Consider the following 40,561-nt stretch of genomic DNA (forward strand, 5'->3'; position numbering starts at 1 on the left):
AACAGAGTCGTTCTGGAAAACCAGAAGCGACGTAGACCCGCGTTACGACTCGGGGGTTGCCTCTGCCGGCAGCGTGAGGGTGAATGTGGTGCCCGCACCTGGCTTGCTCTCGCAGGAGATGGCACCGCCGTGCCGCTCCACGATGGTCTTGGTGATGGACAGACCCAGCCCCACCCCGGGAATGGCAGCCTGGCGTGCCGCCTGGCTGCGGAAGAACCGGGTGAAGACGCGCGACGTTTCCTCTTCGCTGATGCCCATGCCGGTGTCCTGGACCTTCAGCTGCACCCAGGAGTCACGACGCCGCGCACTCACGGTGACCTTGCCGCCGTCGGGAGAGTATTTGATGGCATTGGACACCAGATTGTCCAGTGCCTGGCCGATCCGCAGCGGATCGGCGTGCGCCCACAGGGGAGCCGGGACGTCAGTGGCGAGGGAGACATTGCTGGCATCGGCCTGGGCCTGCACCGAACCGATGCTGTTCTCGATCAGCCCGGCGAGGTCGGTCCGGCGGGGATGCACAGCGAGGACCGCAGACGCCGACACCAGAAGCTCGGAGACCAGCGCGAGCAGCCGTTCGGCATTGCGCTGCACCACTTCCAGCCGGTGCACGGAATCGGGGGAGAGGCCGTCGGCTTCGTCCAGCACCAGGTCCACGTTGCCCACGACCGACATCAGCGGGCTGCGGAACTCGTGTGAGACGTTGGAGATCAGCTCTTCCTTGGCGGAGAGCGCCTCCACCAGCCCCGTGACGTCACTGTAGACGATGACCGCCCCGCTGAACCCGCCGTCGTCGTTCTTGATGATCCGCGCAGCAGTGGCGACAGCCCGTTGCGCGGATCCCTCGCCCAGCCACACAAGATAATCGGCGAAAGTCTCGCCGGCAACGGCGCGGTGGATGGGGCGCTTGTCCAGCGGAAGCGGGGTCACCCGGTCCTGGCCGAACATGAGCTGCTCGGCTTCCAAAGGCTGAACCATGCCGGCAGGGGCCGCCGCCTGCCTGAAGGTTTTCTGCTGGTCGTTGACCAGCACCTTCTGGCCGTCGGCATCCACGGCCACGATGCCTACATCCGTGGTGTCCAGAATGGTCTTAAACAGCCGTTCGCGGTTCCTGCTTTCCACGAGCAGTTCGCGGAGTTCGGCGTCCTTCTGCTCCAGCCTTTTGCGCTGCAACCGTACATTGGCGCCGGCGAACCTGATGGCCACCGAGACGGCCACCATCATTAGCGGCAGCAGAATTGCCGTGGCAATGTCCGAAGGTGAAATCTTGGGAAACTTTTGGACAAGCGTGGGAATGCCGATGAGTAGCGGGCCGATAAAGCTCAGGAATACGGTGGTGCGCGGGAAGTTGTCGGAGCTGGAAAGCCAGATCACCGGAAATATCGCCAGAACTCCAAGTCCTGCCACCGCCGGAACCGCGCCGTTGCGGGCGAGGCCGATGACCACCATGTCGAGTAATGGAATTAGCAGGTAGGCGTTGGGAGGCAGCCGTTCCCAGGGGACCAGAAAGCAGCCGAGAAAGGTGGCAACCATCATGACAATGGCGGCGATAAACACGCCGCTCTGGATGAGGGTAGGCCACACTGCGGGGGCGGCAATCGCCAGCACGGCGAGAATGACCGTTACTGGGAGCTGGCAGAGCGCTACCTGGACGCGGGGCTTCAGGCGGCGGAAGAATCGGTCCGTGTCGCGGACCAGCACCTGCTCACCCAATGCGGCTGCGCCCGGTACTCGCCTGCACTTCCGAATTCCGGGGCCACTCGTGGTTAAACGAACACATGAAGCCCATTATGCACAGCTATTCTTCGGTATTTGGAGGGCACGGCACTACTCTCCGGTGTGAGCCGAAAACATATGGGCAATTTTCGCTCTTTGGGCCCTACTTCGTTGTAGCGTAGGTTATCTGGTAACGCTTACCGCATTGCGCTGGGCTGTGCGGTGGTTTTTACCTGGATTGAGGTACTGGTGGGCGATCTTGGTGTTGCCGTTGTTATCGAGGATGACGTTGATGTCAGGAATCTCCTCGACGCGGTTTTGCAGCAGGCTGGATTTGAGGTGCACTCGGCCGGGAACGGCCGTGACGGGGTTGATGTGGCCAGGCAGCGCCAGGCAAACGTAATAACGCTCGACGTCGGTCTGCCGGACATTGACGGTTTCGAGGTCCTTCGCCGCATCCGGCAGTTCAGTGATGCCTACGTCGTGATGCTCACCGGCCGGGGTGACGAACTGGACACCATTACCGCGCTCCAGGGCGGCGCCGACGACTACATCGTCAAGCCCTTCCGGCCGCGCGAGCTGCGGGCCCGGATATCGGCCATGCTGCGGCGGCCCCGAGTGGCCGGCGGCTCCGCTGGTGAGGGCGCTGCATCTTCGGGCAACTCCGTTACCCCAGCTTCTGCTGCCTCGCGCCGGAGCACTGTATTGCAGCACAACGGGCTGGCGCTCGATACCGAAACCCGGACCGTTGCCCTCCGAGGAACGCCCCTGGGGCTGACCCGGAGCGAATTCGATCTGTTGCACGAGCTGCTGAGGGGAACTGGCGCAGTGCGCACCCGCGCCGATTTGGTGCGCGTGGTGCGGGGCGAATATTACGGCGAGGACACCTACATCAGCGAGGCCGACGAACGGGCCGTAGAAGTCCACATCGGCAACCTGCGGCGCAAGCTCCGGGAGGACCCCCAGGACCCGCGCTGGCTGGTGACCGTACGCGGCGTGGGTTACCGGTTGGCTCCGAAGCGGGCGGAGTAGACGGCCCTTTCCGGGCCGGGCCTCAGACCTCAGGCGGCAGGTAGCCCAGCTTCAGGCCGCTGACGGTCTCGTCGCCGGTGAGCGCCACGCAGGGGAGCATGTCCCGGGCAGCGGCCAGATCGCCTCGCTTGACGAGCCTCTCCAGATCCACCGCCAGCTTGGCCAGCCGCGAGGCACCCACCATCAGGGCAGAGTTCTTCAGGCTGAGGACGGCGTCCATGGCGGCCTCGGCGTCGTCGTCCTCGACTGAGGCTTCCAGGTATGTCCGGCGCTTGTTCCAAATATTGATGTAGTCCCTGGCGAAGTTGTGGGCTATGCCGGTGCTGCCCATGTCTTCTTCAAGCTCGTGAAGGACGTCAAGATCCAGAACGGGCAAGGTGGCACTCTCCGATTCGTTGTGGTGCACGCCCCCATCAGACGCCGATAGCGCCGGGGAGCAGGCGCCGTTGGCGCTGCTGTCGGCTGCTTCGGAACCTGAAATGGACATGACTTAAGGCTACTTTCTGAGGTTGGGAAAACCCTGATTGAGCTTGGATCCTGTGGAAACCCTGCGGGTACCTTGTGTTGGGGTTAATCCTGCGGAAGCCTGCAGTTTACTGGTTGGCAAACGTCTCGATGGTGTTGATGACGGCCGGGCCGAGGATCGCGATGAACAGCACCGGGAAGATGAAGAACAACAGGGGGAACAGGATCATCACGGGGAGCTTCATTGCCTTCTCCTCGGCACGCTGGCGACGCTTTACGCGCATTACCTTGGCCTGGACCCGCAGGACCCGGCTGATGGCAATGCCGTAAGTGTCCGCCTGCACCACTGCCTGCACGAAGCTCCGCAGTTCGGGGATGTTGGTCCGCTCGGCCAGAGCGATGTAGGACTCCCGGCGGCTCCTTCCCACTTGCATGTCCTGCAGGGTGCGGACCAGTTCTTCCGCCAGCGGACCCTTGCCGTTCTCGCCGGCACGGGCCATGGCTCCTTCGAAGCCAAGGCCCGCCTCAACGGAAATCAGCATCTGGTCCAGGGTGTTAGCGAGCTCCAGCTGCATGGCCTTCTGCCGCTCCTGCCCCTTGCTGTACAGCATCAGGTCCGGGATGAAGTATCCCAAGAACAAGACGAAGATGCCCACTAGCTTCATAATCGGCGTCGTTCCAATGGAACTGATGTACAGCCCAAGGAGGCCACCGACAAGACCCAGCGCCGGCTTGGTGGCCAGCAGGCGCCCGAGCGGCATGGACGCCGGGCGGCCTGCCAAGGACAGCAGCCTATCCAGCTTGTGTACGTACCCGGCGGGCGTGAGACGGTGGCCGATTTTTTCGATGAGGCCGCTGTTCGGCTTCTTTTCCACCTCTGCCCGGTGAAGGCCACGGGTAAGGAGGTCCCGTGTGTTGGCCAGCCCCTTCCGGTCGATGGAGAGGATGGACCAGGCCAGGTACGCGAGGGGCAGGCAGATCAGGAGCAACGCTAAGAAAATCAAGGGATCCACAGTGGCCTCAGAATTTCAGGTCGATGATTTTGCGCATCCACAGACCGCCAACGGTCATCAGGATGACGGATGCCACGATCATGATCCAGCCGAGAGGATTGGTGAACATCTTGTTCATGTACCCCGGGTTGACCACGGAGAGCATGACCACGATGCCGATAGGAAGGGCCATAAGGATGTATGCCGAGAACTTTCCCTCCGCCGCAAGAGCCTTGATGTGCCCCTTGATCTCGCTGCGCTCGCGGATGGTCTCGTTCACCTGGTCCAGAACTTCCGCCAGGTTTCCACCTACCTCGCGGTTGATCTGGATGGCCTGCGAGATCCAGACGAAGTCCTCGTTCTTCATACGGTCCGCGGTGTCGTTAAGGGACACGAGCAGATCGCGGCCCAGGCTTGTCTCGGAAACAATGCGGCGCATCTCTTCGGACGTCGGAGCCTGCGACTCGTTCGCAGCGGCGTCGATTGCCCGCAGGATGCTATGGCCTGCCCGGAGGCTGCCGGAAAGCAGCTGAAGCGTGTCGCCCAGTTGCTCGTCGAACTTGGCCCGCCGCTTGCCGGACAGGAAACCCAGCACCAGATGGCCGACGAAGGGAGCTGCAATGACCAGCAGGATCGCCAACAGCGGCCCGGCGACCACAAGCCCAATAAGGGCACCAACGAAGGCACCCACCATGACCAGCAGAATGAACTCCGCCTGGCTGAGCCGCAGCCCCGCGTTCTCCAGTTGTTCGCGGTTGAAGTAGCGGACGTTCCTCCTGGCGAGGACGCGGTCGATGGACAGTACTGCGTTTCCGGCGAAGCGAGTGAGCTGGGAGTCTGCTTCGCTGCGGAAAGGACGACGCCGGTCAAGCGGCACTGTTGGGGTGCGCGGAATCAGCACCGCAACGCCGCCCAGCACCGCTGAAGCGACGACCAGAATGACTCCAAGTGTCACGATCATCAGAGTCAGTGCCTTTCCGGAGAGACAGGGGCCGCTCCGAAGACGCCGGCCGAGACATGGATTCCGAGGTCTTCGAAGCGGTCTATGAAGCGGGGGCGGATGCCCGTGGGTACAGGTTTGCCGAGGAACTTGCCGTGCTGGTCAACTCCGGCGGAGTAGTCGAAGACGAAGGCGTCCTGGAGCGTGACGATGTCGCCCTCCATGCCCTGCACCTCGGTGACATGCGTGATGCGACGGGTGCCGTCGCGGAGACGGGAGATCTGGACGATGAGGTTCACGGCGGAGGCGATCTGCTCGCGGATGGCGCGAAGCGGCAGATCCATGCCTGCCATGAGAACCAGGGTCTCCAGACGGGCGATGGCGTCACGGGGGGAGTTAGAGTGCACGGTGGACAGTGAACCGTCGTGGCCGGTATTCATGGCCTGCAGCATGTCCAGGGATTCCCCGCCACGAACCTCGCCCACCACAATCCGGTCGGGGCGCATACGCAGGGAGTTCCGGAGCAGCTCGCGGATGGTCACCTCACCCTTGCCTTCCGTATTCGGGGGGCGGCTTTCCAGCCGGACCACATGGTCCTGCTGGATCTGGAGCTCCACCGCATCCTCGATCGTGACGATCCGCTCGTTCGCCGGCAGGAAGGACGACAGGACGTTAAGCAGGGTCGTCTTGCCGGTACCCGTACCACCGGAAACGATGATGTTGAGCTTGGCCTTTACGCAGGCATTGAGAAGTTCAGCCATTTCCGGTGTCAACGTCCCGAAATCGATCAAGTTCTGAACGGTGAGGGGCGTCTTGCTGAATTTACGGATGGTCAGCGAGGAGCCGCCGACGGCGAGCGGCGGGATCACCGCGTTGACACGGGACCCGTCCTCCAAACGTGCGTCAACCAGCGGCGATGACTCGTCGATGCGGCGGCCCACCTTGGACACGATGCGCTCGATGACCTTCCGGAGGTGCTCTTCCGAGCTGAACCGCGAATCCGTCAGCGTAAGTTTTCCCTTGCGCTCGACGTAGATCTGGTCCATCCGGTTCACCATGATTTCGGTGACGGCGGGATCGTCCAAGAGACGCTGGAGCGGTCCGTAGCCCAGCACGTCATCCGCCACGTCGGCGACCAGGCGCGTCCGCTCGTCCGGAGTCAGCGGCACCTGTTCGGCATCGATGATCCGGATGAGTTCTTCGCGCGCGGTTCGGCGAAGCTCCTGCTCCGTGAGCGTTGAATCGTTGAAGCGTGCCCCCATGCGCTCAAACAGTGCCGTTGCGGCACGCTGCTTGAGCGCAGCGAAAACGTCAACGGGCTGCTGGGTCTTTGCCTTGAAGGGCTCCGACTGTACCGCCACGGACGGCTGGGCCGATTTTGCCTGTGCAGCCTGGCGCCGCCCCGATGCCGGGACTACTGGGACGCTGGGAGCCGCATGCGCTGACTGGGCCCGCGGCGCTCCATCCTCGACAGCAGGTGCTGTGGGGGCAACAGGTTTTGCGGCCGCGGAAGATGCGGCTTGCGCCTGCGCAGCAGCCGCCTGGGCGGCGGCCTCGGCCGCACGCCTCGCCGCACGCGTTTGGTACGTGGAGACGCCAGAAATCGGACGTGGTGCAGTGCCGCCAGATGTTGCGGTGGCAGGCTGGACCTGGCGCGGGGCAGCTGGCAGCGGCGAGGTCTGCATCACGGCGGCCGGAGCACGCGTCGGCGCTGGTGGAAGATGCAGAGGGGCACCCGGAACTTCGGACTTATGCTGCGCTGCCTGGAGGCGTTCAGAGAGCTTCATCTAGACCACCACCCGTCGGTGCGCGCTTCGCTGTTCCTTGGCGCTGGCGGCCGGACCAAGCCGGTGCACCAACTGGCTCAAACCTTTGGCGGCGGGATCTTTCTTGGCATCCAGCAGGACGGGCACGCCGCGGTTGGTCGACAAAGCCACGGCGCGTGAACGGGGGACGCTGACGTCCACGGGGGCTCCAATCGTAGATTCGATGTCTTGGACTGTCAGGCCGCACTTGGAATCGGCCATGTTCAGGACCACGTGCCGGCCTTCCGGCAGGATCTCCAACTGACGCAGGATGTCCATGCCGGAGCGGAGGCCACGGACACTGGGGATATCCATCGCGCTGACCCAGACCACGTCCGTGCATGCTTCCATGGCGGCCAGACCGATTTCGGGCAGGCCGGGCGCGGTATCCACCACGACGTACTGAAACTCTTCGGCCAGCTGTTCGAGCAGACGCGTGACCTGTTCCGGCGTGATGAAATCGGCGTCGACAGGGTTGAGGGGTGCACACAGGGCATAGATGCTGGCCGGGTGGACGGTGAGGAACGCCTTCAGCACCAGCGTGTCCTGGGCCGCCGCAGGCGATACGGCGTCCGTGACTGTGTGCTCCGGATTCAGGTAGAGTCCGGAGGCGACGTCACCGAACTGCAGGTCCAGGTCAACGAGCACCACGCTCATCGGGGCCAGCTTGCCGAGACCGACGGCCAGGTTGGTGGCGATTGTCGTCTTGCCTACGCCGCCCTTGGGAGAAAACACCCCAATGACGGCGCCTTTCTGATTCTCCGCCGGGCCCGGCTGGTCCATTCGGTGCCGGCTGGCGAAGGACTGGCAGGCACGCTCCAGCAGTACCCTAAGTTGCGCGGGATCAGCGGAAGGGCTGAGGACGTCGCGGACCCCAGCCCGCATGGCCTGCAGGATCAGCACCGGGTCCGGCTCGCTGACCAAAAGCACCATCAGGTCCGGAACCTGGACGTCCAGCACGGTGGCCAAGCGAAGGGCCTCTTCAATAGGAAGATCCGGACCGAGGATAAGGACCTCGGGCTGTTCCTGGTTCAGCTGGGCGAACAGGTCGTAGGGACCCGCGGGCAGGATGTTCGTGAGGAAGGTCTGGACACCGCCCTGCAGCCCGCCGGCCACCGCCTGACGGAGCCGGCTGTCAAAGTCCGCGTTCGGCGTGATCAGGACGAAGCGGCTCACTTGTATACCTCACTCCGCTGGATGATTCGGGGACCGCTGTCCTTCGCGTTGGTGGGCTCTTTGCTGAGCCACATTTTGGCGTACTCGGCAGCGAAGACGATTTTGGCGGCGTCTACGTCGTTAACGGCGACTGTGACCATGAGATTGCCGGTGGGAAGCGTGGTGTCCTGCGGATCCTGGGCATTCGGATCGGCGCTCGCAGTGGGCGTGGGCTGGGCCGTTGCAGCCGGCTGAGGAGCGCGTTGGACGGCCGTGACCAGTGCTTTGCGCACTGTGAGTTTGGTCGTCTCTGCATCCGGCTTATCGTCCTGGCCGCCCTTGTCGAGGTTGATGAAGACACCGACATGGTCACCAGGCGCGAGCCGTCCACCGACAACCCGGTCCGGCTCAAGCTGGAATGAAACTTCCTGGAGGCCCGCGGGAATCTGCGTGGAGCCTGCGGCTTTTACGTCTTCGGGTGCGACAAGACGCTCCGAAACGAGCTGCTCGCCGGGGACTAGTTCCACGGCGGCAACCTTGCCCTTGGAGGAGTCCAGCGACTTGAGCGTCGACCCGGTAACAGCCGATGCCGGTAGCTGCTTCGTTTCGAGGGAAGCTGTCATCGATTCCACGGGGGTGCCGGCAGGAATCGCCGTCTTTACAACGAGGACAGCTACTGGTTCAAGGTCCTTGACGGCTCGCTGGTCGGCGCCCTGCGCGTAATTAATAACGAGCATGGCTCCGACGAGGGCGAGGATTACTGCTGCCGCGCCGGCCAACAACCGAGACTTCACGAACTACTCCTGAACGAATTAATGGTGATGAATACGTCTGATTGTGCTGAATTAGCTCGTCAGTTCGACGATGGTGGCGCCGTCCGGATTGACCGGGCCTAAGGTATAGCCGTCGGCCAGGGAGACGTATTGTACGAATGTGCCGATGATGCCCCGGCACGGTTCGCGGCATTCCAAAGCGGACGGGACGTCGGGCGCTCTGTTTCGGAAGGTATACGGCAGTCCTGAGGAACCGAGCTTCCAGCCTTGAACTTTGAATGCAGCCAGCGTCGTTAGTCCATAGACAGCGTTAGTACCCGTTCCCGTCACAGCATTGAACACCGGCAGCAGTACGATGACATCTTTTCCCGATGTCATGTCTGCCGCCCAAGCGTTCAACGTGCCTTCGCAGTAGGGCGGTGGATTGTTACCAGTATCGCCGCCCGCCTTACTGGTTGAGATGTCGATGGCGGAGCCGCAGACACCTGAGTCCTGATTAAGACCGCCAAAACCGCCTTGGACAAACGCACCAGACGGGCCGTAGTTGCAGTCTGCATTAGCGTTCTTAGCGTGCAACTGAAGCAGTTGCATGACATTGGTTTGGCCACGCACCTGACATACGGAAACGGTGATGGGAAACGGAGTCGTGCCCTTGACTGGGCTCCCCCAGCGGACGCTTGACGTCGCATTCACCTCGGCGCTCCGAAAGCCAAGGACACCTGCGAAGAACAGCGATACAGAGTTTGCCGAAGCACCGGTTTCCTTGGCACCAACCGTAACTCTAACGGTGCGGTTAGTCCCATCCAGGGCAATGGACTTGACGTTGCTGGATCCGTCGATTGCGTTCTTATTCGCGAGGTCAGCAGCCATAGGTGTGGTGGCCGAGCAGTTAATAGTGTCGTTCCTGGCGCATTTCTGCGCCAGCATGAGAGCGGCTGAATCGGATCCGTTCTGTAATTGCGCCCGCTCTGCATAAAGCTTGGCAACGTCGATAGCCAAGGCCGCGAAACCAAGCATTACCACCATGACGATGGCGACGATGACGGCGACGCCGCCGTGTTCACTGTCCGCCGGCAATGCTATCCGCCGCATAGCATTGTTCCCTTTCCCTTCATGGCAAAGGGCCCAGCGATGCCAGTCATTGTGCTGAGGTTGTAGCTGATCGTGACTGTCACTTGGACCCCGGCCGAACAGGATGTTGGCGCAGGCGTCGTCGCCGGCACAGTTTGGAAGGCAAAAGCAACATTCGAATCTTGTAGCTTCGGACTAACAAGGCTTGCCGCGTTCTTGGCTGCGCTGAGCGCAGCAGTTGGGTTGTTATTGACCGCCATACTGCGGACTCCCTCACGGGCGGCGTTGGTAAGGGAGTTCTGAACGTTGTACGCCCTACCGAACTCCATAATGCCCAGCAGTATCATGATCAAGACTGGGGCCAGGATCGCGAACTCGACGGCCACGGCCCCGCGCTCCGATGCCTTGGCCATCAGTACCCTTCCGGAAATAGTTCTCGGTCGTGGTTCTTGCATAAACGGTGCTCTTGCCGGGTAGCGGAGACGACTTTTCCCGCTACCCGGCCAAGCAACATAGTGTCTTACAGGCAGGTTGCGGCAACCGCAGCGGTGTTGCCACTAGCGGGCACGGCCGCGGTGTAGGTCTTGCCGCCAACCTGGCAGGCGACTTTGTCGAATGTTGTCGTCAGGTTGCCGCCGAGCAGGGTGACAGCAACGATGATGACGACTGCGATGAGGGCGACCATGATGCCGTATTCGACAGCGGTTGCGCCCTTTTCGTCGCGACGGACCCTGGCAGCAGCGTTAGAGAAGAAAGCAAGCATTTTTTACTCCTGAGCGAGTGTTGGAAGCTGGTCCTTCACCAGCTCTGTAAAAAAGTTAGCAACGGAATTCCGCCTCGAGGCGGTTCTTTGCAGACTCCTGAGGCAACCTTTAGCGCCCTGCGTATTTCCTGCGCTTTCCCTGCGCAAACCTTGAACCTTGAAGCTTTCCCAGGGGTTAAAGAAATAGGGCCCTCCCGGTTTAAAGAACCGAAAGGGCCCTGCCAGCCGCCAAGCGCCTACCCCGCGAACAGTGAAATGAGGCTCATCACCGTCGGGCCCAGGACCACGATGAACAATGTGGGCAGGATGAAGAAGATCAGCGGGAACAGCATCTTCACGGGCATCTTCATGGCGTGCTCCTCGGCCCGCTGCTTCCGCTTGATCCGCATGTCCCCGGCCTGCGCTTTGAGCACGCCGGCGATGGCCACGCCGTACGTGTCGGCCTGGATCACTGCCCGGATGAAGCTGCGCACATCGGGCACGTCCACCCGCCCTGCCAGGGCGAGGTAAGCGTCCTTCCGGGACCGGCCCACCTGGATATCCTGGAGGGTGCGGATCAGCTCCTCTGCCATCGGGCCCTTGCCGTTGGTGCCGGCGCGGCCCATCGCCGCCTCGAACCCGAGGCCTGCCTGGACGGAGATGAGCATGTGGTCCAGGGCGACCGGCAGCTCCAAGCGGATCGCTTCCCGCCGCTTCTGTGCACGGTTGCGCACCAGAAGGTCAGGGGTGAAATAGCAGAGGGCTGTAAGTCCCACCACGATGAGGAAGCGCTGTGTCGACGGACCGCCGACAAAGAACAGGTACCCGACTACCGCGCCAGCGAAGGCTAGCAGCGGCTTGACCATGATGAGCCGGGCCAACGGCCAGTCCTTGGGCCGGCCGGCACCTGCGAGCTGCCTGTCCAGCCACGCGACGTAGCCCTTCGGCATGATGCGCTGGCTGGCGAGGATCAGCTTCTCGTTGACGCTGAGCGCCGGGCCCTTGGCCTTGGAGACCCGCCCGAGGTTTGCCTGGATGTTGCGGAGCCCCGCCCGGTCGCCGGTGAAGACAAACCACGTCATGACAGTCACAGGCACGACCACTGCCAGGATCGCCGCGTAAGCCACAGGCTGCATGATGACCACCTTCTTCCTAGAACTTGGGTTTGATGATCCGGCTGAGCCAGAATCCGCCAGCGGTGAGCAGCACGATTGCCGCGGCGATCATGAGGTAGCCGGGCAGGGTGCTGGTGAAGACCCGGGAGTACATCTCGTTGAAAAACGTCAGGCCGATGAACATCACAACAGGCAGAGCCATGAGGACGATCGCCGACATCCGGCCTTCCGCACTCAGAGCGCGTATCTGGCCGCGCACCTGGTTGCGGTCGCGGATAGTGTCGCCCAGATGGTCCAGCACCTCGGCCAGATCACCGCCCACCTCGCGGTGGATCTCGACGGCCTGGGAGATGGAGAGGAAATCCTCGCTCCTGGTCCGTCTGGCGACGTCCGCCAGGGCTTCGCCAAGGTCCCGGCCGATCCTGGTCTCGTTGACAATCCGCCCGAGCTCTTCGGACATGGGCGGCTGGCTTTCCTGCCCGGCCGCGTCCACCGCCCGCAGCAGGCTGTGGCCGGCCCGCAGGCCGCCGGAGAACATCTGCAACGTGTCTGGCACCTGTTGGTCAAACTGCCGACGGCGGCGCGCTGCGAGTGCATTGAGCAGCAGGTGCAGTCCCAGCGGGGTCAGGAGAGTCAGTAGGACAGCGGCGAACAGGCCGCCAAGGAAAAACCCGACGACGGCGGCCGTCAGGGTGATCACCCCGGCCATGATCAGGTAGTCGCCCGGTTCCTTCTTGAGTCCGCATTCATCCAGCCGGTCCTGGGTAAGCAGGCCCGTTCCGCGCTTCTTGAGGCCCTTGTTCAGCGCGCCTACGGCATGGTCGGTTAGCTTCGTCAGAGACGAGGGCGCCACAGGGACATCGGGCCGCCGGCGGGACATCGGAAGGCCCGAGTTTGGCCTGAGGGCGACGCCGAAAACCAGGAAGATGGCGAGGTACAGCAGCACCAGCGCCACTACGAAAATGCCGGAGTCGCCTGACACTGTCACCGCCCCCTTGGTGGCGCAACGCCGATGAGGGATGCCCCGAACACGGCGGGCGAGATCTCGATGCCGAGCTCAGCGAAGCGCTCGGTAAAGCGCGGCCGGACGCCAGTCGGAACAGGCTTCCCGAGGAAGCGGCCGTTGGCGTCCATGCCCGCCGAATAGTCGAATACGAAGGCGTCCTGGAGAGTGACGATGTCGCCTTCCATGCCCTGCACTTCAGTGATATGGGTGACCCGGCGCGAGCCGTCGCGCATCCTGGTGATGTGCACCACCAAGTTGACAGCGGAGGCCAGCTGTTCGCGGACGGCCCGCAGCGGGATGTCCATTCCTGCCATTAGCACCAAGGTCTCAAGCCTGGCTATGGCGTCCCGCGGCGAGTTGGCGTGCACTGTGGAGATGGAACCGTCGTGGCCGGTGTTCATGGCTTGCAGCATGTCCAGGCATTCGCCGCCGCGGACCTCACCCACCACAATCCTGTCCGGCCGCATGCGCAGCGAGTTCCGGACGAGGTCACGGATGGAAACCTCGCCTTTGCCCTCGATGTTCTGCGGGCGGCTTTCGAGGCGAATGACGTGCTCCTGCTGAAGCTGGAGTTCAACGGCGTCTTCGATGGTTACGATCCTGTCTTCAGCTGGGATGAACCCCGACAGCACATTCAGGAGGGTGGTCTTACCGGTGCCGGTGCCGCCGGAAACGATGATGTTCATCCGGGCGACGACGCATGCATGCAGGAGCTCGGCCATCTCGGGGGAGAGACTGCCGAGGGAAACGAGGTCATGGACCGTCAGGGCTTCCCGACCGAACTTCCGGATGGTCAGGGCTGGCCCGTTGACGGCCAGCGGCGGGATGATTGCATTGACGCGCGAGCCGTCCGCAAGTCGTGCATCCACCAATGGTGACGACTCGTCGATGCGGCGGCCCACCTTGGACACGATGCGGTCGATCACCCGGCGAAGCGCATCGTCCGACGTGAACTTCGTGTCTGTGGGCAAGATGCGGCCCTGCCGTTCCACATAGACCTGGTCATAGCGGTTCACCATAACCTCAGTGATGGACGGGTCGTCCAGGAAACGTTGGATGGGCCCGTGGCCAAGGACGTCGTCGATGATGTCTCGAATGAGCCGCTGACGCTCGGGGCCCGACAGCGGGACCTGCTCCTCGTCGACAACGATCTTCAGTTCATCCCGGACAAACTGGTGCAGTTCCTCGTCGTCGAGCGTGGAGTCAGTAAGCCGTGAACCCAACCGTTCAAAGAGCGTCTGGGTGGCCCGTTCTTTCAGGGCATTCAAGGCCTCGCTGGCAACGGACGCAACGGCTGGCATCTCCAGCGCTGCTGTGGCGGTCGCTGCCGAGCCCGCAGCCTGCTCCTCGTGCTTCTTGCCGAGGGTTGCGGCAGTCGGCTTCGGCTTGAAGACGTCAGCGGGCTGCGGCTTCTCGGGGCCGGGCTTGGGCTCGCCCCGGAGGTTCTGGAACCGGTCTGTGAGGTTCACTGGACTACCGCCCTTCTGTGCAGCTTCTTGTGGGGTCTTTCTTCCCAGTTGGGTTTGAAGCGCTCCACCAGTTGGCGGAGCCCTTTGCCGGCCGTATCCCGGCTCCCGTCCTGCAGGATGGGCACTCCCTTATTCGTGGAGTAGGGCAGCGTCTTGGAGCGGGGGAGTGCAACGTCCACAGGAGCCCCGATCGTGGCCTCGATGTCCTGCAGGGTGAGGCCGCCCCGGCGGTCCGTCATGTTCAGCACCACATGACGTTTCTCCGGAAGCAGTCCGAGCTCGGCCAGGATTTGGAACCCGGTCCGAAGGCCCCGGATGCTGGGAATGTCCATGCCGCAGATCCAGACGGCGTCCGTGGCCTGATCCAGCGTCGCGAGGACGTGCTCACCCAACCCAGGTGCCGTGTCCACCACGATGTAGTGGAACTCCTCTCGCAGCTGGCTCAGGAGCCGGCTGACCTGCTCGCCGGAAATTCTGTCCATCTCCACCGGATTTCGCGGCGCGCAGAGGGCGTAAATTCCGGCTGGATGGACGGTGAGGTACGCCTTGAGGACCATGGAGTCCTGGCTTGCGGCACCCACCACTGCATCCGTGATGGTGTGTTCCGGATCCAGCATCAACCCGCTGGCCACATCGCCGAACTGCAGGTCCAGATCCACAATCACCACGCTCATTGGAGCGGCTTTGCCAAGGCCCACGGCGAGATTGGTCGCCACGGTGGTCTTGCCCACGCCACCTTTGGGGGACATGACGGCGATGACCCGCCCTCCATCGCCGTGGTCGGCGTGCTCTGATGCCCCCGGGGCCAAACCACGACGGCGGCCCGCGGCGGCGAGGCTTGCCCGTTCCAGCAGGACGCGGATCGCGTCTGGGTCGGCGGCCGGGTCAAGAAGGTCCCGCACTCCCGAACGCATTGCCTGGAGGACTACTTCCTTGGTTTCAGGTACCACCAGGACAACGCTGATTTCGGGGTACTGCAGATCCATGACCGATGCGAGTTTCAGGGATCCGTCAACCGGCAGGCCGGGTCCGAGGATCAGTACCTCCGGGGGCTCACCGACGAGCTGCCTGAGAAAGTCCTGCGGACTTTCGGGCAGGTAGTCCGCCTGGAACACCCGCAGCGAACCATGCATGCCCGACACTGCCAGCTGGATGCGGCGTTCGAAGTCGGCGTTCGGGGTGATGAGGATAAAGCGGCTCATCGGAACAGCCGTCCGGTGTTCACGACCCCTGACGTGCCTTCTACCGCGTTGGCCGGCTCCTTGGACAGGTACACGCTTCCGAACTCGGTCGCGAAGACGATACGCTCGGCGTCGGCAGAGTTGCGGGCCAAGGTGATGAGGTAGGTGTCGTCCGACGGAGCAGACTTCTTCGAGGTGAGCGAACCCCTGGCCGAATCCTCCTGGGCGGCTGTCTCCTGGGACTTGGCTGTGCTGCCGTTGCTGAACTGGGCCGCCGTCACAAGGACCTTGTGGAAGGTCAGTTGCGTTTTGCCTGACTTTGCGGCGGAGTCCTCTACGGAGAGGAAGATGCCCACTGTGTCCCCGGCGGCAAGCGTTCCGCCAACCACGCGCTCTATGGGGAGCTTGAGGGTGATCTCCTGCATTCCCGTTGGGACCTGGACGCGTGCCGGGCCGAGGATGGAAGCCGCGTCCACCAAACGGGTGCTGAGGAGCTGCTCGCCCGGCATCAGGTCCACGGCGGCGACCTTCTGACCAACCTGGTTCAGGTCGGTCACCGCACCGGCGGCCACTGCCAGTTTTGGTACGTCTTTCCGGACGACGGCGCCGGCAGCCTTGTCGATTCCGGTGCCGGCCGTGATGGGTTTTTCAACCACATATACGGATTCGGTTTCAGTGTCCGCCAGTGCGCGTTTATCCGCATTTTGCACATAGTTGACCAGCAGGACAGTTCCGATAATTGCCACCAATAATGCGGCAATTCCTCCCAAAAGGCGGGTTTTCATTTTATCCCCCTAGCTAAGTGATTAGTTGGTGAGGCGAATGTAGACGGTTCCAAGATCGTCTCCGGTGCCTGCATTTCCTTCGAATGCATCAATGGACTCGAATTTCCTGAATTTGCCGATGATGCCTCGGCACGGATCCACGCAGGCAGTAGCCGGGGTGGGAGAATTGTTGTAGGTTCGGGGGGCGCTGGAGCCGCCGCCAAATTTCCAACCGACCATTTGAAACGTGGCGTAGCCCCTGATGTGGAACCAACCCTTGCCCTTGTCCTTTCCGGCGTTGTCGTACACCGGAAAGATGCCGAGCACTTCGTCGCCAGCCTGGATCGAATTGATCCAGCCCTGCAGGACCGAATCGCAGTTCTCGCCGGGTTTGCTGGGGTAGTCCGCGCCGGGATCGTAGGACGCGTTGTCCTCGGCGTCGGTCGTGGCCCGGCACTGGCCACCGTTCTGGTTGAGCCAGCCGAACCCGCCGGGGATGGCGTGTCCGGACGTCGACGTGCAGGTCCCCATACCAGGCTTGTACCGGATCTGCTGGAGGACGCCGGTCGCGATGGCGTCGGTGAGGTCGTACTGGCATTCGGACAGGGCGAGTGGAAAGCCTCCGCCCGATCCAGGAACTTCAATGGATGCCGTGGCATGCGCGCCCACGCTGACCGCGGGCGCGTTCAGGACGCTGGCGAACAGCTTAGCCAGCACGCTGCTGCTGCCGTTTTTGGTGGTGGTCCGGACTGTGACCTGGTCCGGCACCGAAAGGTCGACTTCGGACACGTTCGACTCGCCGTCGTTGGAATTGCTGTTGGCCAGGGCTGCGGCAAAAGCCTCAGCTTGTGCCTGCGTGCAGCCCGTCTTGTGGCAGGCTTGGGCAACGCCCAGGGCACCCGCGTCCGCGGCGTTCTGGAGCTGGGCACGTTCGGAGTAGATCTGGCCTACGTCCACGGCGAGTGCGCCGGCACCAATGATCACCAGCATCATCACCGCAACCAAGACGCCCACGGCGCCCCGCTCTGTGTCCCGTCTACGGGCTTTTAGCCTTCGCATCGCATGGCTCCTGTCCCGGCAACGGTGACAGTGCTGCCGAAAATGCCCGTCAGCGTGGGGGCCGGGTAGGTGATGGTGACGGTCATGTTCTGGCCGGCGGTGCAGGAGGCCGGGGAGAAGGCGTACTGGAAATTAGCTCCATTGAGCCCTGGGGCGCCCGCCGTGGCGGCAAGTGCTGCTGCGCCTTGGTCGTCCTCGATGGCCATTTCCCTGGCCGCCTCCCGGGCGGCCTGGGTGACCGAAATCTGCAGGTTGTAGGCGTGCGAAAACTCAACGATGCCCGCCACCAGCGCTAGGAGGATGGGTGCGACCAGAGCGAACTCGACGGCAGCTGCGCCGCGTTCCTTCCGGGCGCGCGCTCCACTGATGGAGCGTGAACTTCTGCGTTTCACTGGACCCTCCGCGATTAGGGACAGCTGAATGGGGGGGGCGGTGTGCCGCGTTTAGCTTGTCAAACGCGGCACACCTATTGGTTCCGGAAGGGTTACGGCTGGCCGTTGGCCCAGCCGCCAACCGTGGTGCTCAGATCGGTGAACCAGAGGCCCAATGCATTGCCGAAGGCGGTGACGCCGCCAATGATCAGGAACGCGATGAAGGCCACGAGCAGTGAATACTCAGTTGCGGTGGCGCCTTTTTCGGATGCCAGCCGGTCCTTGATTCCGGAAACGAAGGCAAGAACCGAGACCATGAGAGTAGTCATTGTATTTTCCTTAAGTTCGATGGAATAAATGCATCGAATTCCAGCCGCCCCCGTACCGCGAAAGGGCTGGTGCTTCGATAGCTAAAGAATCCACCTGAACCGGATGCGCAACAATGCGTAGCCCTACTCGACTTTATTTGGAAGAGTATGAGTATTCCCCGCAAGCGAGTACTCAGGTTAGGGAAATTACAAGCACTGGGCTACTTGGGTGGGCAAGGAAACAACAAGCTAGCCATAAGGAAATTCAACGTTTCACCAAGAAATTTGGTGTTCAGGATGCCAATAAAACAGTGCCCAGGGCGGCGGCCAGCATCGAGGGGCCAAAAGCGACCTCAGAGCGCAAATTGGCGCGTTTTAGCCTAATCAAAACGACGGACAAAATGCCGCCCAACACGAAGCCCAGCGCTCCGCCGTAGAACAGCTGTCCCCACCCCAAGTAACCCAGGTAAAGACCGACCGGGGCGGCGAGCTTCACGTCCCCCATGCCGATGCCACTCGGCGAAATCAGGGCCAGAATCAGGAAAACAACGAACAGGAGGGCAGCTCCCGCCGCCGCACGAAGCAGCTCGGCCCACTCCGCCGAGGCGAGACTGCCCAGGAGGAGGAGCACCAGGCCGGCCAGCAGCAGGGTCAGCACGAGGGGATTCGGCAGCAAATGATGGGCCAGGTCAATGCGGGCAAGCTGCACGCCGAGGACGGCTAGCAGTAGAAAAGCCGGCAGTGACCATTCCATTCCGAGCCGCAGCGCAAGGGTGCCGCACAGCAATCCGGTGAGGGCCGCCGTCGTAATTCTTGTCCTCACACCCGGCAGTCCGCCGAGGCGGGGAAGGGTGCGGGCGATGAGGAGTTCAGCAAGCGGGCTCAGTAGAATGCCAACGAGTCCTATGGCCACGGCAAAGAGCGGCGCTGCAAAGAGCGGCCCGGCGCTGGCGGCGATACCTGCTGACGTCACGTGGACTCCTGGGTGGAAGGGCCCGGCGCTGGCGCGGGACTCCAAGCCCCCGCCACCGGATAACCCATTTTGACCCTGGTGTCCGTTTGACGCTATTCTTGGTAGTCGTTGTGCGTGTCCTTTCTCGATGATGCGTGCCCGCTTGGGGATCCAGTTGCAGGATCGCTACCCGACGGGCATTTTCGGGACTAGGGGATAACTGGTCCATAGAGCCCTCACCTCTGTTCCGGTCGCGCATAGATAGTAGGCGCACCCCGTGTGACGCCTAAAACAAGAACGCCAGAACAAGAACGAGGCAAACACCGTGCGTACGTACACCCCGAAGCCCGGCGATATCAACCGCCAGTGGCACGTCATTGACGCCACCGACGTTGTCCTGGGTCGTCTTGCCAGCCAGACCGCAACACTGCTGCGCGGAAAGCACAAGCCGACCTTTGCGTCCCACATGGACATGGGCGACTTCGTCATCATCATCAACGCTGAAAAGGTTGCCCTCACCGGCGCCAAGCTGGAGCAGAAGCGCGCATACCGCCACTCCGGCTACCCGGGCGGCCTGACCTCCGTCAACTACGCGGAACTCCTGGAGTCCAACCCGGTCCGCGCCGTTGAGAAGGCCATCAAGGGCATGCTCCCCAAGAACTCCCTCGCTGCCCAGCAGCTGAGCAAGCTGAAGGTCTACCGTGGCGCCGAGCACCCCCACGCAGCCCAGCAGCCCAAGACTTTCGAAATCACCCAGGTCGCCCAGTAGTCCTGGCCACCAACACTTTTATCTACAAGGAGAACCGTGGCTCAGAACGATGAACTGACCACCGAAGCCGTTGAGGCTGAGGAAAACCTGACCAGCTACACCTCGGAAAGCTCTGCTGCAGAGGCTGCCCCGAAGAAGGAGCGCCCGGCACTGACCGTTGCCGGCGCAGCTGTTGGCCGCCGCAAGGAAGCCGTTGCACGCGTTCGCGTTGTGCCGGGCTCCGGCAAGTGGACCATCAACGGCCGCGAGCTGGATAACTACTTCCCGAACAAGCTGCACCAGCAGGACGTCAACGAGCCCTTCAAGATCCTGGATCTGGAAGGCGCCTACGACGTCATCGCCCGCATCCACGGCGGTGGCCCCTCCGGCCAGGCCGGTGCGCTGCGCCTCGGCATCGCCCGTTCGCTGAACGAGATCGACGTCGAGAACAACCGCGCCACCCTGAAGAAGGCCGGCTACCTCACCCGTGACGCCCGCGTCATCGAGCGTAAGAAGGCCGGTCTCAAGAAGGCACGCAAGGCTCAGCAGTACTCCAAGCGCTAAATCCGCTTGTACAGAAGCCCGTTCCGCCATTTGGCGGGGCGGGCTTCCGCCGTTAAGCCCGGTTACTCCACAGCCTGTGCCGGTGAGCCGGGGAAACGCCCGCAACGCCCCTTCCGCCCGCCGTTTTGGGCAGGTGAGGGCACCTGAATCGTCTAAACTTGGACCCGATGTCTACATTATTTGGAACAGACGGTGTCCGGGGCCTGGCGAACGGCCTGTTGACTGCCGAGCTCGCATTGCAGCTGGCCCAGGCCGCCGCCGTCGTGCTTGGCCATGAACGCACCAGCGAAGGTGCGCGGCCGCGCGCCGTGGTGGCGAGGGATCCCCGTGCCAGCGGCGAATTCATCGCCGCGGCCGTGGAGGCCGGGCTTTCCAGCTCCGGCATCGACGTCTACGACGCCGGTGTCCTCCCCACGCCCGCCGCCGCCTACCTCGTGGCAGACCTGAACGCCGACTTCGGCGTCATGATCTCCGCCTCGCACAACCCGGCTCCCGACAACGGGATCAAGTTCTTCGCGCGCGGCGGCCAGAAGCTCCCCGACGAGGTGGAGGACGCCATCGAGGCACAGATGGGCAAGGAGCCGTTCCGCCCGGTGGGCGGCGAGGTTGGCCGCATCCAGCGCTTCTCGGACGCCGAGGACCGGTACATCGTCCACCTCCTGGGCACCCTGCCGCACAACCTCAGCGGCATCAAGGTGGTCCTCGACTGTGCGCACGGTGCCGCCAGCGGCTGTTCCCCGCAGGTCTTCAAGGACGCCGGCGCTGACGTGGTGGTCATCGGCGCCGAACCGGACGGCCTGAACATCAACGAAGGCGTGGGCTCCACGCACCTCAGTCCGCTCAAGGCAGCCGTCGTGAAACACGGCGCCGACCTCGGCATTGCCCACGACGGCGACGCCGACCGCTGCCTGGCCGTGGACCACGAGGGCAACGAGGTGGACGGCGACCAGATCATGGCCATCCTCGCCGTGGCTCTCAAGGACGCCGGCAAACTCAAGGACGACGTCCTCGTGGCCACCGTCATGAGCAACCTCGGCCTCAAGATCGCCCTCAAGAACGCCGGCATCGCCATCCGCGAGACGGGCGTGGGGGACCGGTATGTGCTGGAGGAAATGCGCGACGGCGGCTTCAACCTGGGCGGCGAACAGTCCGGCCACGTGATCCTCGCCGATTACGCCACCACCGGCGACGGCGTGCTGACCGGCCTGCAGCTGGCGGCGCAGGTGGCCCTGACCGGCCGCCCGCTCAAGGAGCTCGCCACAATCATGACCAAGCTGCCCCAGGTCCTCATCAACGTGAAGGACGTGGACCGGAGCCGCGTGGGCGGAGACGAGACCCTGGCCGCAGCCGTGCAGGCCGCCGAGTCCGAGCTGGGTGACACCGGCCGCGTGCTGCTGCGCCCGTCCGGCACCGAGCCGGTTGTGCGCGTCATGGTGGAGGCCGGCGACCAGCAGACCGCACAGGTCATCGCCGAACGGCTTGCCCAGGTTGTGAAGACCCAGCTGGCGCTGGCACCCGTCGGCTGAGTTCCGCTTCCCAGACAAAAAGCAGCCCGCCTCCCTGACTGAACAGTCAGACGGAGGCGGGCTGTTTTTGTGTTGGCGCTACTTGGCGGCCTGGTTCTGGTTTTGTGCGTGCAGGGCGTCCCGGATTTCCTTCAGCAGGGCGATCTGCGGATCCTCGGCGGCTTCCTGCTTGGTGTCCTGCCCGATGCCCAGCTTCCGATTGCGGTGCTCGATCAGCTTGTTCATCGGGGCCACGATGACGAAGTACAGGGCAGAAGCGACCAGCAGGAAGTTGACCACCGCGGTGAGCAGCACGCCGAACCGTACGTCCCCGAAAGCCAGGAAATCATCAAAGTTGGGCTCTCCGACCAGTAACGAGATCAGAGGCATCAGGACGCTCTTGACCAGCGCATCAACCACGGCGCTGAACGCCGATCCGATGACTACCGCCACCGCCAGGTCAATGACGTTTCCCTTGAGAATGAACTTCTTGAATCCACTAAGCATGCCAACCAAACTACCGCACGGGGTTCACGGAGAGGTTTCCGGGCCCCGCGTCAGCGGTAGCCGGGGGCTGCTTCCAGGCCGAAGTACTGTTCGAGGGTGGCGACGCCGCGTTTCCGCATGTCCGTGGCCGCCTCGACGCCGATGTACCGCAGGTGCCACGATTCGTAAAAGTACCCGGTGGTGGCGTGCTGCGTCCACGGATAGCGCACCACGAAGCCGAACCGGTACGCGTTGGCCTTGGCCCACACCGCTGCCGGCTGCTCGGCGAAGCATGGCTGGAAGCTGCACGCTCCTCCGCCGTCGCCGATATCGAACGCCCAGCCCGTCTGGTGCTCAGAGTACCCCGGCCGCGCCGAGGCAGTGTCCGCTGCAGCCCGCCCCTGCGAGCTCACCCAGCCGTTGTAGGTGACCACCTGCGTCGCATAGGAGCGGTAGCCGCTCGCCAGCGTCATGGTGACGCCGTCCGCCGCCGCGGCGGCGAACATCCGTTCTGCGGCAGCCGCCGTCGTGAAGTTCAGCTGCGCCGCCTCGCCGGCGACGGCGAGGGCAACGTTGGGCTGGACCAGATCGGCCGGGACGTAGTTGGCCGGCTGGAGCGGGCGGTGCTTGTTGACGATCACCCAAGGGCTGGTGGGCGCGGTCAGTGAGTACTGTTTGGGCAGGCGGGACGCGGCCGACGGCGGTGCTGCCGCCGCCGTCGTGGACGGTGCCGCCGCGGTGGCGGACGGAGACGTTGCGGACGGACTGGCGGACGACGCCGCGGAAGCGGCCGGCGACACCGGAGCGGAGCTGGCTGCGGGCGCGGATCCGGCCGGGACGGTTGTGGCCTTACCGGAAGCGGTGGCCGGGCCCGTGGCCGCAGAGCCGCTTGCCGAGGAGTCCGGCTGCGCCGGGCCGGGGGTGCAGGCGGCGAGGGCCGACAGGCCCGCACCGGTCAGCAAGAGCTGCGCCACGGCGCGCCGGCTGGGGCGCCGGCCGGACGGGATGCCGGCGGGGGGCTCGGCGTCGGCGGAGGGGTGTGGAGGGCAGTTGCTGCACACGGGCGCTAGACCTTCCTCAGCAGCATCCTGCGGACGGAGTGGTCCGCTTCCTTGGTGAGCACCAGCTGCGCCCGCCCCCGGGTGGGCAGCACGTTCTCCTCCAGGTTCGGTTCGTTGATGCGCTTCCAGATGTCGCGGGCAGTCGCTTCGGCCTCCTCATCGGAAAGCGTGGCATAGCGGTGGAAGTACGATTCCGGCTGCGCGAAGGCGGTGGAACGGAGCTTGCGGAACCGGTCCACGTACCACTCCTCGATGTATGACGTCTTGGCGTCCACGTAGATGGAAAAGTCGAAGAAGTCGCTGAGCGCCAGGCCCTGGCGGCCGTCGTGCCGCGGCCGCGCGGGGGCGAGCACGTTCAGGCCCTCGACGATGAGCACGTCGGGGCGGCGGACCACTACTTCCTTGCCGGGGACGATGTCATACGTGACGTGCGAGTACCAGGGTGCCCGCACCTCCTCGGCGCCGCCCTTGATCTCGCTCACGAAGCGCAGCAGCGCGCGGCGGTCGTAGGACTCCGGGAAGCCCTTGCGGTCCAGCAGCTGCCGGCGCTTGAGTTCAGCCAGGGGGTAAAGGAAACCGTCGGTGGTGATGAGTTCGACGTTCGGCGTGCCCGGCCAGCGGCGCAGCATCTCGCGGAGAACACGGGCAATGGTGGACTTGCCCACAGCCACGGAACCTGCGACGCCGATCACGAAGGGCGTGCGCTGGGTCTGCTCACCAAGGAATGTGGTGGTGGCCGCATGCAGCTGGCCGGCGGCCTCCACGTAGAGATGCAGCAGCCTCGAAAGGGGCAGGTAGACATCGCGAACCTCGCTGATGTCCAGGGGGTCGCCGAGGCCGCGAAGGCGCAGCACGTCCTCTTCATTAAGGGGCTGCTCCATCTGGGCCGAAAGCCGGGACCAGGTCTGCCGGTCCAGCTCCACGAACGGGGAAACACCCTCCCCGTTCGCTTCGTTGCGTTGCAAAGTCACCCTAGAGATTCTGCCCCGACCGGCGCCGAGAGCGAAATGCGGCCGTTCTTGAGTGAATCTTGACTCTTTCCGATACCGATTCCTGAGCCTGCTGCGGGACTGTTCAGTGAATAAGGGAGAACCGCCCCAGAATCGAAGGGTCTCAACATGGGAAAGGCAGTCACGCCGGAGGTGCCGCAGCGGACGGGCCGCGACTTTGGCGGCCGGCGCGGCGGGGGAGCAGCCACCCGGATCTTCGAGATACGCCGCCGCAAACGGTTCGCCGCGGCCGGACGCTGGGTCAACCTCGCCGTTCTCCTGTTCATCTTCCTCACGGCACTGGCCCTCATCGCCATTCCGCAGGCCACCGGGTCCCGGACCTATTCTGTACTCAGCAATTCCATGGAGCCGACGTATTCCGCCGGCACGTTCCTCGTCGTCAAACCTGCGGCCCTGAGCCAGCTGAAGTACGGCGACCTTGTCACCTACCGGCCCGCCCCGGACAGCCCCGAGGTCCTGACCCACCGGATCGTGGGCTTCGGTGCCACGCAGAACGGTGAGAGAACCCTGGTCACCAAGGGCGACAATGCCGCCGTCAACGATGCAGAGCCCGTCCAGGCCCGCCAGATCATGGGAAAACCGCTCTACGCCGTCCCCCTGGCCGGCTACCTTGCCAGCGCGCTCGGCGAGGCGGACCGGGACCTCCTGATCATGCTGGCCGTTGCAGGCCTCGCCGGCCAATGCCTGCTGCTCATCTATCTGGGCGCACGCAGGCGAAGGCGGGCGCGCTGACGAGCTAGAGCGCCGTTGGGGTGCCCGCCGGAGGAAGTCATCCGACGTCGGTTCTCCGCAAAGACCGATAGGCTTATACCCATGTGTGGAATCGTGGGTTATGTTGGCCGTTCGTCGGGTCGGGCTGATGCCGGGCACGGCGCGTTGGATGTTGTTCTTGAAGGGCTGCGCCGTCTGGAGTACCGGGGTTATGACTCTGCCGGTGTTGCGGTGGTGGCTGACGGGGAGATTTCCTCGCGGAAGAAGTCCGGGAAGCTGAGCAACCTGCTGGCCGAGCTGGAGGAGCGGCCGTTGCCGGATTCCTTGACCGGTATCGGGCACACGCGGTGGGCCACGCATGGTGGTCCGACGGATCAGAACGCGCACCCGCATCTGTCTGATGGCGGGAAGCTTGCGGTGATCCATAACGGCATTATCGAAAACTTTGCTGAGCTGAAGCAGGAGCTGCTGGCCAAGGGTGTTGTCTTCAAATCGGAGACGGACACCGAGGTGGCCGCGGCGCTGCTGGGTGATATTTTCCGGAACAAGCTGGGCGGGGACGTCACTGACGGCGGCCTGACCCGGGCGATGGAACTGGCCTGCCAGCGTTTGGAGGGGGCGTTCACGCTCCTGGCGGTGCACGCTGACCAGCCTGATGTGGTGGTGGCCGCGCGCCGGAACTCGCCGCTGGTGGTGGGCCTGGGCGAGGGTGAGAACTTCCTGGGTTCGGACGTGTCCGGGTTCATTGACTACACCCGGCGTGCGGTGGAGCTGGGCCAGGACCAGATCGTGACGATCACCGCTGACACGGTGGACATCACCGACTTTTACGGCGCCCCGGCCGAGGGCAAGGAGTACCACGTTGACTGGGACCCGGCCTCTGCGGAGAAGGGTGGCTTCAACTCCTTCATGGAGAAGGAAATCCATGACCAGCCCGACGCCGTGGCGCAGACCCTGCTGGGCCGTTCGGACCTGAACGGCAAGCTCACGCTGGATGAGCTGCGGATCGATCCGCAGCTGCTCAAGCAGGTGGACAAGATCATCGTCCTGGCGTGCGGCACGGCAGCCTATGCGGGCCTGGTGGCCAAGTACGCGATCGAGAACTGGTGCCGGATCCCCACCGAGGTGGAGCTCGCCCACGAGTTCCGCTACCGGGACCCGATCGTGGACGCGAACACCCTTGTGGTCTCCATCAGCCAGTCCGGTGAGACGATGGATACGCTGATGGCCGTCCGGTACGCCCGGGAACAGGGCGCCAAGACCATCTCCATCTGCAACACCAACGGCTCCACCATTCCGCGTGAGTCCGACGCTGTGCTGTACACGCACGCGGGTCCGGAAATCGCCGTCGCCTCCACCAAGGCGTTCCTGGCGCAGATCACCGCGGCCTACCTGCTTGGCCTGTACCTCGCGCAGCTGCGCGGGAACATCTTCTCCGGGCAGATCAAGGACGTCCTGGCGGACCTGGGCAAGATCCCGGCGAAGATCCAGAAGATCCTGGACAACGCCGGCCCGCTGCGTGAGCTCGCGCGCAGCATGAAGGACGAGAAGTCCGTGCTGTTCCTGGGCCGTCACGTGGGCTTCCCGGTTGCCCTGGAGGGTGCGCTGAAGCTGAAGGAAATCGCCTACATCCACGCTGAAGGCTTCGCCGCCGGTGAGCTCAAGCACGGCCCGATCGCCCTGATCGACGACGGCCAACCGGTCTTCGTGGTGGTGCCGTCCCCGCGCGGCCGGGACTCCCTGCACTCCAAGGTGGTGTCCAACATCCAGGAAGTCCGCGCCCGTGGTGCCCGGACCCTGGTGATCGCTGAAGAAGGCGACGAGTCGGTCCGGGATTACGCCGAGCACGTGTTCTACGTCCCGGAAACGCCCACGCTGCTGATGCCGCTGCTCACCACGGTTCCGCTGCAGATTTTTGCGGCTGAACTGGCCGGGGCGAAGGGCTACGACGTGGACCAGCCGCGCAACCTCGCCAAGAGCGTCACAGTAGAGTAAGCCCATGATTGTTGGCATCGGCGTAGACGTAGTGGACATCGAGCGCTTCGGACGGCAACTGGAGCGCACCCCCGGGCTGCGGGACCGGCTGTTTGTGCCGGCCGAACGGGAACTGAACACCCGCTCACTCGCGGCGCGGTTTGCCGCCAAGGAAGCCGTGGCCAAGGTCCTGGGGGCGCCCGCCGGCATGAACTGGCAGGACTGCTGGATCGGGCTGGACCAGAACGGTCCCACCATCCAGGTCAAGGGAACCGTGCTCGCTGTGGCCGAGGCCAAGGGCGTCAAACGGTGGCATCTGTCCATGAGCCACGACGGCGGCATCGCCACGGCCACTGTGCTGGCCGAGGGCTGAACCCCGGACGGACTGACCAAATGATCAGCGCCTATACCGGAACCCAGATCAGGGAAGCTGAAAAGCCCCTGCTGGATTCAGGTATGGGCGCTGTTCTCATGCAGCGGGCAGCCCGCGGCATGGCCGGCGCCGCCATCGCGGAGCTCCGCAGCCGCGGACACCGCCTGTACGGCTCCAGCGCGGTTGTCCTGGCCGGCAAGGGCAACAACGGCGGCGACGGCCTTTTCGCCGCCGCTTACCTTGCCGGACGGGGAATGCGGACGACGGCGGTCCTCGCCTCCGCGACGGCCCACCCGGACGGCCTGGCGGCCTTCCGGCGCGCCGGAGGCCGCGTCCTGACGCTGACTGACGCGAACGCCGGCGAGCTGGCAGCGCTGGCCGGCAGGGCCGACGTCGTAATAGACGCCTTGCTGGGAACCGGCGCCCAGGGCGGACTCCGGGGAGCCTCGGCGGAACTCGTGTCCCAGCTAAGCGGAGACCCCCGCGGCCTGGTGGTGGCGTGCGACGTGCCCAGCGGCGTGGATGCGGACACCGGCGAGGCCGCCCAACCCGTGCTGCCGGCCGACATCACCGTCACGTTCGGCGGGGCCAAGGCCGGCCTGCTGGCGGACCCCGGGGCGGATTTCGCCGGCCGGGTGGTGGTGGTTCCGATCGGCATCGAGGACTCACTCCCGTGGCCCGCCCTGCGCCGCCTCGAGGCCGCCGACCTCGCAGTCCTGCTCCCGCGGCCCGCGCGCCGCGCCCACAAGTATTCGCGGGGCGTCCTCGGAGTGGTGGCCGGATCCCCGGCCTATCCGGGCGCCGCCGTGCTCGCCTGCCGCGGGGCGCTCTCTGCCGGCGTCGGCATGGTCCGCTACGTCGGTCCGCCCGAGGTGGCCGACCTCATCCGGCACAGCTGCCCCGAGGTGGTTTGCAGCACCGGCACCGTGGCGGAGACCCACGTCCAGGCCTGGCTTGTCGGCTCCGGGATGGACGGAGCCGACGAGGAAGAGATGCGGCGTGTCCGGGACGCCGTCGATTCCGGCCTGCCCACAGTGGCCGACGCCGGCGCGCTGCCCGTGCTGCCCGACGTGCTGGCCCCGCAGGTGGTGCTGACACCGCACGCCGGGGAGCTGGCCACGCTGCTGCAGCGCCTCGGCGCCGACCTGGACCGCGAGGCCGTCGAGGCCTCCACCCTCGCCGCCGTGCGCCGCGCGGCCGGACTGACCGAGGCCACAGTGCTGCTCAAGGGCGCCAGCACGCTGGTGGCATCGCCCTACCAGGACTTCTACAGCCAGGCCGAGGGCACCCCCTGGCTGGCCACCGCCGGAAGCGGTGATGTCCTGGCCGGAATCATCGGTGCGCTGCTCGCCCAGGTGGGCTCCGACGTCGGACGCTTCCGCGCGAGGGGCATTGATCCTGACGAGCGCTGGGCGGCCATTGCCGCCATGGGAGCGAGCCTGCACGGGCTGGCCGGAGCGGCAGCGGCGGCCGGCGGGCCGCTGACGGCGGGGCGGATATCCGACGCCTTACCCGAAATGTGGGGTAAAGTCAGCACGCTTAGTAATTAGAGTGTGGGCAATGTAATAGTCATGCCCACCCGCTACGGTAAGACCAAGTTCCGTGCAGGTGGTGCCTGAAGACCTGCCGGACGCAGTGTTGGACGATGTATAGGAGCACGAATGGAAATCTGGCCCGGATCGGCTTACCCGCTGGGAGCCACATTTGACGGCACGGGAACCAACTTCGCATTGTTCAGCGAGCACGCAGCCAAAGTGGAACTCTGCCTCTTCGACGACGAGGGCACCGAAACCCGGGTAACGCTCCGTGAAGTGGACGGCTACGTGTGGCATTGCTACCTGCCCCAGATCCAGCCCGGACAGAAGTACGGCTACCGCGTCCACGGCACCTACGACCCGGCCAGCGGCCAGCGCTTCAACGCCAATAAGCTGCTCCTGGACCCCTATGCCAAGGCAGTCTCAGGCCAGATCGACTGGGATCCGGCCCTGTTCTCCTACAACCTGGGCGACCCCTCATCCAAGAACGACGCCGACTCCGCGCCGCACATGATGATGGGCGTGGTGATCAACCCGTTCTTCGACTGGGACAACGACCAGAACCTGCGCATCCCCTACCACAAGTCGGTCATCTACGAGGCGCATGTCAAAGGGCTCACCGAGCTGCACCCGGAGATTCCCGAGGAACAGCGCGGCACCTATGCCGGCGTGGCACACCCGGCCGTGATCTCCCACCTGCAGAAGCTGGGCGTCACCGCGATCGAGCTCATGCCCGTGCACCAGTTCGTCAATGACGGCACGCTGCAGGAGAAGGGCCTGAGCAACTACTGGGGCTACAACACCATCGGGTTTTTCGCGCCGCAGAACACCTACAGTTCCACCGGCGACACCGGGCAGCAGGTCCAGGACTTCAAGGCGATGGTCCGCTCGCTGCACCGCGCCGGCATCGAGGTCATCCTCGACGTCGTCTACAACCACACGGCCGAAGGCAACCACCTCGGGCCCACCCTGAGCTTCAAGGGCATCGACAACGAGGCCTACTACCGCCTGGTGGAGGACGACAAGCAGTACTACATGGACTACACGGGCACCGGCAACACCCTGAACGTCCGCCAGCCGCACTCCCTGCAGCTGCTCATGGACTCGCTGCGCTACTGGGTCACCGAGATGCACGTGGACGGGTTCCGCTTTGACCTCGCCGCCGCGCTGGCCCGCGAGTTTTACGACGTCGACCGGCTCTCCACCTTCTTCGAACTCATCCAGCAGGACCCCGTGGTGTCCCAGGTCAAGCTCATCGCCGAGCCCTGGGATGTGGGACCCGGCGGCTACCAGGTGGGCAACTTCCCGCCGCAATGGACTGAATGGAACGGCAAGTACCGCGACACCGTGCGCGACTTCTGGCGCGGCGAACCTGCCACGCTCGGCGAGTTCGCCTCGCGCATCACCGGATCAGCGGACCTCTACGAGCACTCCGGCCGCCGCCCGGTCGCGTCCATCAACTTCGTCACCGCGCACGACGGCTTCACCCTGCGGGACCTCGTCTCTTACAACGAGAAGCACAACGACGCCAACGGCGAGGAGAACAAGGACGGCGAATCACACAACCGGTCCTGGAACTGCGGGGCGGAGGGGCCCTCGGACGATCCCAAGGTGCTGGCGCTCCGGGCGCGGCAGCAGCGGAACTTCATCGCCACCATGCTGCTCTCCCAGGGCGTGCCGATGATCCTGCACGGCGACGAGCTGGGCCGGACGCAGCAGGGCAACAACAACGGCTACTGCCAGGACTCCGAGCTGACCTGGGTGAACTGGGACAGCGTGGACCAGCCCCTCATCGAATTCACCGCAGCCGTCAACTCGCTGCGGGCCAAGCACCCCACCTTCCGGCGCAGCCGCTTCTTCGACGGCCGGCCCGTCCGGCGAGGCGAAGGCGAGCGGCTGCCGGACATCGTCTGGCTCGACCCCGACGGCAACCTCATGCAGCCGGAGGACTGGGACAGCGGTTTCGGCCGTTCTGTGGGCATGTTCCTCAACGGCGACGGCATCCAGGGCCATGACGACCGCGGGCGCCGGATCACCGACGTGAACTTCCTGCTCTACTTCAACGCGCACGACGGCGACGTCGAGTTCACGCTCCCGCCGGACGAATACGCCCCGGCCTGGGACGTCATCATCGACACCGCGGGCGGGAGCGCCGACTCCGAGCCGGCGCACGCAGGCAGCATGCTGTCCGTCGCGGCCAAGTCCCTGGTGGTCCTGCGCGCGCACAGTGCGCCGGAGGAGGAGCCCGACCATTCAGTGGCGGCCTCGCTCGCGGCACTGACCCAGACAACCACCGCCGAGACCGCCGCGCTCACGGCACCGGCCGTTCCCGAGCCGGCCAAAACGAAGAAGCCGGCAGATCCTGTTTCGGACCCTGTTTCGGCCCCTGCTCCGGACCCGGCCCGGCGGCCGGCCGACAGGCCTGCCGGAAAGCGCCACTTGAGGGCGGTCAAGCCTGCAGGGGAGGACGCATGAGAACGCCGGTCTCCACGTACCGGCTGCAGATCCGGAAGGGCTTCACCCTGTTCGACGCCGCCGAAACCGTGCCGTACCTGCGTTCGCTCGGCGTTGACTGGGTCTACCTCTCGCCGGTCCTGACCGCCGAGCAGGGTTCCGACCACGGGTACGACGTCACCGATCCCTCCGCCGTCGACCCCGAGCGCGGCGGCCCGGAAGGCCTGGCCGCCCTTTCCCAGGCAGCCCGCGGCGCCGGGATGGGTGTGCTGATCGACATCGTTCCCAACCACGTGGGCGTCGCCACGCCGGTACAGAATCCGTGGTGGTGGTCGCTGCTCAAGGAGGGGCGCCAGTCCCGCTACGCTGAGGCGTTCGACGTCGACTGGGACCTCGGCGGGGGACGCATCCGGCTCCCCATCCTCGGCAGCGACGACGACCTCGACCAGCTCGAAATCAAGGACGGGGAGCTGCGGTACTACGACCACCGGTTCCCGCTGGCCGAGGGCAGCTACACCGAGGGCGACTCCCCGCGGGAGGTCCACGACCGGCAGCACTACGAACTCATGGGCTGGCGGCGCGCGGACAACGAGCTGAACTACCGCCGCTTCTTTGCGGTCAACACGCTCGCCGGCGTCCGCGTGGAGATCCCAGCCGTCTTCGACGAGGCACACCACGAGGTGGTGCGCTGGTTCCGCGAGGGGCTCGCGGACGGCCTCCGGATCGACCACCCGGACGGGCTCGCCGACCCCGGGGGTTACCTGAAGCGGCTGCGCGAGGCCACCGGAGGCGCCTACCTGCTGATCGAAAAGATCCTCGAGCCGGGGGAGCAGCTGCCGGCCAGCTTCGACTGCGAGGGCACCACCGGCTACGACGCCCTTGCCGACGTCGACCGCGTCTTCGTAGACCCGCGCGGCCAGGAGCCGCTGGACCGGCTGGACGCATCGCTGCGCGGCGGTGAGCCCGCCGACTACGAGGACATGATCCGCGGAACCAAGCGGCGGATCACCGACGGCATCCTCCACTCGGAGATCCTGCGGCTGGCCCGGCTTGTTCCGGGCGACGCCGGCCTGTCCGCCGATGCCGCAGCAGACGCGATCGCCGAAGTCATCGCCGCCTTCCCGGTCTACCGCACCTACCTGCCGGAGGGTGCGGAGGTGCTGAAGGAGGCCTGCGAGCTTGCCGCGCGCAGGCGGCCGGAACTCGACCAGGCCATCCAGGTGCTGCAGCCGCTGCTGCTGGACACCGACCTTGAAATTGCCCGGCGCTTCCAGCAGACCTCCGGAATGGTGATGGCCAAGGGCGTGGAGGACACCGCGTTCTTCCGCTTCAACCGGCTGGGCACCCTCACGGAAGTGGGTGCCGATCCCACCGAATTCTCCGTGCAGCCGGACGAGTTCCATTCCCGGATGGCCCGCCGGCAGGCCGAGCTTCCGTTGTCCATGACGACGCTCAGCACCCACGACACCAAGCGCAGCGAGGACACGCGGGCCCGGATCTCGGTCATCTCCGAGGTTGCCGGCGAATGGGAGGGCGCGTTGGGCCGGCTGCGGGAGCTGGCCCCGCTGCCCGACGGCCCGCTGTCGGCGCTGCTCTGGCAGGCCGTCGCCGGCGCCTGGCCCGCCAGCCGGGAACGCCTGCAGTACTACGCGCTGAAGGCCGCACGCGAAGCCGGGAACTCGACCAACTGGACCGATCCGGACCCTGCGTTCGAGGAGAAGCTGGCCGCCGCCGTCGACGCTGTTTTCGACAACCCTGCTGTGCGGGCAGAGGTGGAAGCCCTCGTGGAACTCCTGGAACCGCATGGCGCCTCGAACTCCCTGGCGGCGAAGCTCGTGCAGCTGACCATGCCCGGTGTCCCGGACGTGTACCAGGGCACGGAGTTCTGGGACAGGTCGCTGACGGACCCGGACAACCGGCGCCCGTTCAGCTTTGACGACCGCCGCGCCGCGCTGGAGCGGCTGGACGCAGGCGGGCTGCCGCCGTCGTTCACGGATCAGGCCGCCAAACTGCTGGTCACCTCGCGGGCGCTGCGGCTTCGCCGCGACCGGCCCGAACTGTTCACCGGCTACCGGCCGGTGCAGGCCCACGGGGCCGCCGCCGGGCACCTGCTGGCGTTCGACCGGGGCGGGGCCGTAACCCTCGCGACCCGGCTGCCCCACGGACTGGCACGGTCGGGCGGGTGGCGGGACACCGCCGTCGAACTTCACACCGCCATGACGGACGAACTGACCGGCACCGGCTTCGGACCGGGGGCCGTGGAGATCGCCGACATCTTCCGGACCTTCCCCGTGGCGCTGCTGGTGCCGCAGACAGCAGATACCCAGACAGGAGGAGAGTCATGACGCCCACAGGCCAGGCAACCTATCCCCGCGAAGCGGCCAAGCCGGTGCAGGGCCCGGAGCGCTTCGACGTCTGGGCGCCCGTCGCTGAATCCGTGACGCTGCTGGCCAACGGAGAGCGCTACGCCATGCAGCACCGGCCGGGCACCGGGCCGGAGGACGGCGGCTGGTGGACTGCGCCCGGGGCGCCGTCAGGCGGCGACGTGGACTACGGGTACCTCCTGGACAGCGACGAAACACCCCTGCCGGATCCGCGGACCCGGCGGCAGCCCGACGGCGTCCACGCCCTGTCCCGCACGTTCGACCCCGCCGCGCACACGTGGCAGGAGGACGGCTGGCAGGGCCGGGAACTGCAGGGCGCGGTCATTTACGAGCTGCACCTGGGAACGTTCACGCCCGAAGGGACGCTGGATGCCGCCGCGGGCAAGCTGGACTACCTGGCCGGCCTGGGCGTGGACTTCATCGAGCTGCTGCCGGTGAACGCGTTCAACGGCACGCACAACTGGGGCTATGACGGTGTGCAGTGGTTCGCAGTCCACGAGGCGTACGGCGGCCCGGGGGCGTACCAGCGGTTTGTCGATGCGGCCCATTCGGCGGGCCTCGGCGTGATCCAGGACGTGGTGTACAACCATCTCGGACCCAGCGGGAACTACCTGCCGCGGTTCGGGCCCTACCTCAAGCAGGGCGAGGGCAACACGTGGGGCGACTCCGTGAACCTGGACGGCGACGGGTCCGACCATGTGCGCCGGTACATCCTGGACAACGTGGCCATGTGGCTGCGCGACTTCCGGGTGGACGGCCTCCGGCTGGACGCCGTCCATGCCCTCAAGGACGAACGGGCCGTGCATATCCTGGAGGACTTCGGGGCGCTGGCCAGCCAGGTCTCCGCCGAGGTGGGCCGGCCGCTGACGCTCATTGCCGAGTCCGACCTCAACAACCCGCGGCTGCTGTACCCCCGGGATGTCAACGGGTACGGGCTCGAAGGGCAGTGGAGCGACGACTTCCACCACGCCGTGCACGTCAACATCACGGGCGAGACCACCGGTTACTACAGCGACTTCGACTCGCTCGCGGCCATGGCCAAGGTGCTCCGGGACGGCTTCTTCCACGACGGCAGCTACTCCAGCTTCCGCGGCCGGCACCACGGCAGGCCGATCAACTTCAGCGCCGTCCACCCGGCCGCCCTAGTGGTCTGCTCGCAGAACCACGACCAGATCGGCAACCGCGCCACCGGGGACAGGCTTTCCCAGAGCCTGCCGTACGGGAGCCTGGCGCTGGCCGCCGTACTCACCCTGACCGGGCCCTTCACGCCCATGCTGTTCATGGGCGAGGAATACGGTGCCAGCACGCCGTGGCAGTTCTTCACCTCCCACCCGGAACCGGAGCTTGGCAAGGCCACCGCGGAAGGCCGGATCAGGGAGTTCGAGCGCATGGGGTGGGATCCCGCCGTCGTGCCCGATCCGCAGGATCCGGAGACCTTCCGCCGCTCCAAGCTGGACTGGGCGGAAGCCGCTGAAGGCGACCACGCCCGGCTGCTGGAACTGTACCGTTCGCTCACGGCGCTGCGCCGCTCGACGCCTGATCTCACCAAGCTGGGCTTCGAGGACACCCGGGTGGAGTTCGACGAGGACGCCCGCTGGCTGCGGTTCCGGCGCGGCGGTGTTCAGGTGCTGCTCAACTTCTCCGAGCGGCCGGTGAGCCTGGACGGTGCCGGCACGGCCCTGCTGCTGGCCACCGACGACGCCGTCCGGCTGGAAGGCGGGCGTGCGGAGCTCGGCCCGCTGAGCGCCGCCGTCGTGAGTGACTGAGTTTCGGGCGCTTTGGCTTGGGGCGGCGTCCACTGCCGTGACCGGATGGTGGACGCCGGCCCCGCCCGCCGGGTGCGGCTGGCAGGATGGAACGTATGACTTATGTGGCCTCGGACACCCGTTACGAAACAATGCCCTACCGCCGCGTTGGACGCAGCGGCCTGAAACTGCCGGCCATCTCGCTGGGCCTGTGGCACAACTTTGGCGACGACAAGCGCTTTGACGAACAGCGCGCCATCCTGCGCCGCGCCTTCGACCTCGGCGTCAACCACTTCGACCTCGCCAACAACTACGGCCCGCCGGACGGGTCCGCGGAGACGAACTTCGGCCGGCACCTGCAGGACGACTTCAAGCCGTACCGCGACGAGCTGGTGATCTCCACCAAGGCCGGCTATTACATGTGGCCCGGCCCGTACGGCGAGTGGGGTTCCCGGAAGTACCTGATCTCCAGCCTGGACCAGTCGCTGCAGCGGATGGGCCTGGACTACGTGGACATCTTCTACAGCCACCGCCCGGACCCGGAGACGCCGCTCGAGGAGACCATGGGTGCGCTGGACTACGCGGTCCGCTCCGGCAAGGCCCTGTACGCGGGCATCTCCTCCTACACCCCGGAGCAGACGCTCGAGGCCGCCCGCATCCTGAAGGAACTCGGCACCCCGCTGCTCATCCACCAGCCCAGCTACTCGATGCTGAACCGCTGGACCGAGAACGGCTCGCCGAACCTCTACGAGGCGCTGGAACAGGTGGGCGCCGGCTCCATCGCGTTCTCCCCGCTTGCCCAGGGCATGCTGACCGACCGCTACCTGAACGGCGTCCCGGCTGACTCCCGTGCGGCCAAGGCGAGGTTCCTCTCCGAATCCGCCCTGACCGAGGACAAGCTGGACAGGGTCCGCGGATTGAACGCCATCGCCGCCGGCCGCGGACAGTCGCTGGCGCAGATGGCCATCGCCTGGATCCTGCGCGACCAGCCCAAGGGCTCCCCGGTGACCTCGGCGCTCGTCGGGGCGTCCAGCGTCCGGCAGCTCGAGGACACCCTGTCCGCCATCAACAACCTGGAGTTCAGCAGCGAGGAACTGACGGCGATCGACGAGTTCGCCGTCGAATCCGACATCAACCTTTGGGCGCAGCGGGTCTGAACCAGCATTCGGGTTAGCGGCGCGTAATCAAGCGGCAAGGGACGGCGGGAACAAAGCCGTCCCCTGCTGCGTTTGGTTAGACTGATAAGCGCGCCGCGTGGCGCGGTGCCCGTCAGACGCCGTCGTACAGCAAGGTACTGACTCGCAGGGCACATGAAGTTTGTTCTCAAAGGAGTTCCGTGTCTTCGAATCCGATTCGTGTAGCCATCGTCGGTGTGGGTAACTGTGCCGCTTCGCTGGTTCAGGGTGTCCATTACTACCGGGATGCCGACCGGCAGGCCACGATTCCGGGTCTGATGCATGTGGAGTTCGGTAAGTACCACGTCAACGATGTGCAGTTTGTGGCCGCGTTTGATGTGGACGGCAAGAAGGTCGGTGTTGACCTGGCCGATGCGATTCTTGCGAGTGAGAACAACACGATCAAGCTGGCCGAGGTCCCGCCGACGGGTGTGACGGTGCAGCGCGGGCATACCCTGGATGGCCTGGGCCGGTATTACCTGGAGACGATCGAGCAGTCCACCGAGGAGCCTGTTGACGTGGTCCAGGCTTTGAAGGACGCTCAGGTTGATGTCATGGTCTGCTACCTGCCGGTCGGGTCGCAGGAGGCTGCGGAGTTCTACGCGCAGGCCGCGATCGACGCCGGGGTGGCGTTCGTGAACGCGCTGCCGGTGTTCATTGCCGGCACGAAGGAGTGGGCTGACAAGTTCACGGCTGCGGGTGTGCCGATCGTGGGTGATGACATCAAGAGCCAGATCGGTGCGACGATCACGCACCGGGTGATGGCGAAGCTGTTCGAGGACCGTGGCGTGACGCTGGATCGGACGTACCAGCTGAACGTGGGCGGCAACATGGACTTCAAGAACATGCTGGAGCGTGACCGGCTGGAGTCCAAGAAGATTTCCAAGACCCAGGCCGTGACCTCCAACGTTGAGGCCGAGCTGGCGGCGAAGGACGTGCACATTGGCCCGTCCGACTACGTGCAGTGGCTTGACGACCGCAAGTGGGCGTTTGTCCGCCTGGAGGGCCGGAACTTCGGTGACGCGCCGGTGTCGCTGGAGTACAAGCTCGAGGTGTGGGATTCGCCGAACTCTGCCGGGGTGATCATCGATGCGATCCGTGCGGCGAAGATCGGCCTGGACCGTGGCATCGGCGGTCCGCTGGTCTCGGCGTCGAGCTATTTCATGAAGTCCCCGCCGGAGCAGTTCAACGACGACCTCGCCCGCGAAAAGGTCGAGGCCTTCATCCGCGGCGACCTCGACCGCTAAGCCCCTCCCCGGCTCTCTATCACTTCCTGCGGGTTTTAGGCCAACGCTCTATCACTTCCTGCAGGTTTTCACGCGACGCTCCCTCACCTTCGGGTGTGGGAGCGTCGTGCGTTAAGCATCGGGTTCGTAGCGCCGGATCGCGTGGCTTGCATGCGCGAGTGCCAGCAGCTTCAGGACCAGTTGGCCGTGCAGGTGCATGCCGACCGCCGCAGTCATGATGAGCTGGTTGACGTCCTCCGGAGCGGTGGTAGCCGAAATATTCACTGCGGCAATGGTGTCCACCGCCTGGCTGTAGACGTCGAGCAACTCGGCACCGGCAGGTACGCCGAGGCTTTCCATCAGGCCCAAATGGGCGTTGAGGGCATTTCTGGCGTCACTCGGCACGTCCGGCCAGTTCCGGAAACGTACGACGGCGTCACCCGCCGGTGTCCGCATCCCACCATGCTCTGTGCTTACGTCGTCGAGGCCCAGCACGGTGCGCTGCACGGCGGCCAAAATCTCAAGGCGGGGTGCGCCGCCGTCGGCCATTCTCAGCAGGGAGCTGATCTTGGCGACAGGCAGCCCGACCACGTGCCGCAGCGCCTGGATCAGTTCCAGCCGGCTCACGTGATGCTCTGAATACTCAGCTCGGGTGGCGTGGATGGAACGGCCAGCGGGCAGCAGCCCTTCGCGGAGATAGAACTTGATGCTGGCAGGGGAGACCCCCGTCCGCTCGCTGAGGTCCTTCAGCTGCATGTCCGCTCCGTTCCCCGCAGCAGCCAGCTCATTGGATAGCTGCCGCGCCGCTGACTATCTTGATTTACACCACTGGATAGTGCTCCTATCCTAGGGTTATGGAGCCTTGGAACGTACTGCTGGCCAGCCACGTCGTCGCCGCCCTTTTTGTCCTCGCCATCGGCCCCGTCCAGATCTTCCGCCGAAGCCGTGACCGCATCCACCGCACCATGGGATACCTGTGGGTCGCCGCCATGTATTACGTCTGCTTCAGCAGCTTCTGGATCGTCAGCGACGGGCATTTCAGCTGGCTTCACGGGCTCTCCGCGTTCACGATCGTGACCGTTACCCTCGGGCTCATCAGCGCGGTGCGCCGGAATATCGCGGCGCACAGGGGAAACATGATCGGCAGCTACATCGGCATCGCCGTGGCGTTCGGATTCGCAATCTCAGTGCCCGGCCGGGCGATTCCGCGCCTCCTGGCCGAGGACCTCCCGACCGCCCTGTTCGTCGCCGCGCTGGTGGCGGCCAGCGTCGCCGTCGTCTTCGTATCGCTGCGGCGGGGCGAAGGCCAGCGCGTCACGGGATCGAGTCGAAAGCTGGACCAGCCCACGGCGCCCGCATCTTCGGCAATAACCGGCGCAGGCCCAAACTAGCTGACCAACGCTTCCTCACGTTCCGTCGCTTCAGGCCGGACGCTTCCTCACGTTCCGTCGCTTCAGGCCGGACGCTTCCTCACGTTTCGCCACTTCAAAAGGTATCCTTCCTCTTCATTCGCCGACAGGCTGCCTAGCCTGTGGATAACTTCTGCGGGGCAGGCTGGTTTCGAGCAACAATGCCGTATGCAACCACGTACGGATCTCCCTGTCGCTCTGGTCGACGCTCCTTTTACATGGGGCTCTGCGAAAGCCTCCGGAATTTCACCCAACAGACTGCGGCGGGCCGACGTCGCGCATGTAAGCCGTGAGCTGTACCGCCCGGCTGGCTGGAGCTTCGAGCTTGAGGCGGCGGCACGGGCACTTTCGGAAGCTTCCCCCGAGGCGTGGATTTCGCACGTCACGGCTGCTCGGATTCGACGCCAAATCCTGCCGGCGTGGCTGGCGGACTCAAATGAATTGCATCTGAGTAAGCCCCATGCGCTGCCGGAAGTCCGGCGAAGAGGGGTGCTCGGGCACTCGGTGTTGGCATTCGAGGACGAGATTGAATTTGTCGACGGCATCCGAATCAGCAGTAGGTCGCGCACCTGGTTGGATATGGCAAGGCGGCTGTCAGAGTGCGAACTGGTCTGCATGGGTGACGAGCTCATTCGTGTCCCCAGAGCGGAATTCGAAGACCGCACCACGCCGTTCGACACACTTGAGGGCCTGCGTCGCCTCGTCGCCCGCCACCCGAATCTTCAGGGTGTGGTCCGGGCACGTGCGGCACTCGATCGGATGCGTGTCGGTGCGGATTCTGCGCCCGAATCGCTGCTGCGTCTCGCGATGGAAGACGCTGGACTCCCGGAGCCTCAGCTACAAGTGTCCCTGAGAGAGAACGACGCCGTCGGGCCCAGTGCCGACCTTGGCTACCGACAGCGACGCTTGGCAATCCAATACGACGGCGAACATCACCTTCACGAGGCCCAGATCTTCAGCGACAGGCGGCGGAATAAGGCCTTTGTCGCTGCCGGGTGGAGTGTTCTGGTTTTCGGCAAGGAGGACTTGGCGGATGGGTTCAACGAGGCCATTCGCAAGATCAAGCGCACCCTGAGAAAGAGCCGGCAGGACCATCCTCAGGCCTCCGGATTCGCCGACGCTGTCTGAGGAAGGGTTTCGATTGGGGCGACGGGGATGAACTGGTCCCCGATAGTTGGACCAGGTTAGTAAGGCCTAGGCCGCGAGGGCCTGGCTTCGGTATTGTATCGGGCTCAGGCCGTTTAGTTTCGTCGAGATTCTTTCGGTGTTGTACCAGCGGATGTACTCG

Annotated in this window: 39 protein-coding genes; 15 read left to right on the forward strand and 24 right to left on the reverse strand. The window is 64.8% G+C overall.

What is annotated here, in order from left to right; genetic code table 11:
* Positions 1-42: 42 nt before the first annotated feature.
* Positions 43-1,710, reverse strand: a complete 1,668-nt coding sequence (locus ACFRAH_RS14535) for a sensor histidine kinase (RefSeq protein WP_377991601.1) — start codon at positions 1,708-1,710, stop codon at positions 43-45.
* 252 nt (positions 1,711-1,962) lie between these two features.
* Between ACFRAH_RS14535 and ACFRAH_RS14540 the strand changes: the two genes are divergently transcribed.
* Complete coding sequence (locus ACFRAH_RS14540) at positions 1,963-2,745, forward strand: response regulator transcription factor (protein ID WP_377991644.1); 783 nt, start codon at positions 1,963-1,965, stop codon at positions 2,743-2,745.
* A 22-nt stretch (positions 2,746-2,767) separates the two neighbouring features.
* Here ACFRAH_RS14540 and ACFRAH_RS14545 read toward each other — a convergent pair whose 3' ends face one another.
* From ACFRAH_RS14545 to ACFRAH_RS14630, 18 genes are all read right to left on the reverse strand, one after another.
* Positions 2,768-3,232, reverse strand: a complete 465-nt coding sequence (locus tag ACFRAH_RS14545) for an Hpt domain-containing protein (protein WP_377991603.1) — start codon at positions 3,230-3,232, stop codon at positions 2,768-2,770.
* A 106-nt stretch (positions 3,233-3,338) separates the two neighbouring features.
* Entirely contained in the window at positions 3,339-4,223 is an 885-nt protein-coding gene (locus ACFRAH_RS14550) for a type II secretion system F family protein (protein ID WP_377991605.1), read from the reverse strand.
* Positions 4,224-4,230: 7 nt separating this feature from the next.
* Complete coding sequence (locus tag ACFRAH_RS14555; protein ID WP_377991607.1) at positions 4,231-5,163, reverse strand: type II secretion system F family protein; 933 nt, start codon at positions 5,161-5,163, stop codon at positions 4,231-4,233.
* Between the two features lie 5 nt (positions 5,164-5,168).
* Positions 5,169-6,503: a CpaF family protein gene (locus tag ACFRAH_RS14560; RefSeq protein ID WP_377991608.1), complete on the reverse strand. Its 1,335-nt coding sequence runs from the start codon at positions 6,501-6,503 to the stop codon at positions 5,169-5,171.
* A 426-nt stretch (positions 6,504-6,929) separates the two neighbouring features.
* Positions 6,930-8,123, reverse strand: coding sequence for a CpaE family protein (locus ACFRAH_RS14565; protein WP_377991609.1), 1,194 nt, complete (start codon positions 8,121-8,123; stop codon positions 6,930-6,932).
* Positions 8,120-8,896: a Flp pilus assembly protein CpaB gene (cpaB, locus tag ACFRAH_RS14570; protein WP_377991610.1), complete on the reverse strand. Its 777-nt coding sequence runs from the start codon at positions 8,894-8,896 to the stop codon at positions 8,120-8,122. The genes ACFRAH_RS14565 and cpaB overlap by 4 nt, the downstream gene beginning before the upstream one ends.
* Before the next feature lie 51 nt (positions 8,897-8,947).
* Positions 8,948-9,967 carry a Tad domain-containing protein gene (locus ACFRAH_RS14575; RefSeq protein ID WP_377991611.1) on the reverse strand — a complete coding sequence of 340 codons (1,020 nt, stop codon included), beginning with the start codon at positions 9,965-9,967 and terminating at the stop codon, positions 8,948-8,950.
* A complete protein-coding gene (locus tag ACFRAH_RS14580; protein WP_377991612.1) occupies positions 9,955-10,359 on the reverse strand; it encodes a TadE/TadG family type IV pilus assembly protein in 405 nt (134 codons plus the stop codon). The genes ACFRAH_RS14575 and ACFRAH_RS14580 overlap by 13 nt, the downstream gene beginning before the upstream one ends.
* 107 nt (positions 10,360-10,466) lie before the next feature.
* Positions 10,467-10,709, reverse strand: a complete 243-nt coding sequence (locus ACFRAH_RS14585; RefSeq protein ID WP_377991613.1) for a Flp family type IVb pilin — start codon at positions 10,707-10,709, stop codon at positions 10,467-10,469.
* 236 nt (positions 10,710-10,945) lie between these two features.
* The gene (locus tag ACFRAH_RS14590) at positions 10,946-11,824 is read right to left on the reverse strand and encodes a type II secretion system F family protein (protein ID WP_377991614.1); all 879 of its coding nucleotides are present in this window, start codon (positions 11,822-11,824) and stop codon (positions 10,946-10,948) included.
* A gap of 16 nt (positions 11,825-11,840) precedes the next feature.
* The gene (locus ACFRAH_RS14595; RefSeq protein WP_377991616.1) at positions 11,841-12,785 is read right to left on the reverse strand and encodes a type II secretion system F family protein; all 945 of its coding nucleotides are present in this window, start codon (positions 12,783-12,785) and stop codon (positions 11,841-11,843) included.
* Between the two features lie 2 nt (positions 12,786-12,787).
* Entirely contained in the window at positions 12,788-14,278 is a 1,491-nt protein-coding gene (locus tag ACFRAH_RS14600) for a CpaF family protein (protein ID WP_377991618.1), read from the reverse strand.
* Positions 14,275-15,480 (reverse strand): CpaE family protein, encoded by a 1,206-nt coding sequence (locus ACFRAH_RS14605; protein ID WP_377991620.1) that lies wholly within the window; start codon positions 15,478-15,480, stop codon positions 14,275-14,277. The genes ACFRAH_RS14600 and ACFRAH_RS14605 overlap by 4 nt, the downstream gene beginning before the upstream one ends.
* Positions 15,477-16,244, reverse strand: a complete 768-nt coding sequence (locus ACFRAH_RS14610; RefSeq protein WP_377991622.1) for a Flp pilus assembly protein CpaB — start codon at positions 16,242-16,244, stop codon at positions 15,477-15,479. The genes ACFRAH_RS14605 and ACFRAH_RS14610 overlap by 4 nt, the downstream gene beginning before the upstream one ends.
* Positions 16,245-16,265: 21 nt before the next feature.
* Complete coding sequence (locus ACFRAH_RS14615; RefSeq protein ID WP_377991624.1) at positions 16,266-17,237, reverse strand: pilus assembly protein TadG-related protein; 972 nt, start codon at positions 17,235-17,237, stop codon at positions 16,266-16,268.
* A gap of 32 nt (positions 17,238-17,269) precedes the next feature.
* A complete protein-coding gene (locus ACFRAH_RS14620; RefSeq protein WP_377991626.1) occupies positions 17,270-17,674 on the reverse strand; it encodes a TadE/TadG family type IV pilus assembly protein in 405 nt (134 codons plus the stop codon).
* A gap of 92 nt (positions 17,675-17,766) precedes the next feature.
* Positions 17,767-17,982 (reverse strand): Flp family type IVb pilin, encoded by a 216-nt coding sequence (locus tag ACFRAH_RS14625; RefSeq protein WP_377991627.1) that lies wholly within the window; start codon positions 17,980-17,982, stop codon positions 17,767-17,769.
* A 271-nt stretch (positions 17,983-18,253) separates the two neighbouring features.
* The gene (locus tag ACFRAH_RS14630; protein WP_377991645.1) at positions 18,254-18,934 is read right to left on the reverse strand and encodes a prepilin peptidase; all 681 of its coding nucleotides are present in this window, start codon (positions 18,932-18,934) and stop codon (positions 18,254-18,256) included.
* Between the two features lie 304 nt (positions 18,935-19,238).
* Between ACFRAH_RS14630 and rplM the strand changes: the two genes are divergently transcribed.
* The 3 genes from rplM to glmM all read left to right on the forward strand — a co-directional run bounded on the left by rplM (position 19,239) and on the right by glmM (position 21,751).
* Positions 19,239-19,682 carry a 50S ribosomal protein L13 gene (gene rplM / locus ACFRAH_RS14635; RefSeq protein ID WP_003805351.1) on the forward strand — a complete coding sequence of 148 codons (444 nt, stop codon included), beginning with the start codon at positions 19,239-19,241 and terminating at the stop codon, positions 19,680-19,682.
* A gap of 36 nt (positions 19,683-19,718) precedes the next feature.
* Entirely contained in the window at positions 19,719-20,225 is a 507-nt protein-coding gene (gene rpsI, locus ACFRAH_RS14640; protein WP_354257882.1) for a 30S ribosomal protein S9, read from the forward strand.
* 167 nt (positions 20,226-20,392) lie between these two features.
* Positions 20,393-21,751: a phosphoglucosamine mutase gene (gene glmM / locus ACFRAH_RS14645; RefSeq protein WP_377991628.1), complete on the forward strand. Its 1,359-nt coding sequence runs from the start codon at positions 20,393-20,395 to the stop codon at positions 21,749-21,751.
* A gap of 78 nt (positions 21,752-21,829) precedes the next feature.
* Here the strand turns inward: glmM and mscL are convergent, their stop codons facing one another.
* Genes mscL through coaA form a run of 3 tightly spaced genes read right to left on the reverse strand, consistent with a single transcriptional unit; the run spans position 21,830 to position 24,248 of the window.
* Entirely contained in the window at positions 21,830-22,237 is a 408-nt protein-coding gene (gene mscL, locus ACFRAH_RS14650; protein WP_377991629.1) for a large conductance mechanosensitive channel protein MscL, read from the reverse strand.
* A 50-nt stretch (positions 22,238-22,287) separates the two neighbouring features.
* A complete protein-coding gene (locus ACFRAH_RS14655) occupies positions 22,288-23,277 on the reverse strand; it encodes a D-alanyl-D-alanine carboxypeptidase family protein (RefSeq protein WP_377991630.1) in 990 nt (329 codons plus the stop codon).
* Between the two features lie 5 nt (positions 23,278-23,282).
* Complete coding sequence (coaA, locus tag ACFRAH_RS14660; protein WP_076801301.1) at positions 23,283-24,248, reverse strand: type I pantothenate kinase; 966 nt, start codon at positions 24,246-24,248, stop codon at positions 23,283-23,285.
* Between the two features lie 147 nt (positions 24,249-24,395).
* Here coaA and ACFRAH_RS14665 point away from each other — a divergent pair, with 147 nt between their 5' ends.
* The 9 genes from ACFRAH_RS14665 (at position 24,396) to ACFRAH_RS14705 (ending at position 37,885) form a co-directional block, all read left to right on the forward strand.
* Positions 24,396-25,019 carry a signal peptidase I gene (locus ACFRAH_RS14665; RefSeq protein WP_377991631.1) on the forward strand — a complete coding sequence of 208 codons (624 nt, stop codon included), beginning with the start codon at positions 24,396-24,398 and terminating at the stop codon, positions 25,017-25,019.
* Between the two features lie 81 nt (positions 25,020-25,100).
* Positions 25,101-26,993 (forward strand): glutamine--fructose-6-phosphate transaminase (isomerizing), encoded by a 1,893-nt coding sequence (gene glmS / locus ACFRAH_RS14670; RefSeq protein WP_377991632.1) that lies wholly within the window; start codon positions 25,101-25,103, stop codon positions 26,991-26,993.
* 4 nt (positions 26,994-26,997) lie between these two features.
* Complete coding sequence (locus ACFRAH_RS14675) at positions 26,998-27,345, forward strand: holo-ACP synthase (protein ID WP_018776647.1); 348 nt, start codon at positions 26,998-27,000, stop codon at positions 27,343-27,345.
* A 20-nt stretch (positions 27,346-27,365) separates the two neighbouring features.
* Complete coding sequence (locus ACFRAH_RS14680) at positions 27,366-28,895, forward strand: NAD(P)H-hydrate epimerase (protein ID WP_377991633.1); 1,530 nt, start codon at positions 27,366-27,368, stop codon at positions 28,893-28,895.
* Between the two features lie 111 nt (positions 28,896-29,006).
* Positions 29,007-31,355 carry a glycogen debranching protein GlgX gene (gene glgX, locus ACFRAH_RS14685; RefSeq protein WP_377991634.1) on the forward strand — a complete coding sequence of 783 codons (2,349 nt, stop codon included), beginning with the start codon at positions 29,007-29,009 and terminating at the stop codon, positions 31,353-31,355.
* The gene (gene treY / locus ACFRAH_RS14690; RefSeq protein WP_377991635.1) at positions 31,352-33,679 is read left to right on the forward strand and encodes a malto-oligosyltrehalose synthase; all 2,328 of its coding nucleotides are present in this window, start codon (positions 31,352-31,354) and stop codon (positions 33,677-33,679) included. The genes glgX and treY overlap by 4 nt, the downstream gene beginning before the upstream one ends.
* A complete protein-coding gene (gene treZ, locus ACFRAH_RS14695; RefSeq protein ID WP_377991636.1) occupies positions 33,676-35,484 on the forward strand; it encodes a malto-oligosyltrehalose trehalohydrolase in 1,809 nt (602 codons plus the stop codon). The genes treY and treZ overlap by 4 nt, the downstream gene beginning before the upstream one ends.
* Before the next feature lie 95 nt (positions 35,485-35,579).
* The gene (gene mgrA / locus ACFRAH_RS14700; protein WP_377991637.1) at positions 35,580-36,620 is read left to right on the forward strand and encodes an L-glyceraldehyde 3-phosphate reductase; all 1,041 of its coding nucleotides are present in this window, start codon (positions 35,580-35,582) and stop codon (positions 36,618-36,620) included.
* Positions 36,621-36,799: 179 nt separating this feature from the next.
* Positions 36,800-37,885, forward strand: a complete 1,086-nt coding sequence (locus ACFRAH_RS14705) for an inositol-3-phosphate synthase (protein WP_377991638.1) — start codon at positions 36,800-36,802, stop codon at positions 37,883-37,885.
* 111 nt (positions 37,886-37,996) lie between these two features.
* On the opposite strand, the gene ACFRAH_RS14710 is transcribed toward ACFRAH_RS14705, so the two are convergent.
* The gene (locus ACFRAH_RS14710) at positions 37,997-38,620 is read right to left on the reverse strand and encodes a MerR family transcriptional regulator (RefSeq protein ID WP_377991639.1); all 624 of its coding nucleotides are present in this window, start codon (positions 38,618-38,620) and stop codon (positions 37,997-37,999) included.
* Positions 38,621-38,718: 98 nt separating this feature from the next.
* Here ACFRAH_RS14710 and ACFRAH_RS14715 point away from each other — a divergent pair, with 98 nt between their 5' ends.
* Together ACFRAH_RS14715 and ACFRAH_RS14720 are read left to right on the forward strand one after the other, a co-directional pair.
* The gene (locus ACFRAH_RS14715; RefSeq protein WP_377991640.1) at positions 38,719-39,255 is read left to right on the forward strand and encodes a DUF2306 domain-containing protein; all 537 of its coding nucleotides are present in this window, start codon (positions 38,719-38,721) and stop codon (positions 39,253-39,255) included.
* Positions 39,256-39,441: 186 nt separating this feature from the next.
* Entirely contained in the window at positions 39,442-40,401 is a 960-nt protein-coding gene (locus ACFRAH_RS14720) for an endonuclease domain-containing protein (RefSeq protein WP_377991641.1), read from the forward strand.
* Between the two features lie 66 nt (positions 40,402-40,467).
* Here the strand turns inward: ACFRAH_RS14720 and ACFRAH_RS14725 are convergent.
* On the reverse strand, positions 40,468-40,561 hold a 94-nt coding region (locus ACFRAH_RS14725), incomplete at its 5' end, for an IS3 family transposase (RefSeq protein WP_377991646.1).

It is taken from the genome of Arthrobacter sp. NPDC056727, assembly GCF_042790555.1.
GTDB lineage: Bacteria > Actinomycetota > Actinomycetes > Actinomycetales > Micrococcaceae > Arthrobacter.

Bases quoted from the DNA above. Each gene is read 5' to 3' on its own strand.
- treY (WP_377991635.1), top strand. From the start codon at position 31,352: ATGAGAACGCCGGTCTCCACGTACCGGCTGCAGATCCGGAAGGGCTTC.
- ACFRAH_RS14545 (WP_377991603.1), bottom strand. From the start codon at position 3,232: ATGTCCATTTCAGGTTCCGAAGCAGCCGACAGCAGCGCCAACGGCGCC.
- ACFRAH_RS14675 (WP_018776647.1), top strand. From the start codon at position 26,998: ATGATTGTTGGCATCGGCGTAGACGTAGTGGACATCGAGCGCTTCGGA.
- ACFRAH_RS14610 (WP_377991622.1), bottom strand. From the start codon at position 16,244: ATGAAAACCCGCCTTTTGGGAGGAATTGCCGCATTATTGGTGGCAATT.
- mgrA (WP_377991637.1), top strand. From the start codon at position 35,580: ATGACTTATGTGGCCTCGGACACCCGTTACGAAACAATGCCCTACCGC.
- treZ (WP_377991636.1), top strand. From the start codon at position 33,676: ATGACGCCCACAGGCCAGGCAACCTATCCCCGCGAAGCGGCCAAGCCG.
- ACFRAH_RS14710 (WP_377991639.1), bottom strand. From the start codon at position 38,620: ATGCAGCTGAAGGACCTCAGCGAGCGGACGGGGGTCTCCCCTGCCAGC.
- ACFRAH_RS14625 (WP_377991627.1), bottom strand. From the start codon at position 17,982: ATGACTACTCTCATGGTCTCGGTTCTTGCCTTCGTTTCCGGAATCAAG.
- glmS (WP_377991632.1), top strand. From the start codon at position 25,101: ATGTGTGGAATCGTGGGTTATGTTGGCCGTTCGTCGGGTCGGGCTGAT.
- ACFRAH_RS14715 (WP_377991640.1), top strand. From the start codon at position 38,719: ATGGAGCCTTGGAACGTACTGCTGGCCAGCCACGTCGTCGCCGCCCTT.
- ACFRAH_RS14605 (WP_377991620.1), bottom strand. From the start codon at position 15,480: ATGAGCCGCTTTATCCTCATCACCCCGAACGCCGACTTCGAACGCCGC.
- glgX (WP_377991634.1), top strand. From the start codon at position 29,007: ATGGAAATCTGGCCCGGATCGGCTTACCCGCTGGGAGCCACATTTGAC.
- mscL (WP_377991629.1), bottom strand. From the start codon at position 22,237: ATGCTTAGTGGATTCAAGAAGTTCATTCTCAAGGGAAACGTCATTGAC.
- ACFRAH_RS14575 (WP_377991611.1), bottom strand. From the start codon at position 9,967: ATGCGGCGGATAGCATTGCCGGCGGACAGTGAACACGGCGGCGTCGCC.
- ACFRAH_RS14665 (WP_377991631.1), top strand. From the start codon at position 24,396: ATGGGAAAGGCAGTCACGCCGGAGGTGCCGCAGCGGACGGGCCGCGAC.
- ACFRAH_RS14555 (WP_377991607.1), bottom strand. From the start codon at position 5,163: ATGATCGTGACACTTGGAGTCATTCTGGTCGTCGCTTCAGCGGTGCTG.
- ACFRAH_RS14680 (WP_377991633.1), top strand. From the start codon at position 27,366: ATGATCAGCGCCTATACCGGAACCCAGATCAGGGAAGCTGAAAAGCCC.
- ACFRAH_RS14590 (WP_377991614.1), bottom strand. From the start codon at position 11,824: ATGCAGCCTGTGGCTTACGCGGCGATCCTGGCAGTGGTCGTGCCTGTG.
- ACFRAH_RS14720 (WP_377991641.1), top strand. From the start codon at position 39,442: ATGCAACCACGTACGGATCTCCCTGTCGCTCTGGTCGACGCTCCTTTT.
- glmM (WP_377991628.1), top strand. From the start codon at position 20,393: ATGTCTACATTATTTGGAACAGACGGTGTCCGGGGCCTGGCGAACGGC.
- ACFRAH_RS14585 (WP_377991613.1), bottom strand. From the start codon at position 10,709: ATGCTTGCTTTCTTCTCTAACGCTGCTGCCAGGGTCCGTCGCGACGAA.
- ACFRAH_RS14580 (WP_377991612.1), bottom strand. From the start codon at position 10,359: ATGGCCAAGGCATCGGAGCGCGGGGCCGTGGCCGTCGAGTTCGCGATC.